Source organism: Methylophaga sp. UBA3192, from assembly GCA_002363955.1.
GTDB lineage: Bacteria > Pseudomonadota > Gammaproteobacteria > Nitrosococcales > Methylophagaceae > Methylophaga.
Genome location: DEXE01000003.1, coordinates 367062 through 424315 on the forward strand (window position 1 = coordinate 367062; position 57254 = coordinate 424315).

Annotated in this window: 61 protein-coding genes and 1 pseudogene (1 of these 62 only partly in view); 18 read left to right on the top strand and 44 right to left on the bottom strand. The window is 46.8% G+C overall.

The genetic code is table 11. The features are described 5' to 3' along the window. Positions 1-164 precede the first annotated feature (164 nt). Together B2337_RS14420 and B2337_RS03365 are read right to left on the bottom strand one after the other, a co-directional pair. Positions 165-443 (bottom strand): annotated as a pseudogene (locus B2337_RS14420) (SDR family NAD(P)-dependent oxidoreductase); the annotation flags it as partial. After that, the gene (locus B2337_RS03365) at positions 434-583 is read right to left on the bottom strand and encodes a hypothetical protein (protein WP_292362268.1); all 150 of its coding nucleotides are present in this window, start codon (positions 581-583) and stop codon (positions 434-436) included. The gene B2337_RS03365 and the pseudogene B2337_RS14420, both read right to left, overlap by 10 nt. Before the next feature lie 447 nt (positions 584-1030). On the opposite strand from B2337_RS03365, the gene B2337_RS03370 reads away from it, so the two are divergent. The 8 genes from B2337_RS03370 (at position 1031) to B2337_RS03405 (ending at position 11431) form a co-directional block, all read left to right on the top strand. Next, positions 1031-1537: a DUF2383 domain-containing protein gene (locus tag B2337_RS03370; protein WP_292413992.1), complete on the top strand. Its 507-nt coding sequence runs from the start codon at positions 1031-1033 to the stop codon at positions 1535-1537. Positions 1538-1629: 92 nt separating this feature from the next. Next, a complete protein-coding gene (locus tag B2337_RS03375; protein WP_292413993.1) occupies positions 1630-2025 on the top strand; it encodes a hypothetical protein in 396 nt (131 codons plus the stop codon). Between the two features lie 131 nt (positions 2026-2156). Further along, on the top strand, positions 2157-2864 hold the full coding sequence (locus tag B2337_RS03380) for a ferritin-like domain-containing protein (RefSeq protein WP_292413994.1): 708 nt from the start codon (positions 2157-2159) through the stop codon (positions 2862-2864). 192 nt (positions 2865-3056) lie between these two features. Beyond that, positions 3057-4400 (top strand): NfeD family protein, encoded by a 1344-nt coding sequence (locus B2337_RS03385; protein ID WP_292742488.1) that lies wholly within the window; start codon positions 3057-3059, stop codon positions 4398-4400. Between the two features lie 5 nt (positions 4401-4405). Next, a complete protein-coding gene (locus tag B2337_RS03390) occupies positions 4406-5158 on the top strand; it encodes a slipin family protein (RefSeq protein ID WP_292362273.1) in 753 nt (250 codons plus the stop codon). Positions 5159-5414: 256 nt separating this feature from the next. Continuing rightward, entirely contained in the window at positions 5415-9113 is a 3699-nt protein-coding gene (gene metH / locus B2337_RS03395) for a methionine synthase (protein WP_292413996.1), read from the top strand. A gap of 68 nt (positions 9114-9181) precedes the next feature. Further along, positions 9182-9385: a SlyX family protein gene (locus B2337_RS03400; protein WP_292362276.1), complete on the top strand. Its 204-nt coding sequence runs from the start codon at positions 9182-9184 to the stop codon at positions 9383-9385. A gap of 15 nt (positions 9386-9400) precedes the next feature. Next, on the top strand, positions 9401-11431 hold the full coding sequence (locus B2337_RS03405) for a tRNA(Met) cytidine acetyltransferase TmcA (protein WP_292413997.1): 2031 nt from the start codon (positions 9401-9403) through the stop codon (positions 11429-11431). On the opposite strand, the gene B2337_RS03410 is transcribed toward B2337_RS03405, so the two are convergent. Genes B2337_RS03410 through rluC form a run of 8 tightly spaced genes read right to left on the bottom strand, consistent with a single transcriptional unit; the run spans position 11423 to position 16967 of the window. Further along, positions 11423-11761, bottom strand: a complete 339-nt coding sequence (locus B2337_RS03410; protein ID WP_292362278.1) for a Rieske (2Fe-2S) protein — start codon at positions 11759-11761, stop codon at positions 11423-11425. The two genes, B2337_RS03405 and B2337_RS03410, sit on opposite strands and share 9 nt — an antisense overlap. After that, positions 11758-12621: a PfkB family carbohydrate kinase gene (locus tag B2337_RS03415; protein WP_292413998.1), complete on the bottom strand. Its 864-nt coding sequence runs from the start codon at positions 12619-12621 to the stop codon at positions 11758-11760. Before B2337_RS03415 ends, B2337_RS03410 begins: the two co-directional genes overlap by 4 nt. 14 nt (positions 12622-12635) lie before the next feature. Continuing rightward, a complete protein-coding gene (locus B2337_RS03420) occupies positions 12636-13283 on the bottom strand; it encodes an adenylate kinase (RefSeq protein ID WP_292362280.1) in 648 nt (215 codons plus the stop codon). A 43-nt stretch (positions 13284-13326) separates the two neighbouring features. Further along, the gene (locus B2337_RS03425) at positions 13327-14166 is read right to left on the bottom strand and encodes an HDOD domain-containing protein (RefSeq protein WP_292362281.1); all 840 of its coding nucleotides are present in this window, start codon (positions 14164-14166) and stop codon (positions 13327-13329) included. Then, positions 14157-14321 carry a hypothetical protein gene (locus B2337_RS03430; protein ID WP_292362282.1) on the bottom strand — a complete coding sequence of 55 codons (165 nt, stop codon included), beginning with the start codon at positions 14319-14321 and terminating at the stop codon, positions 14157-14159. The genes B2337_RS03425 and B2337_RS03430 overlap by 10 nt, the downstream gene beginning before the upstream one ends. After that, the gene (locus B2337_RS03435; protein WP_292362283.1) at positions 14321-15304 is read right to left on the bottom strand and encodes a S49 family peptidase; all 984 of its coding nucleotides are present in this window, start codon (positions 15302-15304) and stop codon (positions 14321-14323) included. The genes B2337_RS03430 and B2337_RS03435 overlap by 1 nt, the downstream gene beginning before the upstream one ends. A gap of 44 nt (positions 15305-15348) precedes the next feature. Continuing rightward, complete coding sequence (locus B2337_RS03440) at positions 15349-16011, bottom strand: HAD-IA family hydrolase (protein ID WP_292413999.1); 663 nt, start codon at positions 16009-16011, stop codon at positions 15349-15351. Beyond that, complete coding sequence (gene rluC, locus B2337_RS03445) at positions 16008-16967, bottom strand: 23S rRNA pseudouridine(955/2504/2580) synthase RluC (RefSeq protein ID WP_292362285.1); 960 nt, start codon at positions 16965-16967, stop codon at positions 16008-16010. The genes B2337_RS03440 and rluC overlap by 4 nt, the downstream gene beginning before the upstream one ends. A 536-nt stretch (positions 16968-17503) precedes the next feature. On the opposite strand from rluC, the gene B2337_RS03450 reads away from it, so the two are divergent. Further along, positions 17504-19897: an Rne/Rng family ribonuclease gene (locus tag B2337_RS03450; RefSeq protein WP_292414001.1), complete on the top strand. Its 2394-nt coding sequence runs from the start codon at positions 17504-17506 to the stop codon at positions 19895-19897. After that, on the top strand, positions 19881-20174 hold the full coding sequence (locus B2337_RS03455; RefSeq protein WP_292362287.1) for a hypothetical protein: 294 nt from the start codon (positions 19881-19883) through the stop codon (positions 20172-20174). The genes B2337_RS03450 and B2337_RS03455 overlap by 17 nt, the downstream gene beginning before the upstream one ends. Here the strand turns inward: B2337_RS03455 and kdsB are convergent. Genes kdsB through B2337_RS03490 form a run of 7 tightly spaced genes read right to left on the bottom strand, consistent with a single transcriptional unit; the run spans position 20142 to position 27191 of the window. After that, on the bottom strand, positions 20142-20900 hold the full coding sequence (gene kdsB, locus B2337_RS03460) for a 3-deoxy-manno-octulosonate cytidylyltransferase (RefSeq protein WP_292414002.1): 759 nt from the start codon (positions 20898-20900) through the stop codon (positions 20142-20144). The genes B2337_RS03455 and kdsB overlap by 33 nt on opposite strands. Next, complete coding sequence (locus B2337_RS03465) at positions 20900-21079, bottom strand: Trm112 family protein (protein ID WP_292362289.1); 180 nt, start codon at positions 21077-21079, stop codon at positions 20900-20902. The genes kdsB and B2337_RS03465 overlap by 1 nt, the downstream gene beginning before the upstream one ends. Further along, positions 21072-22064, bottom strand: coding sequence for a tetraacyldisaccharide 4'-kinase (gene lpxK / locus B2337_RS03470; RefSeq protein WP_292414004.1), 993 nt, complete (start codon positions 22062-22064; stop codon positions 21072-21074). Before lpxK ends, B2337_RS03465 begins: the two co-directional genes overlap by 8 nt. Continuing rightward, positions 22064-23818, bottom strand: a complete 1755-nt coding sequence (msbA, locus tag B2337_RS03475) for a lipid A export permease/ATP-binding protein MsbA (RefSeq protein ID WP_292362291.1) — start codon at positions 23816-23818, stop codon at positions 22064-22066. Before msbA ends, lpxK begins: the two co-directional genes overlap by 1 nt. Continuing rightward, positions 23815-24240 carry an ExbD/TolR family protein gene (locus B2337_RS03480; protein ID WP_292362292.1) on the bottom strand — a complete coding sequence of 142 codons (426 nt, stop codon included), beginning with the start codon at positions 24238-24240 and terminating at the stop codon, positions 23815-23817. Before B2337_RS03480 ends, msbA begins: the two co-directional genes overlap by 4 nt. Further along, a complete protein-coding gene (locus B2337_RS03485; RefSeq protein ID WP_292362293.1) occupies positions 24237-24872 on the bottom strand; it encodes a MotA/TolQ/ExbB proton channel family protein in 636 nt (211 codons plus the stop codon). Before B2337_RS03485 ends, B2337_RS03480 begins: the two co-directional genes overlap by 4 nt. Positions 24873-24923: 51 nt before the next feature. Next, positions 24924-27191, bottom strand: coding sequence for a DNA internalization-related competence protein ComEC/Rec2 (locus tag B2337_RS03490; protein WP_292414005.1), 2268 nt, complete (start codon positions 27189-27191; stop codon positions 24924-24926). A 107-nt stretch (positions 27192-27298) separates the two neighbouring features. Here B2337_RS03490 and B2337_RS03495 point away from each other — a divergent pair, with 107 nt between their 5' ends. Continuing rightward, entirely contained in the window at positions 27299-27781 is a 483-nt protein-coding gene (locus tag B2337_RS03495; protein ID WP_292362295.1) for a DUF2062 domain-containing protein, read from the top strand. 2 nt (positions 27782-27783) lie between these two features. Here the strand turns inward: B2337_RS03495 and lolD are convergent, their stop codons facing one another. The 3 genes from lolD to rpiA are packed head-to-tail and all read right to left on the bottom strand — an operon-like array spanning position 27784 to position 30411. Further along, positions 27784-28461: a lipoprotein-releasing ABC transporter ATP-binding protein LolD gene (lolD, locus tag B2337_RS03500; protein ID WP_292362296.1), complete on the bottom strand. Its 678-nt coding sequence runs from the start codon at positions 28459-28461 to the stop codon at positions 27784-27786. Beyond that, a complete protein-coding gene (locus B2337_RS03505) occupies positions 28454-29701 on the bottom strand; it encodes a lipoprotein-releasing ABC transporter permease subunit (protein ID WP_292362297.1) in 1248 nt (415 codons plus the stop codon). Before B2337_RS03505 ends, lolD begins: the two co-directional genes overlap by 8 nt. 47 nt (positions 29702-29748) lie before the next feature. Beyond that, the gene (gene rpiA, locus B2337_RS03510; protein ID WP_292362299.1) at positions 29749-30411 is read right to left on the bottom strand and encodes a ribose-5-phosphate isomerase RpiA; all 663 of its coding nucleotides are present in this window, start codon (positions 30409-30411) and stop codon (positions 29749-29751) included. A 117-nt stretch (positions 30412-30528) separates the two neighbouring features. On the opposite strand from rpiA, the gene ilvA reads away from it, so the two are divergent. Beyond that, a complete protein-coding gene (gene ilvA, locus B2337_RS03515; RefSeq protein WP_292362300.1) occupies positions 30529-32043 on the top strand; it encodes a threonine ammonia-lyase, biosynthetic in 1515 nt (504 codons plus the stop codon). Here ilvA and B2337_RS03520 read toward each other — a convergent pair whose 3' ends face one another. Continuing rightward, positions 32044-32754 (bottom strand): SIMPL domain-containing protein, encoded by a 711-nt coding sequence (locus B2337_RS03520; RefSeq protein WP_292414006.1) that lies wholly within the window; start codon positions 32752-32754, stop codon positions 32044-32046. A gap of 138 nt (positions 32755-32892) precedes the next feature. Here B2337_RS03520 and pgl point away from each other — a divergent pair, with 138 nt between their 5' ends. Genes pgl through apaG form a run of 3 tightly spaced genes read left to right on the top strand, consistent with a single transcriptional unit; the run spans position 32893 to position 34956 of the window. Next, positions 32893-33603, top strand: coding sequence for a 6-phosphogluconolactonase (gene pgl / locus B2337_RS03525; protein ID WP_292362302.1), 711 nt, complete (start codon positions 32893-32895; stop codon positions 33601-33603). Between the two features lies 1 nt (position 33604). Then, positions 33605-34567: a glucokinase gene (glk, locus tag B2337_RS03530; protein ID WP_292362303.1), complete on the top strand. Its 963-nt coding sequence runs from the start codon at positions 33605-33607 to the stop codon at positions 34565-34567. 8 nt (positions 34568-34575) lie between these two features. Continuing rightward, a complete protein-coding gene (gene apaG / locus B2337_RS03535; protein WP_292362304.1) occupies positions 34576-34956 on the top strand; it encodes a Co2+/Mg2+ efflux protein ApaG in 381 nt (126 codons plus the stop codon). Positions 34957-34967: 11 nt separating this feature from the next. Here the strand turns inward: apaG and B2337_RS03540 are convergent, their stop codons facing one another. Further along, on the bottom strand, positions 34968-35828 hold the full coding sequence (locus B2337_RS03540) for a pentapeptide repeat-containing protein (RefSeq protein ID WP_292362305.1): 861 nt from the start codon (positions 35826-35828) through the stop codon (positions 34968-34970). Positions 35829-35891: 63 nt separating this feature from the next. Between B2337_RS03540 and B2337_RS03545 the strand changes: the two genes are divergently transcribed. The 3 genes from B2337_RS03545 (at position 35892) to B2337_RS03555 (ending at position 39764) form a co-directional block, all read left to right on the top strand. Continuing rightward, the gene (locus B2337_RS03545) at positions 35892-37466 is read left to right on the top strand and encodes a flagellar hook-length control protein FliK (protein ID WP_292362306.1); all 1575 of its coding nucleotides are present in this window, start codon (positions 35892-35894) and stop codon (positions 37464-37466) included. Further along, a complete protein-coding gene (locus B2337_RS03550) occupies positions 37463-37741 on the top strand; it encodes an EscU/YscU/HrcU family type III secretion system export apparatus switch protein (protein ID WP_292414008.1) in 279 nt (92 codons plus the stop codon). Before B2337_RS03545 ends, B2337_RS03550 begins: the two co-directional genes overlap by 4 nt. A gap of 211 nt (positions 37742-37952) precedes the next feature. After that, complete coding sequence (locus tag B2337_RS03555) at positions 37953-39764, top strand: putative bifunctional diguanylate cyclase/phosphodiesterase (RefSeq protein WP_292414009.1); 1812 nt, start codon at positions 37953-37955, stop codon at positions 39762-39764. Positions 39765-39822: 58 nt separating this feature from the next. Here the strand turns inward: B2337_RS03555 and B2337_RS03560 are convergent, their stop codons facing one another. The 22 genes from B2337_RS03560 to fliM form a co-directional block, all read right to left on the bottom strand. After that, complete coding sequence (locus B2337_RS03560) at positions 39823-40209, bottom strand: DUF2802 domain-containing protein (RefSeq protein WP_292362309.1); 387 nt, start codon at positions 40207-40209, stop codon at positions 39823-39825. 18 nt (positions 40210-40227) lie between these two features. Beyond that, entirely contained in the window at positions 40228-40404 is a 177-nt protein-coding gene (locus B2337_RS03565; protein ID WP_292362310.1) for a hypothetical protein, read from the bottom strand. 8 nt (positions 40405-40412) lie between these two features. Continuing rightward, complete coding sequence (locus B2337_RS03570; RefSeq protein WP_292362311.1) at positions 40413-40892, bottom strand: chemotaxis protein CheW; 480 nt, start codon at positions 40890-40892, stop codon at positions 40413-40415. A gap of 106 nt (positions 40893-40998) precedes the next feature. Next, positions 40999-41580 (bottom strand): chemotaxis protein CheW, encoded by a 582-nt coding sequence (locus B2337_RS03575; RefSeq protein WP_292362312.1) that lies wholly within the window; start codon positions 41578-41580, stop codon positions 40999-41001. Then, complete coding sequence (locus tag B2337_RS03580) at positions 41573-42367, bottom strand: ParA family protein (protein WP_292362313.1); 795 nt, start codon at positions 42365-42367, stop codon at positions 41573-41575. Before B2337_RS03580 ends, B2337_RS03575 begins: the two co-directional genes overlap by 8 nt. Further along, a complete protein-coding gene (gene motD, locus B2337_RS03585; protein WP_292414010.1) occupies positions 42364-43278 on the bottom strand; it encodes a flagellar motor protein MotD in 915 nt (304 codons plus the stop codon). The genes B2337_RS03580 and motD overlap by 4 nt, the downstream gene beginning before the upstream one ends. 4 nt (positions 43279-43282) lie before the next feature. Next, a complete protein-coding gene (locus B2337_RS03590) occupies positions 43283-44023 on the bottom strand; it encodes a flagellar motor protein (protein WP_292362315.1) in 741 nt (246 codons plus the stop codon). A 2-nt stretch (positions 44024-44025) separates the two neighbouring features. After that, the gene (locus B2337_RS03595; RefSeq protein WP_292414011.1) at positions 44026-45063 is read right to left on the bottom strand and encodes a protein-glutamate methylesterase/protein-glutamine glutaminase; all 1038 of its coding nucleotides are present in this window, start codon (positions 45061-45063) and stop codon (positions 44026-44028) included. Between the two features lie 8 nt (positions 45064-45071). Beyond that, positions 45072-47048 (bottom strand): chemotaxis protein CheA, encoded by a 1977-nt coding sequence (locus B2337_RS03600; protein WP_292414012.1) that lies wholly within the window; start codon positions 47046-47048, stop codon positions 45072-45074. Between the two features lie 12 nt (positions 47049-47060). Beyond that, entirely contained in the window at positions 47061-47792 is a 732-nt protein-coding gene (locus tag B2337_RS03605; RefSeq protein WP_292414013.1) for a protein phosphatase CheZ, read from the bottom strand. A gap of 19 nt (positions 47793-47811) precedes the next feature. Beyond that, complete coding sequence (cheY, locus tag B2337_RS03610) at positions 47812-48201, bottom strand: chemotaxis response regulator CheY (RefSeq protein ID WP_292362319.1); 390 nt, start codon at positions 48199-48201, stop codon at positions 47812-47814. A 16-nt stretch (positions 48202-48217) separates the two neighbouring features. After that, the gene (locus B2337_RS03615) at positions 48218-48946 is read right to left on the bottom strand and encodes an RNA polymerase sigma factor FliA (protein WP_414673655.1); all 729 of its coding nucleotides are present in this window, start codon (positions 48944-48946) and stop codon (positions 48218-48220) included. A 1-nt stretch (position 48947) separates the two neighbouring features. Continuing rightward, on the bottom strand, positions 48948-49820 hold the full coding sequence (locus tag B2337_RS03620) for a MinD/ParA family protein (protein ID WP_292362321.1): 873 nt from the start codon (positions 49818-49820) through the stop codon (positions 48948-48950). After that, positions 49813-51009 (bottom strand): flagellar biosynthesis protein FlhF, encoded by a 1197-nt coding sequence (flhF, locus tag B2337_RS03625; RefSeq protein ID WP_292362322.1) that lies wholly within the window; start codon positions 51007-51009, stop codon positions 49813-49815. The genes B2337_RS03620 and flhF overlap by 8 nt, the downstream gene beginning before the upstream one ends. Positions 51010-51024: 15 nt before the next feature. Further along, positions 51025-53103, bottom strand: a complete 2079-nt coding sequence (gene flhA / locus B2337_RS03630) for a flagellar biosynthesis protein FlhA (RefSeq protein ID WP_292362323.1) — start codon at positions 53101-53103, stop codon at positions 51025-51027. Positions 53104-53106: 3 nt separating this feature from the next. After that, a complete protein-coding gene (flhB, locus tag B2337_RS03635) occupies positions 53107-54246 on the bottom strand; it encodes a flagellar biosynthesis protein FlhB (RefSeq protein WP_292362324.1) in 1140 nt (379 codons plus the stop codon). Next, positions 54239-55021 (bottom strand): flagellar biosynthetic protein FliR, encoded by a 783-nt coding sequence (fliR, locus tag B2337_RS03640; protein ID WP_292362325.1) that lies wholly within the window; start codon positions 55019-55021, stop codon positions 54239-54241. Before fliR ends, flhB begins: the two co-directional genes overlap by 8 nt. A 2-nt stretch (positions 55022-55023) precedes the next feature. After that, complete coding sequence (gene fliQ, locus B2337_RS03645) at positions 55024-55293, bottom strand: flagellar biosynthesis protein FliQ (RefSeq protein WP_292362326.1); 270 nt, start codon at positions 55291-55293, stop codon at positions 55024-55026. Positions 55294-55295: 2 nt separating this feature from the next. Then, positions 55296-56033, bottom strand: a complete 738-nt coding sequence (gene fliP / locus B2337_RS03650) for a flagellar type III secretion system pore protein FliP (RefSeq protein ID WP_292362327.1) — start codon at positions 56031-56033, stop codon at positions 55296-55298. Next, positions 56030-56380 (bottom strand): flagellar biosynthetic protein FliO, encoded by a 351-nt coding sequence (gene fliO, locus B2337_RS03655; protein WP_292414015.1) that lies wholly within the window; start codon positions 56378-56380, stop codon positions 56030-56032. The genes fliP and fliO overlap by 4 nt, the downstream gene beginning before the upstream one ends. Before the next feature lie 65 nt (positions 56381-56445). Further along, positions 56446-56904 carry a flagellar motor switch protein FliN gene (gene fliN, locus B2337_RS03660; protein ID WP_292362329.1) on the bottom strand — a complete coding sequence of 153 codons (459 nt, stop codon included), beginning with the start codon at positions 56902-56904 and terminating at the stop codon, positions 56446-56448. Next, positions 56901-57254 carry the 3' end of a flagellar motor switch protein FliM gene (fliM, locus tag B2337_RS03665; protein WP_292362330.1) on the bottom strand. The gene runs 669 nt beyond the window's last position, so the window shows 354 of its 1023 coding nt (coding positions 670-1023); its start codon lies off the right edge, out of view; the stop codon is at positions 56901-56903. The genes fliN and fliM overlap by 4 nt, the downstream gene beginning before the upstream one ends.

Genomic DNA, 57254 nt, shown 5'->3' on the forward strand with positions numbered 1-57254 from the left:
GGCGCGCGCCGGCCTGTGTTGCTCGTCGTTTATTTAGAACGACTACAAAACCGCCGGGACAAGCAATGTTCCAGACATTGCTTTTGCATACACTCCATCCATGGAGATAAACGTTTTTGAGCGTCAGCCCCGGAGGGGTGAGATACTCGGATGTATCTCACAAACTACACTCCTTGCGCCTTGATTGGTGCATTTTCAGTCACAACAGAGGCGGCTATGAGAGAGCAACAAGTCCTAGTGATTAATGGTGTCCATATCGGGCCAGGTGCCATGCCGTTTACTCTGACGCCCTGGTTAATGGCCTCAGAAGCCAGTGATAGTGTGAAATTAGCAATCGCTGCTTTTGTCGCTGCATAAGAGGCAAGATTGCTGCTTGGCTCAAATGCCTGAATAGAGGTGGCATTGATGATCGAACCACCCGGTGGAATATGTTTTAACACGACGCGGGAGAAGTGAAAAAAGGCTTCGGTGTCGGTTTCATGATTTTTTCTTGTCCCGGAATTGACTGTTGCTGCGTTTCGAACTCGGGACGTGGATAACGGCTTCTTGGATCACTAAAAGTATTAGCAATAGATTGCGTCATGCCTTAAATCCTCCAGGATGAATAGCAAATACTGAGCAATACCAGAATATGTACCACTGCAAAACTATTCCGATCAAACACGAACGCTGTAAGGCCAACTATCATTCAGGATGCAGTGAATATTGCCATCGGCATATAGATGTTCTGTCCGAGTAAAAATTACCGGCGATAGGAATTTTTTATACAGCAAAGTTAATGTTATTCCTGCTTTTATTAAAAATCATACCGACAAAAACCTTGTACCACCTGCATGAACTATCAAATCCGATTGCTGGCATAGAGTTTGCGATGGTTTGTGGAAAGTGAGTTTCTCAAGATGATATGGCAGCTTTGCGCTGACATATGTGAGGCAAGTGCCAGTGAATGTAAACAGCATCATCATGTGCACAAGCCAGTTCAGAAACATACCGGAAAATGCTAGCTGAATGATTATGGGCAACTGAACAAATGCGTAACAAATTAATTGCCAACTTTAAAAGTGATGAACATACGATGGAAGTAATTGATGAGAGTGATGTCATGGATTCTGAACAAGTTATCAGTAAGCTTGGTGATTTGGTGTCACTGGAATTCAATGCCATCGAAACTTACGAAGCGGCCATTGAACGATTGGACAATCTGGATTACCGGGCAAAAATGACAGAATTTCTGGGGGAGCACGAGCGACATTTAATACAATTTTGTGACGCTATTATACAGGAAGGTGGCGCCCCACCTGACGGTGCTGATTACAAACAATTTCTGACCAAAGGACCAGTGGTAATCGCTGCAATTGGTGGGGACAAATCTATACTGCAAGCCATGTTGCTAAACGAAAACCTGACGAACAAGCTATACGAAAATGCCAATGAAGAGATATACCCGGGCTATATCCAGCTCATGCTGAAACAGGCTTTGGGCGATGTGCGCCACCATCGGGTTTGGATCGAATCGGCCATTGAACAGCTTGATTGAATAATGAATTAAATTAACCGGGTTTGGCTGGAAACAATTGGTTATAAAAAGCGGTCTTTTTGACAGCTACCTTAGATTTAAGGATTAAAGAAATGTCTAGAAAGTTATTTCTTTCAGCAACTGTTTCGATGGCTTTTTTTGCCACACCATTGGTGGTAGCAGAACAAGTGGAGCAACCACAGCCCCATCTTCCCACAAATGACCAGCATCAGAGTAATCAGGTTGTTAGTGCGCTGAATCCGGGGCGTTCACCAATCCAGAATAATCCTCTATCCACTCACCTATTGCCGGCTACTACCCCACCTGCCAGAACCGTTATGAAACGTGATCCAGCCGGAGCTTCTGCCCGGATTAATTTACACATGTCTAATCAAGTTTTACCCAGTGCGCATGTCTCGTCTGCTTATGCATCAGTTGTTGCGGAGGGTGCTTATCTGGCTGCCTATCCAGGTAGAAATTTTTCAAACACTTTGATGCCTTATCACTGACATCAATGTGAAACGATTAACAAAGAAAATTTACGGCTTGATTTGGATGAGCTTTCGGTGTTGAACACAATTTTTTATCACACTGATTTAATTAACCAAGTTTCAAGCTCACAAGATAAAAGGACGCTGCCATGCCACATGCCAGAAAATCAGATAGTCACCTTAATCCGGATCAACATTCCCGGTTTTCAAAAACAGTCACGGATGATGCTTTAGCCTCGACCAGCAACACTTTGGAAAGCAACAAAGCAAAAATTGGACTTCATCCTGAATTTATAGATGAAATGGACCTTCAGAAGCTGAGTAAATCTGTTCCTGATGGAACTGCTGGCGATATAAAAAAAGTCCATCAGCATAATACAGAGTTACTGTTACATAAATTAGGCCAGCGACTGGCGTTTGAACGCGCCAGCGTCAGGCTGTATGAAGCACTGATTATTAAATGTCTGGCAAACCGAAAAGAAATAAAAACCGTTATTTCTGTCGATCAGCTACGACAATTCCGTGATGAGGAGGTTGAACACAGTCTCTTGCTTAAGACCGCTATTGAAACCTTAGGCTTTGATCCTGATGAATGGATTCCGGATACGGATTCCACTTTACTGGCAAGCTTACAGATCCCCAAGGTATTCACCAAAAAAAACACCACTGTTTTACAGTGCCTTGAGTCCGTATTGATATTCGCCACAAATGATAATTCCGAGTGGCATACCTTGCATGAACTGTTCACTAATATGGGGTTAAAAGATTTGGCGGATGAGTTTAATCAAGCACTTGAAGAAGACAGCAGACAGCTGGAAGCTCTCTCGCGGTGGATATACCAGTTATCGCATGCATGAAAACTCCGTTTGAAAGCAGCGAGGAATAGTATCTGTTTTTCGGTATGTGATTGAGTGGTCAACATACACTGTGTGTGCATAATAAATCCTAATCCTTAAAACCGTAATCTGTTGTTTAAATAAGGATTTATGTTGACACGCGTATTCACTTTGCTCCACCATGAAATCTCGGATACCAGCCAGGCAAACGCTATGAAAAGTGTCGTGACCAAGCGTTACATAAGCACCTTAATATTGCTGTTTTGTTGTCTGTTGTTTGTGCAGAAACCTGCCTATGCCGCAGATAAAGTCTGGACCATGACCATTCAGAGCGCAATCAGTCCTGCAACAGCTGATTTTTTTATCAGTACGCTGCGTAAGGCTGAAAAAGAAAATGTCCGGTTGCTGGTTTTACAATTGGATACACCTGGCGGTTTGGATCCTTCCATGCGCGACATCATCAAAGCCATTCTGTCTGCCAGAATCCCCGTTGCCACCTATGTTTCTCCTTCCGGTTCAAGAGCTGCAAGTGCAGGCACGTATATTCTCTATGCCAGCCATATTGCCGCGATGGCTCCAGCAACCAATGTCGGGTCTTCCACTCCGGTAAAAATGCAGCCAGGCGGTATCACTCCTGATTTTGACAAAGATAAGCCTAAAGAAAACACCCCCGATACCATGGATAAGAAAATGCTGAATGATGCGGTGGCCTATATCCGTGGTTTGGCGGAACTTCGTGGCCGTAATGCGGATTGGGCCGAAGAAACCGTACGTGAAGCTGCCAACCTCAGTGCCACAGATGCTTTTGAAAATGGGGTAATCGATATAGTGGAAAAAGATCTGCAACAGCTTTTACAGAGCTTGAATGGCAGAGAGGTGATACTGGAAAGTGGCAATGTGACCCTGCAGCTGGACAATATCGAATTGACAGAAATCGAAGCGGGATGGCGCTATGAATTATTAAATCTGATTACCGATCCTAATGTCGCCTACATATTGCTGATGATAGGTATTTACGGATTGATTCTGGAGTTTTACAACCCGGGTATGGGCGTTGCCGGTGTTGTCGGAATCATTTGCCTGTTGCTGGCAGCGTTTGCTCTGCATATGTTGCCGATTAATTATGCCGGGCTGGCCTTATTGATTGTGGGTATTGGTTTGATGATGGGGGAGGCATTCAGTCCGTCATTCGGGATTTTGGGGATCGGAGGATTACTGGCCTTTGTTTTTGGCTCGATTATGTTGATGGATAGTGAGTTACCGGCATATCAGATTTCCATGCCGTTAATCGCTGCGCTGGCTGTGATGTCGTTTGCCATTTTTGTTTTTGTTATCGGTGCTGCTTTGCGTGCCCGAAAAACAATGGTGGTCAGTGGACAAGAGGCTATCATCGGCGCGCAGGCAGAGGCGCGGGAAGATTTTACCGGCCATGGAAAAGTTTATGCGATGGGCGAGCAGTGGCAAGCTTTCAGTCAGGAACCGGTGACCAGGGGCGAGGTATTGCGGATAGTTGCACGTGATGGACTTGTCCTACACGTAGAAGCCATTAAGGAGTAATGAGCATGCAAACGTTTATTCTTGTAATTGTATTCATCATTGTTGCGCTGATCCTCAGTACTTTCAGGGTGCTGCGGGAATATGAGCGTGGTGTTATCTTTTTGCTGGGGCGTTTTTACAAGGTGAAAGGCCCCGGGTTGATTGTTGTCATTCCGTTTATTCAGCAGATGGTCAAAGTGGATTTGCGAACGCTGGTGCTGGATGTGCCATCACAGGATCTGATTACCCGTGACAATGTTTCTGTCAATGTGAATGCCGTATTGTATTTCCGGGTGGTTGATCCGCAGAAAGCCATTATTAATGTGGAAAACTATATGGATGCTACCGGTCAGCTGGCCCAGACAACATTACGTTCCGTATTGGGGCAGCATGAACTGGATGAGTTGCTGGCGGAAAGGGATCGCCTGAACGATGATATACAGCATATTCTCGATCGGCAGAGCGATCAGTGGGGTATCAAGGTCTCCAATGTTGAAATCAAGCATGTGGATATCGATGAGAGCATGATTCGGGCGATTGCCAAGCAAGCCGAGGCGGAACGTGAACGTCGAGCCAAGGTTATCCATGCCGACGGGGAATTTCAGGCTTCAGGCAAGTTGGTAGAAGCAGCCGAACAACTGGCTCGACAGCCTACGGCAATCCAGCTGCGCTACTTGCAGACCTTGACCGAAATTGCCGGAGATAAGAGTTCAACGATTGTTTTCCCTGTCCCTTCTCAGCTATTGGATAGTTTGCATAAAATGATGAGTAAGGAATAAAACAGTGCACCAGACCCCTAATATTTAGTTTTCATTTTCTGATAGCAGCAGAGTCATTTTTATGACTCTTCTGCCATGTTCAGCAGAAAAGCTGAACATGGCAGAAGGGCCGGCATGTTCTGTTATAATCAGGTGTTTTTTTAACCAGAGTCCGCTTGTCTTTTATTGCCACCACTGCTGGAAGCTTAATTTTAATTCAATGCTGCGGGGGTGAAAAGATAAACAGACCCTTTAACAGCCTGACAGGAAAACCGTTTTGACCACAGCTTCTCATCAAATTCGCAGTCTGCTTGAACACAAGATCCTGGTTCTGGATGGTGGCATGGGTACCATGCTGCAAAGTTACAAATTGAGCGAGGCAGATTTCCGCGGAGAACGCTTTGCCAATCATCCCTGTGATGTGAAAGGCAACAACGATTTACTGTCATTGACCCAGCCGCAAATCATTCGCGATATTCATCGGGCTTATTTTGAAGCCGGTGCCGATATTGTCGAAACCAACACCTTTAATGGTACCTCGATTGCGATGGCGGATTACCAGATGGAAGATCTGGTTTATGAACTGAATAAAGTCTCTGCCCAGCTGGCCCGTGAAGTGGCCGATGAATTTACGGCCAGCAACCCCGATAAACCGCGTTTTGTCACGGGTGTTTTAGGCCCTACCAATAGAACTGCCAGTATTTCCCCGGATGTAAACAATCCCGGTTTTCGTAACGTCAATTTTGATCAGCTGGTCGAAGCCTATCTGGAAGCCATACGTGGTCTGGTCGACGGGGGCAGTGATCTGCTGCTGGTGGAAACGGTATTTGATACCTTGAATGCCAAGGCTGCCGTATTTGCTATCGAACAGTATTTTGAACAGCATGATGTGCATTTGCCGGTGATGATTTCTGGCACTATTACCGATGCCAGTGGCCGTACACTTTCCGGGCAAACAGCCGAAGCCTTCTGGAATTCGTTGTCACATGTACAGCCGTTATCGATCGGTTTGAACTGTGCGTTAGGTGCGGAACAATTACGCCAGTACGTTGAAGAGTTGTCCAATATTTCCACCAGTTATGTCAGCGCGCATCCTAATGCCGGCCTGCCAAATGAATTTGGTGAATATGATGAATCACCTGAAGCCATGGCAATTCATATCAGGGAATGGGCAGAATCCGGGTTTTTAAACATCATTGGTGGGTGCTGTGGCACCACACCGGCACATATCAAAGCCATTGCCGAAGCCGTGGAGGGCGTTAAACCTCGTCAGCGAGTTGAAAACAAGCATTACTGCCGTCTGAGTGGTCTGGAGCCGTTAACCATTACTCCGGAAAGTCTGTTTGTGAATATTGGTGAACGCACCAATGTGACGGGGTCGCTGAGGTTTGCCAAACTGATCAAGGAAGGTGATTACGATACCGCGCTGGAAGTTGCCCGTCAGCAGGTGGAAAACGGTGCGCAGATTATCGATATCAATATGGATGAAGGCATGCTGGACTCGCAGGATGCGATGGTAACCTTCCTCAATCTGGTCGCAGCCGAACCTGATATCAGCCGGGTGCCGATCATGATTGACTCTTCCAAATGGGAAATCATTGAAGCCGGCCTCAAATGTATTCAGGGCAAAGGCATCGTCAACTCGATCAGTCTCAAGGAAGGTGAGGAAAAATTCATCGAACAGGCCAAGCTGGTACGCCGTTATGGCGCAGCAGTTATTGTTATGGCGTTTGATGAAGATGGTCAGGCCGACACCCGCGAACGTAAACGGGAAATCTGTACCCGCAGTTATGAAATCCTCACCGAAAAAGTGCATTTTCCAGCCGAAGATATCATCTTTGATCCGAATATTTTTGCCGTGGCTACCGGTATTGATGAGCATAACAATTATGCCGTCGATTTCATTGAAGCCACCCGTGATATCAAACAAAGCCTGCCCCATGCGATGATCAGCGGCGGCGTTTCCAATGTGTCGTTTTCGTTTCGTGGTAACAATCCGGTGCGTGAAGCGATTCATGCGGTGTTTTTGTATCACACCATTAAAGCCGGTATGGATATGGGTATCGTCAATGCCGGTCAGCTGGCGATTTATGATGATTTGCCGGAAGAATTACGTGAGCGGGTGGAAGACGTCATTTTAAACCGTCGTAATGATGCCACTGATCGTTTATTGGAGATCGCCGATAAATATAAAGGCGACGGCAGTGTCGAGAAAAAAGAAGATCTCGAGTGGCGCAGTCTGCCAGTGGTTAAACGGCTGGAATATGCGTTGGTTAAGGGGATCGCGGACTTTGTCGAAGAAGATACCGAGCTGGCTCGGCAGGAATATGCTAAACCGTTAGAGGTCATTGAAGGCCCGTTGATGGACGGCATGAATGTGGTCGGGGACTTGTTCGGCGAGGGCAAAATGTTTTTGCCTCAAGTCGTCAAATCCGCCCGGGTAATGAAAAAAGCTGTTGCCTATCTGATGCCCTTCATCGAACTGGAAAAAGACGACAGTACCGTCAGCAGCAGCAATGGCAAGATTTTAATGGCGACGGTGAAAGGCGATGTTCACGATATCGGTAAGAATATTGTCGGCGTGGTGTTGCAGTGCAATAACTTCGAGATCATTGATCTGGGCGTAATGGTTCCTGCTGCCACGATTCTGGAAACCGCACGTAAGGAAAATGTCGATATTATCGGCCTGTCAGGTTTAATTACGCCTTCACTGGAAGAAATGGCCCACATGGCAAAGGAAATGGAGCGGCTCGGTTTTGAAATCCCGCTAATGATTGGCGGTGCCACCACTTCGCTAATCCATACTGCCGTCAAGATTGATCCGAATTATCATGGTCCGGTGATCTATGTAAAAGATGCATCACGTGCGGTTGGCGTGGCACAGAATCTGGTCAGTAAAATCACCCGGGATGACTTTGTCGGCAAAATCAAAACGGATTATCAGGCCAAACGGGATCAGCATAAAGGTCGTAAATCCACGCGGCGTTTATTGACTTTGAAACAGGCTCGCGCCAATAAAACCAAAATTGACTGGCCAGCGTATCAAGCGGTCAAACCTTCTCAAACCGGTATTCAGGTATTTGATGATTATCCCTTGCAGGAGCTGGTGGAGCGCATCGACTGGACACCCTTTTTCCAGTCATGGGAATTGGCTGGCAGATACCCCCGTATTCTGACCGATGAAATTGTCGGTGAACATGCTACGCATTTGTTTGAAGATGCGAAAAAAATGCTCAAACAGATTGTTGATGAAAAGTGGCTGAAAGCACGCGCCGTAATTGGTCTGTTTCCTGCCAATAGTGTCGGCGATGACGATATTGAAATCTATACAGATGACAGCCGTCAGCAAGTATTGATGAAATTGCACTCTTTGCGCCAGCAAGCTGAAAAACCACCAGGTCGACCTAATGCCGCATTGGCAGATTTCCTCGCACCAAAAGATAGTGGCGTTGAGGATTATATCGGTGCGTTTGCTGTCACCGCTGGTATTGGCATTGACGAACATATTGAACGTTTTGAAGAAGATCATGATGACTATCACAGCATCATGTTGAAAGCGCTGGCCGATCGTCTGGCTGAAGCCTTTGCCGAGCGAATGCATGAGCGGGTTCGCAAGGAATTCTGGGGCTACAAGAAAGATGAACAACTGGACAATGAAGATCTGATTGATGAGAAGTATCAGGGTATACGTCCGGCCCCTGGTTACCCCGCCTGCCCGGATCATACTGAAAAAGGTCTGTTGTGGGATTTACTGGATGTGGAAAAACGTATCGGCATGACGCTGACCGAAAGTTTTGCCATGTTACCTACAGCAGCAGTCAGCGGCTTTTATTTTGCTCACCCCGAATCACGTTATTTCGGATTAGGCAAAATCAGCGAAGATCAGGTCAAGGATTATGCGAAGCGTAAAAACTGGACACTGGATTATGCCGAGCGCTGGTTAGCACCGGCGTTATCCTATGATGGGGATGACTGATGTCGGAAATCCACTATTGTTCTATGAACTTTGTAGTCGACTATCTATAAGAAAGGGGAGAGTTTGCTATGAATGAAGACATCGTAGATTTACAAACCCGTATGGCGTTTCAGGATGGGGTTATCGAACAGCTGAACCAGGTGGTTACTGATCAGCAACAACAAATTGATCGATTGGAACGTCGTCTGGAAAAACTGCTTGGTCAGGTGGAAGCGTTGCAAGCCGATCAATTAGTGCAACAAGCGGATGAGCCACCGCCACCTCATTATTAATTCAGCCCCGCACTCATGAAATTGAACAGGCCGCCAAGACGATGTTTACTGGTAAAGGGGGAGTGGGAACTATGCCATCAGACGGCAGAAGCCTTGCTGGCTGTATGGGGGGCAGCAACACATATCTGGCTCACGGATTCCTCACAAGTATCTGCCGATAAATATCTGCAAAAACAGGCCCGTCAATTTCTCGGCCGTGAATTTGATGTGGTGGTTTTTGATGCACTGCAGGAGTTTAATGCAGACAGTTTTGCCGCTATTGTTGGTACCATCCGTGCTGGCGGTATCCTGCTCATTCTGTTGCCAGAAAAAAATTTGGCCTCCAACTGGTATCAACGTTTTGAGCTGATTGTAGATCGTTATCTTGTGGAGTTTGCCGATTTTCATCAGTGGCTTCCCGGCCAGCTTTTGCCATCGGATTTTCGCCCCGAAAAATCGACAGAAACAAAATTTAAGCTGACAGCAGATCAACAAAATGCATTAAGTCTGGTGCATAAAACGGCATTTGGGCATCGTCGGCGTCCCTTATTAATTACTTCCGACAGAGGACGCGGGAAAACCGCTTTGCTCGGTGTGGCGGCGGCGGAATTAATACGCCAGGGTAAACAGAAAATCATCGTGACCGCACCCGGTTATGCGAGTGTCGATACCTTGTTTAAACATGCCAGCAGTGAATTAATCGATGCCCAATTAGGGCACGGACAATTATTTTGGAATGGCTGTGAAATTCAGTTTGTCGCACCTGATGCGTTACTTGAAAATGAGCTGGAAGCAGATGTGCTGCTGGTGGACGAGGCCGCCGCATTGACCTTGCCGATGCTTAAACAGATGTTACAGCGTTATTCACGCATCATTTTTGCGACGACTTTACATGGATATGAAGGCAGTGGGCGCGGCTTTAAACTGCAGTTTCAACAAATCCTCGATCTGCATACGCCCGACTGGCGACAGATTGAATTAACCCAACCGGTACGCTGGAATCCGGGAGATGCATTGGAACAGTTCAGTTTTGAATTATGTTTACTGGATGCTGAGCCGGTTGCCAAAGAATTAATTGTTGATCTCCAGATAAATCAGCTGCAGGTGAAAAAGCTGAGTGCCGATGCGTTATTACAGGACGAAGCCCTATTAAGACAGTGCTTTGGTTTGATGGTCACGGCACATTATCGAACCCGACCATCCGATCTGCAAATGCTATTGGATCGTGATGATATGTGGTTGTTGGGTGTGTTTAATCAACAGCAACTGGTTGCTACTGTCTGGTTGGTTGCCGAAGGTCCTATTAACCCAAGGTTGGCGGCGGCGGTATTTGCCGGAGAGCGTCGGCTGAACGGGCACCTGTTGCCACAAACGCTGCTGGCGCATTCCGGGATTAGTATCGCCGGAGAATATCATTATCAAAGGATAGTACGTATTGCAGTGCATCCAGCACTCCAAAATCGAGGGATCGGACACTATTTATTAAATACCGTGATCAGTCATTTACCTGAAAACACCGATATTGTGGGTTGCAGTTTTGCAGCCAGTGAATCTTTAGTGCGATTTTGGCAAAACAGCGATTATGGTCTGCTGCGTGTGGGAGCCCATAGCGATCATATCAGTGGTCGACATGCCGTAATTCTGGCAAAACCAATCAGCCCTGCCGGGAAAATGTTGATTGAACAGACCCAGCAACGGCTGATTGAGCAATGGCCGGATTTATTGCTCAGCCAACTTTCTCACCTGGAAGCAGGCTTAATTCCATTATTAACGCAGATGCTGCCGCAATCCGAACTTCCATTAACAGTGGTGGACGAAGAGGAGATAACGGCATTTGCTTTCCAAAAGCGTCATTATGATGCCTGCCAGATAGCCATCCGCAAGTTTGTTGTAAATTGTGTCAAGCAGCAGAGATTTTTATCTATGCCGACAATTTTGCAATCAATTTGTTTGGTTTTTGTACTGCAGCAGCAACCAATACCTGTCGTCTGCAGGCAATTAAACCTGAAAGGTAAACAGGAACTGCTTGGGCAGTTGCGGGAAGCGGTCAGAATTTTATTATTGTGAGACCAGATATAAGTTATTTAACTCATCTACTTCTGTCTGCAGGGCTGTCAGACTCTGTCCGCGGCATGGGCCAGAAATACAATACCCTTCTTCCAGCGTAAATAATGCCCCGTGAGTAGAACATTGGATATGTGTTTCTTCCACTGATAAAAATTTATCCGGTTGCCAGTTCAATGGGATTCCCAGATGCGGACAATGATTGAGATAAGCCCGGACATCTTTACCCTGGCGTATTACCAGGATATCCAGCTCTCCGTCTTCCAGTGCGATCTGATAACCATAACTATGATGATCTTTCAGGTCTTTGATATGACATACAAATTTTTTCATAACGATTTAACAAGATTTTCAAAACCATATTGTTGGCATTTGTTGGCGGCCAACTGACTGGCAAATTGCAGACTGTCATTAAGCGACTTTTTTGCCAACAGACTATGGATCATGCCGGCATTAAAGGTGTCACCAGCTCCCAGACTGTCGACTGCCTTAGGAATTTTGGTCGCGGGGCAAAAAATCATCTGTGCATTGTGCCAGCCATACGCTCCCTCTGCACCCCAGGTGCAGGTTGCCGAATGTGCATGACAAAGATCATCAAACAAATCCTCAGCGAGACGATAACCTTTTGATTCAGCGTATGCTCTGGAGAAAAACAGCCAGTCAGCCATCCCGGATAAACTTTCGATACCGTCACGAGGTTTTTCAATTTCCAGGGATATCGGCACATTTGGTGAGTTTTGTCGGCAATGTTCGAGCATTTTTGCTAACTCTGTAACGTTACGACCTTCAAAGTGCAACCAGTCAAACAAGCTTAAATCGATTTTCTCAAATGTGGCAAAAGTTAGCTCAGGACAATCACGATGATGCACTATGGTTCGGCTACCGTTCTGTCGATTCAGCGTAATATAAGATGTGGGCATTTTGCCTTGATTAAGACGAGGGCAAAACTGTGTATTAATCTGATAGCGATTGAGATCGGCTTCGATAATGTGCCCGTCAGCTTCATCAATTAATGTTGCCGCCAAATAATTCTTATGGCCCAGCTGACTCAACACGCAAAGGGTGTTGCTGGCATTACCACCCCGGCTCATGCGTTGTGACAATGCCCGAACTTCAGCATCTTCAGCCGGATAACTGGCAACTTCGTTGATAATATCCAGCGTGGCAATGCCGGTGGCCAGAATAACTGCCATCGTGCTAATACAAATCAGATGTCGTCGAAAATGGCGCCAACTGCATCGGTAATCGCATCGATATCCCCGGTGCCTTTAATCGTATGCAGTTTATTCTGTTGCTGATAAAAACCCACTAACGGTGCGGTTTGCTCTTCATAGACTTTCAGACGATTTTCGATAGTGGCTTCGTTGTCATCCTGGCGCTGAAATAACTCACCACCACAGTTATCACAGACACCTTCCTTAGCCGGTGGTGATAAATGCACGTTAAAAATGGCACCACAATCTTTACAGGTACGACGGCCTGTTAATCGCTGCATCAGCTCTGTGAATGGCACATCAAGCAACACAACACCCTGCAGCGGCTGGCCCAGATCGCCAAGCATTTTATCTAACGCTTCGGCCTGAGCAATATTACGTGGGAAGCCATCGAGAATATAACCATTTCTGGCATCATCATGGGTCAGTCGTTCACGAATGAGCCCAATCACGATTTCATCTGAAACCAGCGCACCGGCATCCATCGCAGATTTAGCCTGTTTACCTAATTCAGAACCTGCGGTGACTGCGGCACGCAGCAGATCACCAGTAGATATTTGCGGGATATTGAATTTTTTCGATAGAAAAACACCCTGGGTACCTTTACCGGAACCCGGCGCGCCAAGTAATACTGTTCTCATGTTTGCCTCTTGCTTGTTTGTTTTCTGTTCGTATAAGTGAGTTTTATAATAAGTTTGCTGCCAGATGTTCCAATTGAATGGCAACTTTGCGGAGTATGGGGGGAATAACTTCCGGCTGTAACTCCAGTCTATCCCAGGCCACAGGATCCAGCGGCGGTACATGTTGATCACCGCTATGGCCAAATGGAACGGCACTGACCATAACATCGGCAACATGCACGATGCAGACTTCAGCCGCATAGCCCGAAGCCAGTGGATTATGGTGATGTCTGGCAACAAAACCAAGGGACTCAGGCAAACGCCATGCCTGAATTAACGCTTCTCCTGCTTCGGTATGATCGAAACCAATCACCCGTTGCTCTGCCAGATGCAAGACCTCATGACCAAAGCGGGCACTTTTGATGGATTCAGCTGACAATTCCGGCACGGATTGATATAAAACCAGGCTACCGATGTTATGCAGCAGTCCGGCAATCAGATACTGTTCACTTTGTTTGTGTCCAGCCGCTTCAGCTAATAATTTGGCACAAATTGCACAGGCCAGACTATGGCGCCAGAAGATGTTCATTTCCATCAGCGTTTTGGGAATACCGCTGAATGCATTGACCACCGAAGTCGCCAGAACCAGATTGGTCAATTCACGGGTGCCAATAACGGTAATGGCGCGTGAAATCGTGTTGATTTGTGACGGAAAACCATAAAACGGACTGTTGACGATCTTCAGTAGCCGTGTCGTTAATGCCGGATCCGTATTGATAACTTTACTGATGTCATCAATAGCACTATTGGGATCATGAATCAGTTCATCCAGCCGGGCATAGGTGCTGGGCGGTGAGACCAGCTCAAGTGACTTATTAACCAGTGATTGAGGTGTCAGAGCCATGATGATTCACTCGATTCATCAGGGGTTAACTTGTCCAGCGATGCTTCATTAAATAACAAAGCAATCAGTGGATGTTTCAGATCGGCGTAGCGGAATAATTCCTCGCGATCAGCCAGCGCTTTAGCCACTAATTCATCATGATGTCCGGTATCCATTAGCGAAGATTCCAATATTGACTACTGATTAATGTTTCACTGATTTTCACGCCCAGACTACCAGCAAAACGATCCAGATAACTCGGGCGAGGTGTGTAATCAACAATTTCTTCGGCGCCAACGATATCTCTGGCCACCGTACTACTATTAGCCAGTCCATCAATCAGGCCGAGTTCAAGCGCCTGTTCGCCGGACCAGAACAATCCCGAGAAGATATCAGCATCGTTTTTCAAGCGCTCACCACGGCCGGTTTTGACCACATCAATAAATTGTTGATGAATATTGTTGAGCATTTGATGGGCGTGCTCAACATCCTGTTCTTTAAGGGGCATAAACGGATCCAGGAAGGCTTTATTGTCGCCCGCGGTTAATGAGCGCCTCTCAACACCCAGTTTATCCATCGCTTCGGTAAAGCCAAAACTATCCATGCGAACCCCGATAGAACCGACAATACTGGCTTTATCAGCGTAAATTTCATCAGCCGCCACCGCAATATAATACCCGCCTGATGCACAGACATCCTGAATCACGGCATAAACCGGAAAGTCGGGACGTGTCGTACGTAAACGGGTAATTTCATCATTGATGACGCCGGATTGAACCGGACTGCCGCCTGGCGTGTTCATGCGAATAATCAAACCTTTGGCCTGTGGACTCTCAAATGCATCACGAATACCCGTTACAACACGATCTGCACTGGCTTCTGTCTCTGGCGCGATCACGCCGTTTACTTCAACCAATGCGGTGTGGGGGCCGGAGGGTAGGTTGCTTCCACCAAACGGTCTCGTCATTAGAAATATTGCAACAAGATAAAGCAGTATCAGGAATTTGAATACATATCCCCAGCGGCGTGAGGCGCGTTGCTCTTTTATGGCAGCAAAAGCGAGGTCTTGTAAGATTTTACGTTCCCATTGGTCATTTTGTGCTGCAGCACTCTGTGAATCTTGTTTGTGTTCCGGTGGGAAGTCGCCAAAAGTTGCCATTGTGTTTCATCCTGAACAATTAAAGTTAGTGGGTCACATCATAATCAAAACCGTTGGTTGTTGCCATGCAACCATTCATCCAATGCAAATAAGTCATCCACAATATGAAATGGCTTACAGGCTTGTAAACGATCCAAAGCATGCGCGCCGTGTGTTACAGCAACACTTTTCGCCCCGGCATTATGTGCCATAAGCAGATCAAATTCTGTATCGCCAATCATCATCGTGGAGTCTGCTTCAACACCACAGAAGCTTATCAACTCTTCAAGCATTTGCGGATGCGGTTTGGAATGGCACTCATCAGCACAGCGGGTAGCGGTAAATAAATCAGCCAAACCGGTAGCAGCAAGAACTTTGTCCAGACCCCGACGACCTTTACCTGTCGCGACACCAAGGAAAATATTCTGATCAGCCAATTTATGCAATAACTCAACGGCATTATCAAACATTGGCAATTCATGCGGATGGTTCAGCCAGATTTCCCGATACGCCATGGCTAGTTGCTTAATATCGGCATCGGTGCTGTTCGGATAGAGTGTGCGGACGGCTTCGGGTAATCCCAAACCAATAATCTGGCTGATGGCGTTATCGGTTAATGGGGACAATTGCAACTTGTGAATAGCCTCCCGCATGCAGAATACGATATGGCCGGTGGAATCCATCAGGGTGCCATCCCAGTCGAAAACGATCATTTGATATTGACTCATGACCGGCCTTCCAGTTGCTTTAATACAGCTTTTAATGTGTCAGGTAATTCGGCATGAAAAGTCACCGGTTCATGAGTGATTGGATGCTTGATAGACAGTTGCCATGCATGCAAAAACATGCGTTTTAAGCCGATTTGTTTAAGACGTTTATTAAATTCGCGGTTACCATATTTTTCATCACCGGCAACCGGATGTGATTGGCTGGCACTATGGACCCGAATCTGGTGTGTTCTACCGGTATAAAGTTTGGCAGCAACCAGCTGACATCCGGCAAAATCCTGTTTTACCTCAAATAGTGTCTTGGATTTTTTACCGTTAATATCCGGCGCCACCATGCGTTCACCTGAACTCAGCGTGTTTTTCTGTAAAGCCAGGTCAACGATATTTTCCTGAGCCGGCCAACGGCCCATGGTCAACGTAAGGTAGCGTTTATCCGTTTCAGAAGTTTTCATCTGCTCCTGCAGATTGAGCAGGGCCTCACGACTTTTGGCTATCACCAGACAACCCGAGGTATCGCGATCCAGTCGATGCACCAGTTCCACAAAACTATTTTGCGGACGGATAATGCGCATAGCCTCTATAACGCCTATCTGGATCTGGCTGCCAGCGTGTACTGCCAGACCCGAAGGTTTATTGATGACCAACAGTGCATCGTCTTCCAGTAGAATAGACTGTTCAAGTGCATCGGTCAGCGACTCTGATAATTCAGTGATAATTACTTTTTCACTGACCCGAAGCGGAGGGATTCGCACTTGATCACCGGCCTGTAGCCGGTAGGTCTGTTTAATGCGACCTTTGTTGACCCTAACTTCACCTTTGCGCAATGCACGATAAATCCGGCTTTTGGGAACGCCTTTTTCCAATGTAATCAAAAAATTATCAATACGTTGACCTGCCTGATCGGCCCTGATATCGATAAATTGAACTGCCGGTGATGCTTGTGGAGAATTCGCCATAGAATAATGTTAGGTTATTTCTTGCTGATGTGGTTGCAGACTGATATATTTCGCCGTTGGTCTGTACGTAAAATGAGGTCAGTATACCGACTTTCTGATGAACAGGCCTAAGCAAACGTCGCGCCCCCTAGGAATGGGGTTGATGCGGCTGAGGACACGAAACGAATTTGAATACGCTGAACAGGGGTTCAGTGATGCATGGCTCCCAAAACGGAGCTTGTTTTGAGAATAATGGTTCCCACGTCTGGCTACAGCAAAACAAATAGCAAAAAATGTACGAGACAGGGCGACGAAGTAAATAATCAAACGGTTTGTGGCTAAAGAGAGTCGCAAGCCGTTATGTAGCGTTGCAGAACCCTATTGCAGCCACAATGTGATGACATTGTATTAATGACCAGCAATCTGATGATTCGATGCTGGCAGTGCCCGACTAGTTGATTATATTGCTGATAAAACGCCGTTCTGGATCTGGGCAGGCTGATGCCGCCCGGCTTACTGGCTGTACCGACGCGTGAACCTCTAACTGAGGTTTATGAATGAAACGAATTTTAATTAACGCAACACACGAGGAAGAGTTGCGTGTCGCGATGGTCGATGGCCAGCGCTTGTTCGATCTGGATATCGACACCCCTTCCAGAGAGCAAAAGAAAGGCAATATTTATAAAGGTAAAATCACTCGTGTAGAACCCAGCCTTGAGGCTGTTTTTGTTGAATACGGTTCTGAACGCCAAGGCTTTCTGCCACTAAAAGAAATCAGTAAAACGTATTTCAGACAAACTAAAGATGACGGCGAAAATAATGGCCGCATTAATGTGCAGGATGTGCTTTCTGTTGGCCAGGAACTGGTTATTCAGATTGAAAAAGAAGAGCGTGGCAATAAAGGCGCTGCACTGACAACATTTATCAGCCTGGCAGGTCGTTATCTGGTTCTGATGCCAAACAGCCCACGTGCCGGTGGTATTTCTCGCCGCATTGAAGGCGATGATCGCGCTGAACTGCAAGAAGCCTTACGTGAGCTGGAAATCCCTGAAGGTATGGGCATGATTGTCCGCACAGCTGGGGTTGGCAAGCAAACTGAAGAACTGCAATGGGATCTGGAATATCTGGTTCAGTTATGGACAGCCATTGATTTAGCCACCAAAGACCGCGCTGCACCGTTTCTGGTGTATCAGGAAAGTAATATCATCATCCGTGCATTACGTGATTATTTACGTAAAGACATTGGTGAAATTCTGGTGGATTCCCCTGAGGTTTATCAAACCGGTTACGATTTCATGCGTATGGTGATGCCGCATGAATTAAGCAAATTCAAGCTGTATCAAGACAAAGTTCCATTATTTACCCGTTATCAGTTGGAAAGCCAGATTGAGAGCGCCTTCCGCCATGAAGTGCGTTTACCTTCCGGTGGTGCGCTGGTCATTGATCCAACGGAAGCGTTGATTTCAATTGATGTCAACTCGGCGCGTGCCAACAAGGGCGGTGATATTGAGGAAACTGCGCTCAACACCAATCTCGAAGCGGCAGAGGAAATTGCCCGTCAATTACGCTTGCGTGATTTGGGGGGGCTGGTGGTTATCGACTTTATTGATATGGGGCCAACCCGTAATCAGCGTGAAGTTGAAAACCGTTTGCGTGACCATTTGAAATCGGATCGGGCACGGGTGCAGATTGGCCGTATTTCCCGCTTTGGTTTGTTGGAAATGTCCCGTCAGCGTCTGCGTCCGGCATTAGGCGATGCACATCAGGAAGTCTGCCCGCGTTGCGCTGGTTTGGGCCATGTGAGAGGCGTTGAGTCCCTGGGTTTAGCGGTATTGCGTCTGGTGGAAGAAGAAGCGACCAAAGACAATGTCAGCCAACTGGTGATTCAATTGCCGGTTTCTGTTGCCACTTTTATGCTGAACGAAAAACGTGCTCAGATTGATGCGATTGAAAAACGTCACAATGTGCGTCTGGTGCTGATTCCTAATCCGCATCTGGAAACACCACATTACGATATCGAACGCATTAAAGATGGTAATGAAAAGCAGACCAGTAGCCATCAATTAATTACGACGCCAGAAATTGAAGCAACCGTTGTTTTAAAAGAAAAAGCCGTTTTGGAACAGCCTGCCGTTACCGGGATTGCTCCCATCGCTCCGGCGCCGATCATTAAACCTGCTGCGGCTGAGCGCAAACCAAGTCTGCTGAAGCGTTTATTAGGTGTCTTAACAGGAGCTCCTGTTGAAGAGTCTGTCGATACATCAAAGCAACGTGCCGCAGAAAAAGAGACTGATGTGGAAAAAGAAGCGAGAAATCAAAACCGTCGCAGTCGAGGTCGAAATAATAGCAATCGGCGAAATAACCGTCCCCGTCGTCCGGATGCTAATGCCAGTGATGAGCCGAAAAGTGCTAAAACTTCCGAATCTGCTTCAGCTGAAACCGTAATGCCGGATAATAAGCCTGCAACGGATACGACTGGTGACGATAAAACACGTAATCCAAACGCAAAACGTTCGCGTCGTGGCGGACGCCGACGTCGTGGACGTGGTGAAGGTGATACAGCAGCTACGGGTGCCGTTACCACGGATTCTGTAGAAAAAGCTGAACCCGTCGAAAAAGGCAACGCTATTCCGACACCGCCGCCAGAAGTGAATGGCAATGCGATACCTGCGCCGGAACCGGAAGTAAATGGTAATGCCATTCCAGTATCGACTGAGCCAGAGGTGGACGGTAATAAAATACCGCAAAAACCAGCGCCACGCCGCTCACGTACTAGCACCGGTGCCAGCAGTAATAATCGTCGCCGACGTGGTGCACCTCCAAAAGACAAAGAAAATCGTGATGCAAATGAGGTAGAAAAAAATCCTGCTTCGGCTGATAATGAGACTCAGAAGGTTGAAAAAACAAAACCAACGGAAGAGAGTCCTAAAGCAGATGCCAAGGAATCATAAATTTACCTGTGACGACTTGCTGAACCTGATTGGTCAGCAAGTCGTATACCACCATCAACGCTGTGAAATTATTGAGTTGTTAGATGGCTGTGAACTGGTATTACAGGAGCTCAATCAGGACAGTAATATCCAGCCAACACAATATGGAGAAGGGCATCGCCCGGTTCCTGTGACCCATGTTTTACCGGTTTTTGATGGTGAAGGTGAACTGCATGCCGAATTAGTCTCAGCTGGTCTGGATCAATTACTGAGAGAGCAAGGCCTCTACGGCCAGTAAGTCCTGTTCAGTATCAACTCCATGTCCAGGATCAACCTGAGCTTCTGTCAAGTGAATCCGATTGCCATGGTAAAGCGCCCGAAGCTGTTCCAATGATTCAAATTGTTCCGGCGGCGCAGGCGGTAATTCATGATAACGATGCAAAAAATCTGCTCGATAGGCATACATACCAACATGCTTTAAATGCGGCATAGTGACGTTGTCGAGTGCCTGTTTGTTATTAAAATGCTCGCGTAACCATGGAATAGGGGCGCGGCTGAAATACATCGCATAACCTTTAGCATCCACCACTACTTTAACGATATTAGGATCAAATACCTGTTCAGCGTTTTCTAGCGGGCTGTATAACGTAGTAATTGCAGCTTCACGATGGTGCGCCAAATCCGCTGCCACCTGATTAATCAACACGGCTGGCAAACAGGGCTCATCTCCCTGTACATTGACCACTAAATCATCGCCATGAAATGCCCTTAACTGAGCCACTTCAGCCAAACGATCAGTGCCGGAAATATGATCATCCCGGGTCATGCAGACATCTGCACCAAAACTTTTCGCTGCATCGGCAATACGCTGATCATCTGTTGCGATAATGACTTCACTCGCTTCACTGGCCAACGCGCGCTCATAGACATGCTGAATCATCGGTTTGCCTGCAATTTCACGCAAAGGTTTACCGGGTAGCCGGCTTGAGGCAAAGCGGGCGGGTATAATGATTTTAAATTGCATCAGTCGATTTCTTCCGCAGTCAGTTCACGCGCCTCATCTATCAGCATGACTGGGATTTCATCCCGAATGGGATAGGCGACCCGACAGGCTTTGCAAATCAATTCCTGCGATTGCTTTTGATAGACAACGCTACTCTTGCAGACAGGACAGGCAAGTATTTCCAATAAGGTCTTATCCATGTAAAAGCTCTCTTAGTTTTTTATCGATTTCAGGGCCAAGCGAAGGGCTCAGCTGCGCCTCAGCAGGCACATACCACATGTTGTTTGTCGCAAATGCCTGACATTTTACCGCATCTTTTTCTGTCATCAGTATGGGGTATGGCTCGGCAAACTGGAAATCAGCGGCAGTATAACGATGATGATCCGCAAAGGCATGCGGGATAACGGTTAAGCCGAACTGTTGTTGCAATTGGTCAAAAAAACGCTGTGGATGTCCGATACCGGCAACGACATGAACAGGTGTATTGCTAAATTCACATAACGGTTTTTGAGTTATTTCTTTCTGCAATTGAATAGCTTGCTGGATCTGTAGTTGCATCGTCAGATCAGCATTACTTCCCTCACCATGGTGAATAATAAAATTGACCGTTTGTAACCGCGAGGTTGATTCTCGCAATGGTCCTGCAGGTAAACAAGCCTGATTTCCCAGACCGCGATTCTTATCAAGAATGACGATTTCCAAATCTCGTTGCAGTCGGTAATGCTGCAAACCATCATCAGTGATAATGATATTACAGTCATTTTCTGCCAGTAACTGTTTGCCGGCTGCAAGCCGATCTGCAGCAACCACTACCGGACACTGAGTGCGCCGATGGATCAACAGCGGTTCATCGCCGACTTCTGAAGCCAGGCTGTGTTGATGCACATTGCAGGGATAGTGTTCGGCTTTGCCACCATAACCACGACTGATAATACCCGGCCGCCAACCCTGCTGTTTTAAATACCGGGCTAACCAGATGACAAAAGGCGTTTTGCCGCTGCCACCTACACTGATATTACCCACCACAATTACCGGTACCGGCAATGACAATTGCTTGAAGAAGCCAACCCGATATGCCTGGCGTCGCAGCAGAATAATCAGTCGATATAGCCAGCTTAAAGGCAATAATAACCAAGTGAGCGGAGTGGGGTGATACCAGCTATTGGTTAGCCAATCGGTTTTCATTATTGCTGCTGAAACTGCAAGCGATGTAATTCAGCATAGTGATGACCTTTCTCCAGCAATTGCTGATGTGTACCTGTCTCGACAATATGTCCGTCATGCATCACCACAATAAGATCAGCCTTTTCTATGGTGGAAAGCCGGTGAGCAATCACCAGAGTTGTCCGGCTTTGCATCAGGTTTTCTAATGCTGATTGAATATGTCTTTCGGCTTCAGAGTCAAGTGAGGCGGTGGCCTCATCCAGAATCAGAATAGGCGTATCACGTAACAAGGCTCGGGCAATGGCAAGACGTTGGCGTTGCCCGCCGGAGAGTAATACGCCATTCTGTCCGACTTGAGTTTGCAAGCCTTCGGGCAGTTTCTGGATGAACTCCCAGGCATGTGCGGCTTTAGCTGCTTCAATAATTTTTTCTTCAGCAATGTCTTCCTTCTGTCCGTAGGTAATATTATTGGAAATAGTATCGTTGAACAGAATAACTTGTTGATTGACTAGAGAAATCTGTTTACGCAAATCCAGTAATTTAAGTGTGGTGATATCAATATCATCAATTAAAACCCGACCTTCAGTCGGCGAATAAAACCGAGGTAACAAACTTACCAGAGTGGTTTTACCACTGCCGGAATGGCCGACAAAAGCGATAGTCTGACCCGCCTTAATTTCAAAGCTGATGTTGTCCAGCACTTTTCGTGACGTAGTGTCGTACTGAAAGCTGACCTGTTCGTAGCGAATATCACCTTTAGCACGTTTAAGCTGTTGCTCGCCGGTATCGGCTTCTGGTTTTTGATCCAGCATGGTAAATACACTGTCAGCGGCGGCAATACCCGCCTGCAGTTTGGAGTTAAGTTTGGTGAGGCGTTTAAGCGGTGTCAGAATCATAAACATCGCCGTGATGAAGGAAATAAAAGTGCCCACAGTAATCTGTTCAAGCATCTGCGGTAAGGTGGCCAGATAAATAACAACGGCTAAGCCCAGAACGGCAATCAATTCAATAATTGGCTGACTGGTTGCCTCAGTAGCGATTTTTTTCATCCGCTGACGACGATTGAGCTGATTGACCTTGTCAAAACGTTTCGCTTCATATTGCTGGCTGCCAAAGGTTTTGACTTCACGGTGCCCCTCGATAACCTCACTGGAGGTATGACTCACATCGCCCATGGAGTCCTGAATAGTTTTACTGATGCGTCTGAAACGGGTACTGATTTTGTAGACCAGTAAACCGATAAATGGCACGGTCAGCAAGATGATTAATGACAGCATGCCGTTCAGATAAATCATCCATGCCAGTAAGCCGATAATTGTCAATGTATCCCGAACCAGTACCAAAATGGCATCGGTGGCAGCATCAGCTACCTGCTCAACGTCATATAACAATTTTGACATCAGCTGACCGGAAGTACTTTTGTCATAAAAGCTGGCGGGTAAGGTCAGCAAACGATCAAACATTTCCGTTCGCAAGGTCATGATCACATTCCGGGCGATCCAGCCCAAACCATATGTAGTCAGGAAATTGGCAACGCCTCGAATCAGAAAAATACCGATTAATGCGATGGGTATCCATTTAATAATAAACGGATCTTTTTCAACAAAACTGCCATCCATCAGGGGTTTCATCAAGGCGGCCATGGCCGTTTCGCTGGCAGCATAAACAAGCATGGACAAAATAACAGCGCCAAACACCAACCAGTAAGGTTTTACATAGGAAAGCAGGCGCTTATATAGTTGAAAAGCGCTCATCTCGCTGGCAGTTTGTTTCATGGAATCTCAGTTGTTTTTTGGCGTGTTGCCAGTGTCAAACGGGTAAAACCAAGTAATTGTGCTGCATCCATTGCCGTCACAATATGCTGGTATTCGGCATTGGCATCTGCACTGATAATAATGTGCGGATTGTCATTATCCCCTGCGGTGGTTTTTAGCAAATCACGTAAGGCATCACGTGTCAGCTCGGTCATTGGGATATCGTTGACCAGCACTTCACCATTCGCCCGAATGATAATATCAATCGGTGATTCCTGTTCGGCTAATGCCTGACCGCTGGCTTCAGGTAAATCCACTTTTAGAGAGCTTTCCCGAATAAAGCTGGTGGATACCATAAAAAACAGCAGCAACAGAAACACCACATCAATCATCGGAGTCAGATTGACGTCGGGCTCTTCAGAGTTCCGCGGCAACAGTTTCATTGCGAACGCGCCTCATCAGGATCAAACTCACGTTCGCCATGTAACATTTCGATTAACTGCATGGCCTGTTCTTCCATGCTCACTACCAGCTGATTAATTTTGCCGCGGAAGTAGCGATAAAAGATTACACTGGGAATGGCCACAACCAGACCGGCAGCAGTAGTGAGTAAAGCCTCGGAAATACCGCCTGCGAGCGTTTCCGGATTGCCGACACCTTCCAGTGTGATGACCGCAAAGACTTTGATCATACCAATGACCGTACCTAACAATCCTATTAAAGGTGAAATCGCCGCAATGGTTCCCAAGGTATTGAGATTGCGTTCCAGCTGCTGGGTGACGTGACGTCCGGTATCTTCAATGCTTTCCTTGGTGATCTCACGGGAACTGTTGCGATTAATCAGACCGGCCGCGAGAATTTGACCGAGAGGAGAGTTCTTTTGCAGCGAATTAATGCGGTATTGGTCGATTTGCTTGAACTGTAACCATTGCCAGATTTGGGTGATTAATTCAGGTGGTGCAATTCGACGTTGTTGCAGGCTCCAAAATCGCTCGGCAATAATCGCAATGGCAATTATCGAACAGCCAAGTAGCGGTAACATCAGCCAGCCACCTGCTTTAAATAGTTCCAGCATGCTCCATCCGTCCCAGTGAAATAAATGTTGCCATGATACGTGAAAACGCATTTATTCAGTAGCGTTACGCATCCATAATCTTCGATGTTGTTCACGCCAGCCTGTGGGCATTAAATTCATTTTTCGATCGAGTTTGATAAACAATGCGCCCAGCCTGCCCGTTTGATAGGTTTTGCTACCCATCTCATGATAGCGGGCAACTACATCGGCAGCAGGAAAGTTATAACGATTTTGATAGCCGCTGGCAAATAACACAAATCGGGGGGAAACCTGCTGGATAAATGCCAAAGAAGATGAACTGCGACTGCCATGGTGAGGTGCGATTAAAATATCGGCATTGAGTTGGCGGGCATATTGTCTGACCAGGCCGGATTCTGACCGTCGTTCAATGTCACCGGTTAATAAGATGCTGCCATATTGACTGCTGATTTTGAGGACACAGGATAAGTCGTTCCGACTGCCGCTATCATTATTAGACGGATGTAACACCTCAAATAGAACCTCATCCCATTGCCATGATTGACCCTGCTGACAAAGCGCACTGTCAGTTAGTTTATCGGGATCACTACTCAGGATTTGTCTGGCAGGATAATTAGACAAAACCGCATGAGCTCCACCGATATGATCATTATCCGCATGACTAATCACCAAGGTATCCAAGTTTTTTACGCCAAGATGACGAAGGTACGGTACAACGACTGCCGAGCCGGTATCAAAATCACCAAATGTCGGACCCGTATCAAACACCAGAGTATGATTTTGGGTTTGTACAACGGCTGATAAGCCTTGGCCTACATCTAATAATGTAAACCAGATTTCAGCCGCATCAGGTCGTTTTGGGCTGTACCAGAATAGCGGCAGGATCAATATGAGGCCTAGCCAGCGTAACGGCCAACCGCGCGGTGCGAGCAATATCAAGATGCCAATGACTGACAGACTAAGCAATCCGATGGAAAATACCGGAGTTTGCCAAACGGATATAGGTAATTGCGCCAGCCAATCCAGATACCACCACAATAACGACAATAGCCTTTCGGTAAGATGCAGCAGCCATGCTGCTATCTGTACATCAAAGCTTAAGAGCAGCAGTGTTAATAACAATAGCGGCACAATCAGAAAACTCACCAAAGGCACAGCCAGTAAATTGGCCAACGGTGCTATCAGAGAGGTTTCCTGAAAAAACAGCAGCAACAGAGGCGTCAAGCCAGCGGCTATCCAAAAGTGAATATGCAACCAAAGCCATTTTCGGGCAGGTTGTCGATATTGTGCTACGTACAAAATGCAGATGACGGCAGCAAATGATAACCAGAAACCCACGGCCAACACAGCAAACGGATCGATAAATAGAACAAGTATTAAACTCAGGCTTAACACCTGTAACGGTTCAACACGGCGCTTGATAAAAATACTGAGCATGACCACACTGACCATCACTAAAGCGCGTTGCGTTGGGATGGATAAACCGGCCAGCAGTGCATAAAACACAGCGAGTAAAAAGCCACCCATAGCGCCCGCTTGCCGATCACTTAATATTAATAAGTGTCGACTGCGCATCCGCCAAACGGTTTTGACAGCAAAAAATCCCAAAGCAGCCGCCAGACCAATATGTAGACCGGATATCGCTAACAGATGACTGGTACCAGTCTTTCTTAAGGTTTCCCATTGTTCTGGTTGCATGAGATCTCGACTTCCAACGCCCAGCCCCTGAATCAGGGCCAGATGCGAGCTATGTTCCATTAGAGAAGTCATCTTTTCGATTAATGTTGCACGCCAGTAGTTAACCGAATACATCGGGGCGGATTGTAACTTTTTATTCAGCTCTGATTGTCGTATATAACCTGTCGCGCCGATCTGTTGCTGGAATAACCAGGATTCATAATCAAAACCGCCGGGATTCGCCATGCCTTGAGGCATTTTTAAACGAACTAGCAATTGCCATTTTTCGTTGGCCTGGGGAGTGATATCTGGTGGAAAATACCAGCTTAGACGAAGTTTGGCGGGTAATTTTACGCTGCTGTTTTCTGGTTTGAATTCAAAACGAACGTGTTGAACGTTATGATGGGGAAGTGAAGTAATGAAACCACTGACCAGAATATCTTGTCGTTCAAGTGTGGCATCAAGTTGATTATCTAATCTGATATGCGTCTGGATACCGGTCCATAGTAGAGCAACAATAAACCACAAAATGGTCCATTGTGACCAACGCCAGGCAATAACAATCAAGGGGAATAGTGTGAGCAGCCAATACAATGAGGGTAGCTGCGGCAACCATGCCACTAATAAACAGCCTGACAAAAATGCAATGGCAGGTTTGATCATATATCCCTATAATGACCGCCGTTTGTCCGTAATGCTGAGACATAATGCCTCGTAAGTTCCTAAAACGAATAATGCCAGATCATGTGACGATGCGCGAGCATAAGCACATGCGTCGTTTTGGCGAAAGGATAATGGCTCCGGAATTATGGCACCTTAATCGCCGATCGGTATCTGCGGCAGTTGCGATAGGGGTTTTCTTTGCCTTTATACCGATGCCGGGTCAAATGCTGGTAGCTGGTCTGCTGGCTATCTGGTTACGGGTAAATCTGCCTATTGCAGTAATGTGTGTCTGGATAACCAATCCGTTGACCATGGCGCCAATCTACTTTTTTACTTACAAAGTCGGCGCTACATTGCTTGATGTACCACTGCGTACCCATGAATTCGCTTTTAGTCTGGAATGGTTGTGGCAGGAGATAGGCTTTGTCTGGCAACCGTTCTTACTTGGTTCGGTGGTTTGTGGTGCGTTTGCGGCCGTGGCCGGTGTCATTATCGTGCGATTGATCTGGCGTCTGGTGGTGATTAATAGCTGGTTAAAACGTTATCGCCGTCAAAAAGCACGACAGGATAACGACAATAACCAGCCATAAAGTCAGTTTTGTAACTTACCGTCGATTAAGGTTAATTGCTGATCCATTCTGGCAGCTAATTGACGGTCATGGGTCACTATTACCAGCGCAGTACCCAATTCGGCATTCAGTTGCATAATCAAATCAAAAATCCCTTCAGCGGTATGATGATCCAGGTTGCCGGTGGGCTCATCGGCCAATAGGCAGGCGGGTTTGGTAATCAAGGCACGGGCTAAAGCTGCACGTTGACGTTCACCACCCGATAATTCGCTGGGTTTGTGATGTACGCGATGGCCAAGGCCCACTTGTTGTAATAATTCAGATGCTTGTTGTTTCGCTGATTTAGGGTGCATACCGCCGATGACCAGAGGCATGGCGACATTCTCTTCTGCAGTAAACTCTGGTAGCAAATGGTGAAACTGGTAAACAAATCCCAAAGATTGGTTACGCAGTTTACTCAAAGCATTGACGGACAGCTTACTGATATCCTGATCCAATACTTCAATCTGTCCGCTGGTTGGGCTGTCCAGTCCACCTAAGAGATGCAGCAAGGTACTTTTGCCTGAACCGGAACTGCCGACAATCGCTATACGGTCACCTGCAACCACCTGAAGATTAACATCCTGTAATACAGGCGTTTCCAGATTGCCGTCTTTATATCGTTTCACCAGATTCTGGCAGCGAATCACATGATTAGTCATAGCGTAATGCCTCAGCCGGTTTCACCTGAGCGGCACGCCAGGAAGGGTAAATGGTCGACAGGATCGATAATACAAACGCGGTAATACCGATAACGGTCACATCATTCCAGTTTAGCTCTGAGGGCAGGTCACTAATGTAGTAGACCTCCGCTGGCAGGAATTGATAACCCAGCAGCATCTCAATCCAGGCAATAATATTCGATACATTCAGCGCCAGAATGACTCCGCCAATTACCCCCAGCAGGGTGCCTATCAGTCCAATCACAATGCCTTGCACCATGAAGATCCCCATAATGCCGCGTGGCGACATGCCCAACGTTCGCAGAATGGCGATATCTGAATATTTATCCGTGACCATCATTACCAATGTTGAAACAATGTTAAATGCTGCAACAGCGACAATCAGCATCAGGATGACAAACATCACGGTTTTTTCTGTTTTTAATGCACGGAAAAAGTTGGCGTGTTGATAGGTCCAGTCGGCTGCCCGGTATTCTGCTGGTAAGGTTTGTAATAAATCTCGGGTAATTCGTGGTGCCTGGTAAACATCATCCAGTTGTAAGCGCAGTCCTGTCACTTTACCGGGAATACGGAATAAATTAGCGGCATCCTCGATATTCATGATGGCCAGAGCACTGTCATATTCATACATTCCGATTTCAAACACACCGGCGACAGTCAAACGTTTCAGGCGAGGAATCACCCCCGCAGGAGTTGGGGTGACGTGCGGGGTTATGACAGTAATTTTATCGCCGGTGCCCACACCCATTGCGATAGCCAGATCCTTACCCAGAATAATGCCGTAACTTCCTGGTTGCAGAGAATCAAAACGACCCTGAATGATTTTGTCGCCAATCGAAGAGACTTTTGGCTCCAGAGCTGGATCCACACCGCGAATTTGGGTCCCACGAACCCGGCTTCCTTGATTCAGCATCGCCTGGCCTTCCACGAATGGGGCAGAACTCATGACGCGGGGAAAGCCTTCAATTAAAGCTTCTGCTTTTTGCCAGTCAGACAACGTGCCGCCGGAACCGGTAACAAAGGCATGCGAAGTCATTCCCAGAATCCGTTCACGTAATTCCTTTTCAAAGCCATTCATTACGGACAAAACAGTAATCAACGCCGCCACACCGAGTGCAACACCCAGCATGGAGGTCATGGAAATGAACGAAATAAAATGATTACGCCGTTTGGCCCGGGTATAACGGGTGCCGATATAGACACTTAGAGGTCTGAACATATTTTCGCTCTGGCAAAATGCCCGCCTTAACAGCGGGCAGGTGCAAATTATTTAGGATGGACGGTTTGAGTGCCGTTTTCGGTGCCAAGCAACAACACATCCGCAGGACGCATGGCAAACAAGCCGTTAGTCACTACGCCTACGATATCGTTCAGCGTTTTTTCCAGTTTGATAGGTTCCATGATATCCAGACCATGTACATCCAGGATGACATTATGATTATCGGTGATCACACCTTCACGATAAACCGGTTGGCCGCCCAGTTTGACAATCTCACGCGCAACATAACTACGAGCCATCGGAATGACTTCAACCGGTAACGGGAATTTACCCAATACATCGACCAATTTGGTTGCGTCAGCAATACAGACAAATTTATCAGCAACCGCAGCAATAATTTTTTCGCGGGTCAATGCACCGCCACCACCTTTAATCAGTTGCAGATTATGGTTGGACTCATCGGCACCATCGACATATACCGCGACTTCTTTCACATCATTTAAATCAAACACTTCAATGCCATAATCTTTTAAACGCTGTGTGGAAGCATTGGAGCTGGACACGGCACCTTCGATGCGATGTTTGATAGTCGCTAAGGCATCGATAAAGTGATTAACGGTAGAGCCAGTGCCTACACCTACAACACCGTCGGTAGTAATATATTCCAAAGCCGACCAGGCAGCTTGTTTCTTCATTTCATCAGCAGTCATTGCGATTCCTTGTTAATTTGAATGGCTTGATTTTATCCGGCTAATTATAGAGATAAATAGCGGTCAATGGTAACGTAGTCATCTTTCGTTAACCTAACAGACTGAATCTGGAACCCCATGCTCACAGGCTATGTAGAAAAAATCCTCAAAGCGCGCGTTTATGATGTCGCTATCGAAACACCTTTGGATTTGATGCCAAGATTATCCAAGCGACTGGATAATCAGATTCTGATTAAGCGCGAAGACTTGCAGTCGGTATTTTCCTTTAAGTTACGTGGCGCTTATAACCGGATGAGTCATTTAACTGAAGCCGAGCGTATACAGGGTGTCGTCGCCGCTTCAGCTGGAAACCATGCGCAGGGCGTGGCATTGGCCGCCAATAAAATGGGCATTTCTGCGGTGATTGTGATGCCCGTCACCACGCCTCCCATCAAGGTCGAAGCGGTACGTATGTTAGGTGCTGAAATTACCTTGCATGGCAACAGTTACGATGAAGCCTTTGATTATGCTAAGCAGGTTTCAACTGATCAGGGCAGGGTGTTTATTCATCCCTATGATGATCCATTGGTGATCGCCGGACAGGGCACAATTGCAATGGAAATCATGCGCCAGCATCCGGATCCGGTATACGCGGTATTTATTCCCGTAGGTGGTGGCGGATTACTGGCTGGAATGGCGGCTTATATCAAAGCTATCTGGCCTGAAATTAAAATCATTGCGGTTGAGCCGGCAGATGCTGCCAGCCTTAAAGCTGCTCTGGATGCGGGGGAGCGTGTCAAATTGGATCAGGTTGGTTTGTTTGCCGATGGTACAGCGGTCAGGCAGGTTGGCGAAGAGCCGTTCCGCATTGCACAAAAGACGGTCGATCATGTGGTCACCGTGGAAACAGATGAAATCTGTGCGGCGATCATGGATGTCTTTGACGATACCCGTTCGATTGCGGAGCCATCAGGTGCCTTATCGATTGCTGGTGCGAAAAAATACATTCAGCAAAATGGTTTACATAATAAAACCATGGTGGTGATTAACAGCGGCGCTAATATGAACTTCGACCGGTTACGGCATGTGGCTGAACGTGCCGAAATCGGTGAACGCCGGGAAGTGTTGTTTGCCGCTACCATTGATGAACAGCCGGGCAGCTTTCAGCGCTTCTGCAAAGCATTGGCAGATCGAGGCATCACCGAATTCAATTATCGCTACGCTGATAATCAGCAGGCACATGTATTTGTCGGTGTACGTATGTCGGGGCGTGAAGAAGAGCGGCAGATTTTGTTTGAGAACCTGACGCAGGCAGGTTATCAATGGATTGACTTCACCGATAATGAAATGGCCAAATTGCACGTTCGGTATATGGTGGGCGGACATGCACCTCAAGCCGAAAATGAGCGTTTGATTCGCTTTGAATTTCCAGAGCGGCCGGGTGCGTTGTTACGCTTTCTGACACATATAGGCCAACGCTGGAATATAAGCCTGTTTCATTATCGAAATCATGGTGCTGCCTATGGCAGGGTACTGGTTGGTATCCAGGTGACGCCTGAATTCAATGAAGAATTTCAGGCGTTTCTGGACAACCTCGGCTATGTCTATTGGCTGGAAACCGATAACCCGGCCTATGATTTGTTTCTCAAGTGATCAATCGGTCAAGGTAGTGGTATCGCTGATTAACTGAATCTGCCCATGCACATCAACAGACACTTTATTACTGCCCGCTTCCAGAGCTGCCGGTGCACTTTTGCTACTCATATCGGCAGACATCATCATACTGCTTTCCATGCGATGAACCGGGGCATAACCGCTGGTGTTCACTGATAAATTGACCAGACGATAACCCGGCTCATCAAATTGCTGCTGAATCAATGCCGCCTTCTCGCGAAATTTGCTGATAGCTTGCTGCATTAATTCGTTCTGGGTGGATTCGATTAATTCATCAGACAGCGAAAATACTATCGATTGCACGGTGCCCAAATCCTGCACGTCACCTAACAACTCACTCATTTGTGTGAAATCATGGCTATGCAGACGAATTTGCTGGCTAACTTGCCAGGAAACGATTTGGCTGTCTTTGTACATCGGGCGGGTTTGATAGCCGGTGGTTTGAGATTTTACCGAGTCATAAGCCTTGATTTTTTCCAACAGCTGATTACTGCGCTGATTGACCTGTTGGCCTAATTTAGTTGGATCTGTTCCATTAAGCATGACCTGAATGGCGCTGGTTACCTGGTCGTTAGCCACTTCTGTAGCCGCTGTTGCATTCAGGTTGACCAGATTAAAATTCAAATCATTTTCGGCAACCGCCACAGCGGATGACAACAACATCGTAAGGGCAAAAAAAGTGTTTTTCATAGAGAATGTTCCTGTGAAAGATAATTTGAAGTCGAGTTTGGCTTGCTGTCAGTACAGCATGATTGCTAAATTAACAGGATTTGGCTGACACTGTCAGCGAGATACCGCACAAAATTATTGTTAATGTTGAGGATAGACATGAAAGCTGAACAAAAAATTCTGCCTGATTCAGAGCGCCTGATCGAAGCAGCTGCCGAACATTTCGTTGTGACTGCACGTTCAGCTATTGCTAAACGGGGTGTGTTTTATGTTGCGCTGGCCGGGGGCTCTACACCTAAAGGTCTCTATCAGAAGCTGGCCACATCGCCTTATATCGAACAGATTGATTGGGCGCGGGTGCAGATCTTTTTTGGTGATGAGCGTTGCGTGCCGGCGACGCATGATGACAGCAATTTTAAAATGGCCAGATTGGCTATGCTGGATCATTTACCTATTCCTGCTGAAAATGTGCATCGCATGCCCACTGAGAGTGGCGATGCCACTGAAGTGGCCACTCGTTATGCTGATACCATCAAGTTGATTATGGAAGATAGACCATTTGATTTAGTCTTGTTGGGTTTGGGACCAGATGGCCATATCGCCTCATTATTTCCTGATACTCCGGCACTTGAAGTAACCGATACGTTGACTGCCAGTTTATTTGTTGAAAAATTTCAATCCTGGCGCGTGACATTGACCTATCCGGTAATCAATGCTGCCAGACAGGTCATTGTCTTTATTGCCGGTGAAGCCAAAGCAGATATTGTCAGAGATATCACTACCGGGGCGGTAACTGGATTACCGGTGCAACGACTTGCTCCAACAGGGGATTACTACTGGTTTATGGATAACGCTGCCGCAGCGAAATAATATGAAAACGTTGTTAGCTGCCGATATCGGTGGCACCAAAACCTTGCTGCAATTAAGCCATTTTGATGGTGAGGTGATCGTACAGCAACGGTTTGATAATAAAGCCTATACCGATTTTGAGGATTTGCTGACAACGTTTTTATCGTTAGTGCCAGCGAGTTATTTTCCTGTCAGCAGTGCCTGTTTTGCAGTGGCAGCGCCGTTGACTGGCCGACGGGTTCAACTGACAAATCTTGCCTGGATAATCGATATTGATAAATTGCAGGTGATGTTTCCGATTGCGGAGATTTCTTTGATCAATGATTTTGCCGCTGTGGGTCATGGTATTGATGAGCTTGGTGAAGAAGATTTAACGGTTCTGCAAGCGGGGGAACCTCAAGCCAGGGCCCTGAGGGCAGTTATTGGTGCGGGCACCGGTTTGGGGCAGGCTATTCTGTCACCAATACATACAGGTTGGCGAGTATGGCCAACGGAAGGCGGTCATACTGACTTCGCACCACAGGAACGAACACAGCAGAAACTGTTGGAAAAGCTGTTCGAGCAATACGACCATGTTTCTTATGAACGTGTATTGTCTGGTGCCGGTCTGGTGATGTTGTATCAGTTTATTGCTGAGCAACAGGGAGCCGCCGATTCATGTGTAAGCTTGTCTGCTGAACAGATTAGTGACTATGCGCTTAAGCAATCAGATCCATTAGCCGTAAAAACCATGCAATTATTTATGCAGATATATGGTGCTCAGGCTGGCAATCTGGCGCTGACTGCTTTGCCCGGAGCCGGACTTTTTATTGCTGGTGGTATTGCCGCAAAAAACTCAGCGTTGTTTAAGCAGGAACATTTTATGCAGTTTTTTCTTGCCAAGGGGCGAATGCGCGGCGTGTTGGAAAAAATTCCGGTCTACCTGATTAATAATCCTGATGTGGGGCTGTTAGGTGCACGTTTGTTGGCTCGAAACGCGTTATAATGTTCGGCATGACAGATAAAAAAAATCACATTCTGGTTAATGTAGAAACCACCTACCTGGATCATGAATCCGATCCGGCGAGGGCAAGATATCTTTTTGCCTATACCATTACTATCACCAATGAGGGCGACACCCCGGCCCGGTTATTATCGCGTTACTGGAAAATCACTGGCGGCGATGGTCATGAGCAGGAGGTGGAGGGCGATGGTGTTGTGGGGCAGCACCCTTATCTGGCACCAACTGAAACCTTTACTTATACCAGTGCGGCGATGCTGGATACCCCGGTTGGTATGATGCAGGGCCATTACAACATGATGGATGATAATGGTAGCCGATTTGCCGTCGATATCCCGGCGTTCACGCTGGCCGCACCGCAAAAACTCCATTGATGGCAGGTATTTTACAAACAGCTGCCAACTGAACCTGCTGCACAAATCCGCCCATCAATCCAGATAGCCTTATCCAGCCTGGCATCTTGCAAATCGCTGCCACCCAGCTTGGCATCCCGTAAATTGGCAAAACTTAAATCACTGTTGGATAAATTACTGTAGGACAGATCAGCCTGTTGCAGGTTGGCGCCTTTCAGATTAGCTCCCTGCAGGCTGGCATAACTCAGATTGCTAAGTTGTAAATCGGCATAACTCATATCAACTTCCATCAGATCGGCGCTCATCAGGTTTGACATGGCCAGCACACTGTTACGCAGGTTGGCTTTGGTCAGGTTAGCAGCGGGAATATCCATTGCCGGTTTCAGACAGTTTTCCCAGTTCGCGTTGGGCGCAGGCACACTGTCACAATCAGCTTCCGATAGACTTGACGGTGTCGGGAATAATATGGCGAAGCTGAAAATAGCGATGAGAATCAGGCTGATAATCAGCAATGGCCAGAAACGGGCAGGACGTTGAGGTTTGAGCTTTTGTAATAACGCACTGCGTTGCTGGCGCTGCTGAATTAAAAAGTCTGGTTCCAGTCTGCGTCGTTGTTCCCGACGCATTTCACGTTCAGCTTCGGTCATAGGTTGCTGATTGCGGCGATCAAAACCATCACGTTCATCAAGAGGTAACGGTGGTGGAGTGATAGGATCGACAACTTCCAGTTCGATGATATCGCCTAATGGCTGCCAGTTTTTTTGGTCCGAACTGATCTCTGTTTGGGCATCAATTCTGCCTAACTGCAGATTACTTTTCAGCAGGGCTATGGTGAACGGTCCACTGATCCTTGTATTTTGGCGGGTATACCATTTTGTACTGAATTTTTTCATTGGCCGGTCTTTGGCAACAAGTTGGTTGTTATACTAGCATTGTGTTTAATTCCAGGTGAATTCATGCAAATACCTCAGACCTCACAGGCTGCTCAGGTCACTGTAACGGGATCGGCAAGTCAAACGCCAGCGTTGACACCGGGACAAGTTGCGCAGGCTGTGGTGATATCGGCTGGAAAGGCGGGCGAAAATGTCGATATCCAGTTAGCAGGAAGGGTTATTACCATTCAGGCCGGGGTGGATTTGCAGCGTGGACAGACTCTTGAACTGCAACGAACCGATGCAGGTGCCAGTGATAAAGTAGCACTTAAATTACTCTCTGTGGCGGCTGTCACATCGGTTATGCCGAACTTCCGGCCAGGGCAAACGTTACTGGCAGAAGTCATTAAGTTATTACCTCAGCAATCTATCCTGTTGGCATTGCCGCAAGCCGGAAAATTGCCTGTGCCACTGGAATTGGATATCAGCAGGTTGAATTCCAGTTTCAAACCCGGACAGCAGCTTTTATTACAGATTCTGGGCAACGCACCACTGAGCGTTGCTCTAAAAACGCCCAATCCGAATTTGTCAGAAAATCTGATTTCCCAGCAACGTCGATTATTGCCGTTTGTTTTCGCCCAACCTCCGCAATTACAAAATGTGATCAATTCGTTACCGGATCTGAGAACAATGACTCCGGTTCAAAATGCGCTAAGTCAGCTATGGCAAAATATTCGCGAAACGCAAACTGTTCAGCAATCAGCCAATTTGCAACAAGCGATTCAACAGTCCGGAGTGTTTCTCGAAAGACAATTGATGCAGCCGAATCCGGTGATAAGTGGTGATTTCAAAGCGAATTTATTGAAACTGGCTGCAGCACTTGAAGGACAGATCCGACAAACAGCAAACGGTCAAATCAATGCTCAGAATCTTCCGGTGGAAATTCGTAATGCCCTGATAAATTTGCTCAATCAGCCTTCCGCTTTGCAACAGCTTCCATCACATATTACGAACGCTCTTATGGCAAGTGGTCAAACTCCGGCCCAATTATTAACCATGTTGCTGGCTGGTCAAGGACTGGCTGGCAACACCAGTCCCAATGTTCAGAATCTCAACCTTCAGAATATATCTGTTCAACAAAGTACTCAAAATGCACAATTTCAGGCTGGTGTGAACGAATTAGCCAGATTACAGGTTTTACTGCGCGAAGTAGAAACGGCGATTGCCAGAGTTCAGATGAATCAATTGAATATGGTCAGGGAAGCAGATAATCCCGCACAGCCCCAAGTCTGGTTGATGGATGTGCCCTTACGTGACAAACAACAGTTGCAGTGGATGCAGTTACAATTGCAACGTGGAACAAAGCAGGATGAGCAAGATGCAGAACAGTGGCAAGTGACACTCAATCTGGAAACACAAAACCTGGGGAAACTGCGCGCTTCAATTGCTTTGCAGACAAATAATGTCAGTGTGTCATTAACTGCTGAAGATCCAGAAGCGGTTGCGCTGCTGGAAGACAATATCGGTTTATTGCGTGACAAGCTATCAGCACTGGATTTACAGGTTCAGCGGCTCAGCTGCCATTGTGCGCCGGTAGAGTGGTTATCTCCGGTTGCGCAGACTGACTCGTCAGATGCATTACTGGATATCTCAGTATGAAACAACAAGCAGAGCCGTTACGTGCTATTGCATTGCATTATGACGGAGACAATGCACCCACAGTGACCGCCAGCGGCGAAGGCGATATTGCTGCTGAAATTATTCGCATTGCTAAACAGCACAATATTCCCCTTCGTGAAGATGCCGTTCTGGCTGATATGCTGAAAGAAATGCAGCTGGGGGAAGCGATACCTGAAGAGCTTTATCGAGTTATCGCAGAAGTGATTGCTTACGCATATATTATTTCGGGTAAATTCCCTAAGGACAAAGGCTAAATTCCAGTACAGATTAATCTGCGTTAAAGCATTATTACTGAGTTTGAGGCTTGTTTTTTTTTCAATACTTTACAAACAGCATTACAAAAATCTCATTAAGTGTTGATTTTAAAATATAAAACCGCTATTTTCATTTGCGTGTATCTTGAAACCGGTCATAAAGAAACCGCATACAAACCAGATGAATAAACTTCTAACAGTTGAGTCACCGATGTCAAGGACATCTGAGCAGAGCCTGACGGCACCGATATCTGCTGCGGAAGTGAGTGACTTGTTGGCTGCGCGGATTCTGATTAGTGGGACACGGCTTTCTGATCTGGCTTTTCTGCAAACCATGTTGTCGTTGAGTGGCTTTACCAATATCTCCACTGCCAATGGCCCGGAAAAACTCATGCAAATGCTGAGACAGGCCATTTCTGGTGACCTATGCGATATTGATTTGATCATCCTCGATTGCCGCTTGGGTGAATGTAATGCCCGGGAACTCCGGTTGAAGCTGGATCAGTTTGATGAATGGCGATTGATTCCGGTTATCGCACTGACAGAAAAATCACAATGGAACTATAATCAGCTATTAACGGATTTAGGACATGGTGTCACCTCACTTTTATATCGCCCGCTTACCGCTGAGTCATTGCCTCCCGCGGTCATGACAACTTTGGCTGCCAAACGTGAACGTGACCATTATCATCTCCGTCAGCAGCAGATTGAAGATGAAAATGCTCAGTTGCGAGTCATGGAAGCCAGACTGCAATTTTCCGTTAATCATGACGATTTAACCGGATTGGCAAATCGGCGACGTTTGGAACAGGCGCTCGATATTACGTTGACTCAGGTACGAAACTTCCATACCAGTAGCGCGTTGTTTTATATCGATTTGGATAGTTTTAAAGTACTGAATGATGCCGAAGGTCATGAAGCTGGTGATACCTTGTTAGTTCAGGTTGCCAATTCGTTGCGGAGCTTTTTTAAAGTCCGCGATACACTGGTGCGGATTGGTTCTGACGAATTTGCTGTATTAGTTGATACCATTGAACCGGATACTGCCATAGCCCGCGCTGAGGGCCTGCGGGAAATGTTTGATGGATACAGTTTTACTTTTCATGATCATGAATATCATTTATCCGCCAGTATTGGTGTTAAATGTATTACCGAAGCCGCTATTTCTACAGTGGGTGAAATCTTATCGCATGCTAATCAGGCATGCTATACCGCTAAAAAACGGGGCCGGAATCGGGTTCATGTATACAGCCCGGCTGATCGGGAAATGTATGCGTTAAGACATAGTGTCGAGTGGGCTCCAAGAATTCGTGCGGCATTAAAACAAGAAAATTTCATTCTTGAATTTCAGCCTATCTACTCGCTTAAAGAGAAAAAAATCAATCACTATGAGTGTTTGATACGCATGCGTGGGCAGGGTGATAAACTGTATTACCCACATGATTTTATACCGGTTGCAGAAGCCATGGGATTGATTCATCAGATTGACTTGTGGGTCGTTAACCATGCTTTTGAATTGCTCAGAAATGTTCCCGGCGATACAGCGCTGGCGGTTAATCTATCGGGTAATATTTTTCTAGATAAAAACCTCTACCCACTGGTTGAGCGCAAGTTACTGGAAACGGGGGCGGATCCATCCCGGCTGGTGTTTGAAATAACTGAAACCTCGGCAATTTCCAACTTTGAACAAACCAAACAAATGGTCGATCGATTGCGAAATCTCGGATGTCGCTTTGCATTGGATGATTTTGGTGCCGGATTCAACTCCTACAGCTACCTAAAACATTTTCCGGTGGATATTCTTAAAATTGATGGTGGATTTATTACCAATCTGCACAATGACCCTGTCGATCAGCTATTAGTAAAGTCGATGATCGATATTTCGCATAGTCTCGGCAAAAAAACCGTTGCTGAATTTGTCGAAGACAGAGAAACCCTGAAAATGCTGGAAGAGTTTGGTGTGGACTTTGTTCAGGGATATTTAATCGGTAAACCACAGCGGGTAATGCCCACCAAGCCTTAGGGTCTGTTGATCTTTCAGAGTTACAAAGTTGAAGTGCTTACGTAAAGATCAACATAGCCTAATGCAAATCGGTAGCCGAATGACGCTGTGCTCCGTGCAACCGGGTAATCAGCAGTGCCTCTTCTTCACTCAGATTGCAATTATCAATAAGTTGATTGATATCGACCCCTTTTCTGGCCAGCCGAATTGCATGCTCATAGCTATGTTGTTGTGGTTGACCGAGATCCATGCTTTTTTGCTGATCACGAATCTTCATTAAGGCCTGTTCAAATCGGACGATACGTTCATCAGAGCCTACTGCTGCGCTGCATAACGCTGATAACTGCTGCTGCAGAGAGCTGATTTGGCTTGCCTGAACTCGACTCAAGCGAAAGAAACGGTAGCTGGTAACAAGCAGCACAATTCCCAGCAAACCTACCAAACTATATAAGATATATAACATCATGATATGTCTCCTGAGACATCACACATATTCATCAATAATGCCGGTTTTAGGCGGCCGTTTAGGTTTAACCTCATCAGCGTCTTCTTGTGCCTTCTCATCCTGTTGCTTTGGTTTATGGCGTCGTTTCTCATCCGCCGGATTGTCCACTCGGGTGGTGGGAACAAGTGGCTGGGTTGGATGAATTTCGTCTGCCATGATTTACATCAGAAACTGGCGATATCCGCTATTTCGTCATCATTAAGCAGCTTGTTGACATCAACCAGAATTAACAGGTTTTTATCACGGCTACACACTCCCTGAATAAAGCGTGAACTGTCATCACTGCTGACATTCGGGGCCGTGTCTATTTCTGATTGATGCAAGTAAACAACTTCAGCCACACTGTCGACCAGCATGCCGATGACGTTACCGCTTACCTCAGCAATAATAATGCGCGACTCCTCATCGACTTCCCGGGAGGACAAACCAAACCGTTTGCGAGTATCGATCACGGTGACTACATTGCCACGCAGATTGATAATGCCGAGCACATAATCCGGAGCTCCCGGTACAGGCGCAATTTCAGTCGGGCGCAGCACTTCCTGTACTTGCATCACATTGATGCCATAGACTTCCTGCTCCATTTGATAAGTCACCCATTGCAGAATAGGGTCATTACCAGCCTGATTATCTTGCTCACTCATTGTATTTTCCTTATTCACAAAATATTGGCACATAAGTGGCTGCCAAATTTATGACGTTCTGTGTTTATAAGCATCAAAGCACAGTCTGTGCCAGTTTTATATTCGGTTATCGCAATATTTTTAACAGTTCTGTTAATGAAATAATACTGCTTAAAGGTGACATTAGCATACCTGCCAGCCAGGGTCTCTGTCCCGGTTCCCGCCGCCAACGCACATTTTCACTCTCCAGCGTAACCACATGGCGGATAGTGGATACAGCCAATCCCAGCTGTTTATTGTTCACCAGTAATATGTAACGGTTATCTGTTGAATTACTTGATTTATTGGTAATTAATGTTGTTAAATCAATTACTTGAGTATGCTGTTTAGGGCGGCTTAGGGTGCCAACGATATAGTCTGGCTGACCAGGAAGCTGTGACAGACCTTCTTCGGGCCAGTTCTCTATGCCGTCCAGTTCATCCAGGGTTAACGCCAGTTGCATACCAGCCACTTCAAATAATAAAGCCTGGGTGTCTTTGTCAGAAGTATTCGCGAGGCTGGCAATAATCCCGGGCTCAGTCTCAGGCACCGTTTCAGTTATTTCAACTGCAACGTGTTCCAAAGTCTCCGGTTCGCTGTCCAGTAACAGCTCCTGCAGATAGGCTGTCAAGGCTTGCTCTGGTTCTTTAATCTGGATTGGTTTAGACATTTTGACCGGGCTTTGCCGCTGGGGCTTTAGTGAGTTTTTTCATTAATCGTTCATAGGCCATACTGCCACGACTTTCTGGGTTGAGTGCAGGCAGAGGAATGCCAGACTTACTGGCATCACGAAATTGTGTATCAATCGGGATAGCATCCTGCCAGAGGTTTTCTTCATAATCCTTTTGCATTTTACGCAATGTCTGAACGCCGGCACGGGTACGGCGATCAAACATCGTTGGCACAATCAGGTACGGAAGTTTGTGCTGGCGGGAATGATTGATTAACTGCAGGGTATGCAACATGCGTTCAAGCCCTTTTAAGGCAAGAAACTCGGTTTGTACCGGTATCAATAACTCATCACAGGCAGCCAGCGCATTGACCATTAAAACACCCAGCATAGGCGGGCAGTCTATCAGCACATACTCAAATCGCTCATTCAGTTGCTTTAAGGTTTTGTGAATGACCAGGCCTTTACCGCTTTGGATACTGAGTTGGCGATCCAGGGTTGCCATGGCCGTTGCGGCGGGTAAAAGGTAAATATTATCCTGATTGGTTTTTTTGAGTGTTTTGAAAATAGCGTTGAGCGGTTGCTGGTCTGACTGTTGAAATAAAGTGTAGATACTGTGATCGATATTATCGGGATCAAACCCAAAATAAGTGGTTAACGAACCGTGCGGATCCATATCCAGTAGTAATGTGGAATGACCTTTTCTGGCAAGATGACTGGCCAGGCTGACCACTGTAGTGGTTTTGCCGACACCACCTTTTTGATTGGCAATCGCCCAGACCGTCATGGAGATACTTCGCCAGTAACGGAGGGTACCAGCACAGGAGGAGGCAGGCTGTCAGTAATGGGGGTAATACTGTTTTCAGACTCTGTTTCACTGCGATTCAATTGCTCATCAAACACTTCGAGGGTTCTTCGGCTCTCCTGGCTTCCCAGAATAACCAGTACCACCCGGCGGTTTTTTTGGCGGCCTAATTCGGTCTCATTATCCGCAATTGGTTTAAACTCACCATAACCTATGGCTGACATACGGCCCGGTTGAATACCAAAGCGATCCAATAAATTCACTACACTGGCCGCTCTGGCAGCTGACAGCTCCCAGTTTGACGGGAAACGCGGTGTATTAATCGGTTGATCATCAGTAAATCCCTCTACTTGTAGTGGATTGGCGACCAGGGCAAGTACATCGGCAATCTGACCAATTACCGGTACAGCCTCACGGGCCAAACGGGCATCACCACTGGCAAACAGAAAATTGGAATTGATCTCCACCTCCAGCCAGTCTTCAGTTTGCTTGATACTGACATCTTCATTGGTAATTAAATCAGCAAGCGCGTTGCTGAGTTGCTGCGAGATATCGTTGATGGTGCGCAAACTTTGCTCGGAAACAGGAGGGCGTTCCCTAGGCAGTTCAGGCAGTTCAATTTCAAAATCCGGTACTTCCGGCTTACCCGGCGAAGCGACACGTTCACCTTGTCCACGGCTGACTTCACCAATCTGAATCGGGTCACTGCTGCGAGTAGGTTGTGAAAAGACGCTTTCCAGTGTTTCTGATAAAACACGGTATTTGCCTTCATTCACTGATGAAATGGAATACATCACTACAAAGAAAGCAAACAGCAAAGTGATAAAATCAGCATAGGACACCAACCAGCGTTCGTGGTTTTCGTGTTCTTCATGCCGTTTTCTACGGGCCATCAGGCTAACCCAGATAAGCCTGCAGACGGCTCTCGATATTGCGCGGATTATCGCCATCAGCCACGCTGATCAAGCCATCTATCAACATCATTTGTAATTGGGTGCGACGTTGTACCAATGTTTTAAGTTTATTTCCCATCGGTAAAAACAATAGATTTGCCAACCCGACACCGTAGATGGTGGCAACAAATGCCACGGCGATACCCGAACCAAGTGAAGAGGGATCCGCCAGATTACCCATAACATGAATGAGTCCTAACACTGCACCAATGATACCGATGGTTGGCGAATAGCCTCCCATGGCTTCATAGACTTTAGCCGCCTGCAGATCATTGTTTTCCATGATATCGAGATCGGTTTCCAGTATTTCGCGAATGATTTCCGGCTCGGCACCATCGGCAATCAGTTGCAGACCTTTCTGAGTGAAGATATCAGTTTCTTCCATGGCCATGGCTTCCAGACGAAGTAACCCTTCTCTGCGGGCAATCTGATTCCAGTCAAGAATTTTATCAAGTAAGCGTTTAGCCGATTGTTGGGGGGGCTTGAAAATCCATACGGTCATTTTCAGGGCCCGAATAAAGGTATTCATCGGCGTCTGCAGCATGACTGCCCCCAGTGTACCACCCAGTACGATTAACAAGGCTACGGCATTCAGAATAGTATCGAGATGACCACCCTCCAGATACTGGCCGACGATGATGGCGCCAAATCCAATCAGTAAGCCGAGTATGCTGAGGATATCCATCGCTATTTGAACGCCGTCAGTAGTTTACCAATCTCAGTAAGACTCAGAACCTTATCCGCAACACCCGCTTTGGCGACAGCCATAGGCATACCATAGATGGTACTGCTTTGCTGGTCCTGAGCCCAAATGGTCGAGCCTTTCTGATGCATTTTTATCGCCCCTTCACATCCATCCGCTCCCATTCCAGTGAGGATGATGGTCAAGGTCTGCGCAGGACAAACCTGAGAAACGGATTCAAGCGTAACGTCGATGCAGGGTCTGTAAGTCGCATTTTCTGGACCAGGGTCGACTTGCAGGTAAAGTTGTCCACGCCGACCTTTCAGTAAAAGCTGTTGACCTCCAGGGGCCAGATAGGCGATTCCTGGGCGTAATACATCGTTTTGCTGAGCTTCTTTAATACGAATATCACATTGTGAATTTAAGCGTTCAGCAAAAGATGGTGTAAATGTTGCCGGCATGTGCTGAAGTAAAACAATTGGGAAGGGGAAGTTGGCCGGTAGTTGTGATAACACATTTTGCAGGGCAACAGGTCCTCCCGTTGACGTGCCAATCACCACTAATTCAATTTTTTTCTTTTCTGCCGGAATGAGAGGGTGAGTCAGCTCAGTTGTTTTGGCAACAGAAGTCTGTTTATGCGGATTTGCATGGGTTGCCAGAAAATTGATCCGATCACATAATTTTTGTCGGGCACGGGTTTTGTCCTGCGCTAAATCTTCAAAACGCTTTGGGAGAAAGTCCATTGCTCCCGCGTCTAATGCATCCAGCGTAGCTTTGGCTCCTTCCGTCGTCCAGGTCGACAGCATCAATACCGGGGTAGGGCGTCGTCGCATAATTTTTTTGACCGCACCGATTCCATCCAGTAAAGGCATTTCCAGATCCATGGTAATAACATCCGGTCTGTAACGGGATACCATTTCCACGGCTTCCATACCATCGGCTGCACTGGCAATGACTTCCAGTCGTGGATCGGCATTAATGATTTCAGTCAGTCGCCGGCGGAAAAAAGCTGAATCATCAACAATCAGTACCTTAACAGTCACAAATATCCTTAATAATTTCGATGTGCGTAGGTATTCATTAACTCTGGAAAATCGAGAATAAGCGCAATACGGCCATCGCCGGTAATAGTTGCTCCTGCAAAGCCTTTAGTGCCGTGGAGTAAGGCGCCGAGGGGCTTGATAACCACCTCTTCCTGACCGATTAACTGATCAACAACGAATCCCACTTTACGGGTGCCGACATTGACTATAACCACATGTTCAGTTGTTGCTTTAGACTCTGAAACATTACCTTTATTAAGCCATTTGCGTAAATAAAACAGTGGCAGGGCTTTGTTTCGTACAATAACAGTTTGCTGACCATCTACGGTATTGGTTTTATTCAGGTCCAGATTAAAAATTTCATTTACGCTGACCAGTGGAAAAGCAAAGATTTGATTACCCAGCATCACCATTAAGGTAGGCATGATGGCTAAGGTCAATGGGACTTTGATAGAAAGCGTTGTACCTTTACCGATTTCCGATTGAATATCAATGACGCCGTTCAGTTTGGAAATACTGGTTTTGACCACATCCATCCCTACACCGCGACCTGAAATATCAGATATTTCCTGTTTCATTGAAAAGCCCGGTGCAAAGATCAAAGCAAAGCATTCTGATTCGGTCAGTCTGGAGGCTGCTTCTTCATCCATCATGCCTTTTTCAACGGCTTTACGACGCAATATTTCCGGGTTCATGCCGGCGCCATCATCAGAGATGGTCAACAAAATATGATCCCCTTCCTGTGCGGCAGCGAGGACGATTTGGCCTTGTTTGGGTTTGCCTGAAGCTTCACGGATATCCGGCATTTCAACACCATGGTCAACCGCATTGCGAACCAAATGTACTAATGGATCGGCTAAGGCTTCGACCAGGTTTTTATCTAAATCAGTTTCTTCACCGCGTAATTCAAGATTGATGTCTTTTTTCAGGCTGCGAGCCAAATCACGTACCACCCGGGGAAAACGACCAAATACCTTTTTAATGGGTTGCATCCGTGTTTTCATCACAGCAGTTTGCAGGTCACCGGTGACCACAGCCAGATTATTGACAGCTTTGGCCATTTCTTCATTTTCAAAGGCGGCTTCTAGCGTATTAATACGATTGCGTACCAAAACCAGCTCACCCACCATATTCATGATGTCATCCAGTCTGGCGGTATCCACACGTACACTGGTGTCTGCTGCAGCCTTTGCCTGTGGAGCGGCAGCGGCCGGTTTTACAGCAGTAACTGAGTCTCCATCGTCAACCGCCTTTGGCGTTGTTTCAGGCTTCGGTGGGCTGGGAGGCGGGCTCGCTGCTTCGGCAGCGGGCTTTGCTGGTGGAGTGGGTTTGGCTGCTGGTTTTTTTCCTTGTAATTCATCCAGCAACGCTTCAAATTCTTCTTCGGAGATTTCGTCATCACCGGACGTGTTTACGGGGTCAGTCTTTGGTGGATCTGCTGGAGGTGTTATGCCTGGCGGGGCATTGCCATGCAGCTGATCCAATAGTGCTTCAAATTCGTCATCAGTGATTTCATCACTTGCAACATTATCTGCCGCAGGGACGGTGATTTCCGGTTCGGGCTCAGGTTCAGGTTCAGCCACCACTGGAGGCGCATCGCCTGATAGGTAAGCTGCCAGTTGCTGAATTATTACCGGATCAGCTTCAGTCGGGTAGGAACCGGCTTTAACCTCTGCAAACATACTGTTCAGAATATCCAGCACCTTGAGAAAGGTGTCCATCATATCGGCATCAACCAGGCGTTCACCCTGGCGCAGCAGATTAAAAACATCTTCGCCTTTATGACACAGATTAACCATAGCCTCGAGACTTAAAAATCCAGCACCACCTTTGATGGTGTGAAAGCCCCGAAAAATGGAATTCAGTAAATCTTTATCCTGAGGTTGTGTTTCCAGAGCAACCAATTGCTCATTCAATCCATCAAGAATCTCTTCTGCCTCAACCAGAAAATCCTGCAGAATCTCATCATCTGTATCTAAGGCCATGCTCCTGTCCTTCTAAAAACCAAGACTGGATAACAAATCATCCACATCGTCCTGGCTGTTGACCACATTCGGTTTATTTTTAGCGTTTATCTGCGGTCCTTCTGCTTTTAATGGGTCCACGACTTTCGTTTCCCCACTTTGCTGAGTTTGTCCTGCCACCTTAACCAGCTTCACCAGATTGTTTTCAACTTCTTCCACCAGTCCAATGACTTGGCGTAAAACTTGTCCGGTTAAGTCCTGAAAGCCCTGTGCCAGCGTCATTTCAGAAAGGTTATTATGTATCTCTCCAGCATGCGTATTCACCACAGGTAAGTAAGCTTCAATTTCCCGGCTTAAATCACGGAATTCTGTTGCTGACATCTCCCGATTTCGAAAGCGTTGCCAGCTTTCATTGAGCTTAGCGGCAGTTTGTTTCAATTCATTAGCCAAAGGCAGGGTTTTATCGATATATCCTAAAGTTTTATGTGCAGCTTCTTCGGTGGTTTCAATAACGTAATTCAGACGATCACGGGTATCCGGCATGTCAATGTGGGTGAGATCGACCAGCCGGGCATCGACTTTGAAGTTATTCAGTGCTTCATGCAATTCACGGGTCAGTTTGCCAATATGCTGGAATAGTTCACTTTCACGTGCGTTGGTTAAGGCCATCAATTCTGTTTTAATGCGACTATCGTCTTCCTGTTCGATAGCTTCGATAAGAGCCTGGGCGGCCTTAAGTTGTTCTGCTTTATTCAGAGCGTCCATAATGTCCTTTCCAGCTTATTTATTGCGCGTTAATACGTTCAAATATTTTTTCTATTTTTTCTTTAAGGGTTGCGGCAGTAAAAGGCTTGACAATATAACCATTGACGCCAGCCTGGGCTGCCTCAATGATTTGTTCCCTTTTGGTTTCAGCAGTCACCATTAATACCGGCAAGGTTGATAATTTAGGGTCGGCACGCACTGTTTTAAGCAGGTCAATTCCCTGCATGCCAGGCATATTCCAATCGGTTACCAGAAAGTCGATACCGCCGGCATTCAAAATAGGCAGGGCGGTTAAACCATCATCGGCTTCAACAGTGTTATTAAAGCCCAGATCGCGTAATAGATTTTTGATAATCCGTCGCATTGTAGAAAAGTCATCCACAATGAGGATTTTCATATTTTTATCCAAGGTATACCTCCCAAATTTACTGCATCCAATCGCGAAGTTTACTACGCAATCGCACCACAGTTTGCGTGTGGATTTGACTGACACGTGACTCACTGACGCCGAGTACTTCACCGATTTCTTTTAAATTTAATTCTTCATTATAGTACAGGCTCATCAATAGCCGTTCACGTTCTGGCAGGGCGCCTATTGCTTCGGTCAGAGCCTGTTCAAAATTATTATTTTCTGTGATTTCCGCCGGGCCAATATCATCACTGCCAAACGACTCACCATCGGTCAGCTGATTATCAGTCATATCATCCAGGCTGAATACCTGATGACCGGAAGCGTCCTGTAATTGCTGATGGTATTGTTCCAGAGTCATTTGCAACGCATCCGCCACTTCCTGCTCTAGTGGAGCACGACCAAGCTGTTGTTCCAGCTGATGCATTACCTCGGCAATTTCACGGGCTTTGCGATGTACCGATCGCGGTGCCCAATCGTTACGGCGGATTTCATCAAGCATTGCACCACGGATACGAATACCGGCATAGGTTTCAAAGCTGGCGCCCTGACTGGCTTTATACTGGTTGGAGGCATCCAGTAAACCAATCATTCCAGCCTGAATTAAATCATTAACATCTACGGTATGGGGTAAGCGGGCAACCAGATGGTAAGCGATACGTTTAACCAAACCACCATGTTGCTCAATCAGCTGATGCTGACTCAGTTCTGAAACTTGGCTGGAATACATGCTTACACCAATCATCTTAACCTGCTTCCAGACTAGCCTGTATCAGACGCTCTACAAAAAACTCCATATTCCCTCTCGGTTGTTTGGCTACCGGCCAGTAATCGATTTTTTTTGCCAGATGCTGAAATGCGGTGGCCGATTTGCTACGTGGTAAAAATTCGACGACAGCACGCTGCTTTTTAACCGCCCGGCGAAGGTCTTCATCAAAAGGCACAATACCCATAAAATTCAAGGTCACATCCAGAAAACGATCACAGACAAGGGATATTTTATCGAATAATTCGCGACCTTCCTGAATACTGCGTCCCATATTGGCAATAATATGAAAACGTTCAACGCCATGTTCGCGACTCAGTAACTTTATCAGGGCATAAGCATCGGTGATTGACGCGGGCTCATCACAGACCACCACAATGACTTCCTGAGCGGCTTTGGTGAAACTGACTACGCTGTCTGCAATACCGGCTGCACTATCAATAAGTAGAATATCAATGTGTTCATCCAGTTCACTGAAAGCCTGGATCATGCCGGCATGTTCAGCCGGGCTGAGCTCGGCCATTTTCTTAACACCGGAAGCGGCGGGAATAATCTGTAATCCGGAAGGGCCATCCACCATAATATCTTTCAGGCTTTTATCGCCTTCCAATACATGCAGAAGATTGAATTGCGGATGTAAGCCTAGCATCACATCGATATTGGCTAAACCGAGATCGGCATCAAGCAGAACGACTTTCTTTCCCTGCGTTGCAAGGGCGACACCAATATTAACGGTCACATTGGTTTTACCGACACCACCTTTGCCACTGGCAATAGCGATTACTTTTACCGGTTTCGGCACGTGAGTCATTTTTCGTAAACCACTTGCCTGGTCTAGGGGCGCGTCAGCCATAAGCGGCAAAACCTCCATAACTGGATACGGTTTGAGGATCCAGTGCTTGTTGTTCAGATTGCATCAATTCGCTCGCTTGATTCACTAAGCTGTTAGGGCGTGCCAAACCGAGATCTTCAGGCACTTGTTGACCATCACAGACATAGGCCAGTGGCAATTGATGGCGAATAATTGCTGATACCGCACCACCCAGACTGCTGCTTTCATCGGTTTTCGTCAGGATGCAGCCGCTTAAGTTAAGGTGCGAAAACGCCTTAATGATATCACTCAGGGCATGACTTTGGGTGGTTGCCGAAATCGTCAGGAAATGTCGTATGCGAGGCGAATGTTGCATTAACATGGCAATTTTTTGGGTTAATTGCATATCACGTGGATTCATACCTGCAGTATCGATCAGGATAAACCGGCGATCAAGCATATCGTTCAATGCTTCACCGAGCTCCTGATGGTTGCGTGCTACTCTTAAGGATACCCCCAGAATACGGGCATAACTTCGAAGTTGTTCCTGGCCACCGATGCGATAGCAGTCAGTGGTAATCAAACCTACCTGTCGTGCTCCGTGTTTTAAAGCGCAACGGGCGGCTAATTTTGCAACGGTGGTGGTTTTACCCACGCCAGTCGGCCCCACCAGCGCCATAATGCCGCCTTTTTCGATGATATCCTGATCAGACAATGGGATTTGTGCGGCTAATTTGCCTAAAGACTGACGCCATGCTGTTTCCAGATCATCAATTCCCTGACTTGTTGTGACCAGCTGTTTGGCCAGCTCAACCTCCGTCCCCATACGCATATGTCGCTGTAAAACCTGCATCTGCGTCGGACTCTGTCTGGCCATATCCTTCCAGGTCAAATCTGACAGCTGATTTTGTAACATATCCCGCAAACTGGCAATTTCCTTGCGCATTTGCACCAGTGTCGGTTCCTGCGACCAGATATTCTGCTGTGGTGCGACGTATGCGGGGGCCGCAGGTTGAGTCGGATCGATTTCAATTTTGGGTTCTTCTTTTACCGGACGAGTAACAGCAGCCTGGCGTCGAAATTGCGTTTCGTCATAATCGGTTGCTGCCACAATCTCCACTCCTCCATCTACTCGTGTATTAGAGAGGATAACGGCATCCGGCCCCAGTACTTCCCGTACTTCGCGGATGGCCTGACGTACATCTGCTGCCTGGAAACGTTTAATTTTCATCGCATCACCTTCTTGTTATCGACCCACATTTGCCACAATGCGTATTTGTTTATCATCTGGAATTTCGTTGTAGGAGAGCACATGCAGTCCTGGAATCGCATGACGGATAAAGCGGGAAATCCACCCCCTTAATCCTGCCTGAACCACCAATATGGCGGCTTCACCAGACATTTCCTGTCGTTGCGCCACTTCTTGCAGATTTTTGTGCATATTCTCTGCGAGTCCTGGTTCCAGACTTGCACCACCTTCTCCAGATGCCTGTAATGTTTTTAGCAATATCTGTTCCAGCTCTGGATCCAGCGTGATGATAGGCAAGTCAGGCTGGGTGCCATTTATGTGCTGCACAATGGAATGAGCCAGTGCCATCCGTGTTGCTGCGGTAATGGCTTCTGGGTCAGGGTTGCGTGCAGCTTGCTCGGCAATGGCTTCGCTAATGGTGCGAATATCACGAATTGGAATATTTTCCTGTAACAGGTTCTGCAATACTTTTTGTACGGTGCCTAATGGCACGGTGTCAGGTACCAGACCTTCTACCAGTTTCGGTGCAATTTTGGCGAGATTGTCCAGCAGATGCTGTACTTCTTCGCGACCCAGTAAATCATGTGCATGGTTTTGCAGAATTTTGCTTAAATGGGTGGCGACCACAGTATCCACATCAACTACGGTGTATCCCTGAGCCTGGGCGTGCTCACGTTGGCTGGGTTCAATCCATACGGCATCCAGACCAAATGCCGGATCGGTGGTGCGGATACCTTCTAGCTGAGCAAACACCTGTCCCGGATTGATCGCCAGCATTCGATCCGGATACACCTCCGCCTCACCGAAGGTCACACCAAAAAGCGTGACTTGATAGGCTGTTGGGGACAGATCCAGATTATCGCGTATATGTACTGGCGGAATTAAAAAACCCATTTCTTGTGAAATCTTTTTGCGGATGCCTTTAATGCGATTCATCAATTGGCCACCCTGATTTTTATCGACCAGCGGAATCAGGCGATAACCCACTTCCAGGCCAATCGGATCAACAGGGCTTAAGTCATCCCAACTCAGTTCACGTTGTTCTCGACTGGATTCCTGTTGTTGAGGTGGAGCGGCGGCAAGCGTGGCGGCTTTTTGACGCTGTGCAATTAACCAGGCGCTGCCGGCACCGGCTCCCGCCAATAATAAAAATGGCACATTTGGCATACCGGGAATTAAACCCATTCCGCCAATAATGCCGGAGGTGATGGCCAGTGTTTTGGGCTCTTTTAACAGTTGAGAGAAAATCTGCTCACCAATATCCTGGTCAGCAGTCGAGCGGGTAACTAATAACCCGGCTGCAGCAGCCAGTAATAAAGAAGGAATTTGTGCAACCAGACCATCGCCAATGGTCAGCAGAGTGTAATTATGCGCCGCTTCTGAAAAGCTCAGGCTATGTTGCAGAACACCAATGACAAAACCGCCAATGATGTTGATAAACAGGATCAGAATACCGGCAATGGCATCACCACGAACAAATTTACTGGCACCATCCATCGAACCGTAAAAATCCGATTCCTGCATGATTTCTTCACGACGCCGACGGGCTTCATCCTGATCAATCAAGCCGGCATTCAAGTCAGCATCGATCGCCATTTGTTTACCGGGCATTGAATCCAAGGTAAAACGGGCACTAACCTCAGCAATACGGGTAGCACCTTTGGTGACCACCACAAAATTGATGATAACCAGGATGGCAAACACCACCAGACCGACCGCATAGTTACCACCGATTACAAATTCACCAAACGCTTCAATAACTTCACCCGCTGCGGCCGTTCCGGTGTGACCTTCAAGAAGAACAATACGGGTAGAGGCTACGTTTAAGGCGAGTCTTAATAGCGTAGCCAATAAAAGGATGGTTGGAAAAGCAGCAAACTGCAACGGTTTACGTACATAAACACTGGCCAGCACGATGGTCAGTGATAAAGCAATATTAAAGCTGAACAACATGTCCAGCATAAACGCGGGTAGGGGAATGACCACCATGGCCAACAATGCCACCAGAAACATTGGTGTCGCGACATTACCGTTTAAAACCCCACCTAAACGGCTTGTCAGGCTTGTATTCTCCATTGACTACTCATCTCGTTTAAATTCATCAGGTATTGGCAAGTCTTCCGTATTGAGATTTGGCTTATTTCCGCCAGTATTTTTGTAACGTCTCAATTGGAAGACAAACGCCAGTATCTGGGCTACTGCAATATATAGACCAGATGGAATTTCCTGACCGATTTCGGTGCTGTAATAGACGGCACGAGTCAGTGGCGGAGCAGAGATAATGGGTACTTCATGGTGATCACCGACCATTCTGATCTGTTGCGCAATCAGATCGGTGCCTTTTGCCAGCACAACAGGTGCGCCGGATTTTGTCTGGTCATAACGTAAGGCCACTGCATAGTGGGTTGGATTGGTGATAATAACGTCGGCTTTGGGCACGTCCTGCATCATGCGTTGCTGTGACAACTGAATCTGCATTCTGCGGATCCGTCCTTTCACTTCAGGGCTGCCTTCAGTTTCTTTGTTTTCGTCTTTAACTTCCTGTTTTGTCATACGAAGTTGTTTGGTGTGATTCCATTTCTGAAAGGGAACATCAATCAACGCAATCAAAATCAGGCTGGCGCAAATGGCTAAAAATCCCCACAGCACGATATAGCCCAACTCGGTCATGGCGATTTGAACTTCCTGTCGTCCCAGTGTCAATAATCGGTCACGCAGACTCCACAAAATTAAGGTGCCAATACTGCCAACGAGTAAAAATTTACCCAGGGCTTTACCAAGTTCCACAAGTCCCTGTGGACCAAAAATACGTTTTAAGCCGCGAAGAGGACTCATCTTTTCCAGCTTGACCCCCATTGCCTGGGCAGAAAAATTCCACCCGCCAATCAATGCCGGAGCTGATAAGGCGGCTATCAATGTAATCGCAAGGAAGGTAAGGACATCCAATGCCATGATTTTCAAGGCAAAGATTAACTGTTGTGCCATCATGTGTGGATCCATGATCAGCTTGCGATTAAGTGAAAATGATTGTGTCATGACTTCGCCAAGACTACTGATCAAATTACCACCGACAAATAACATTCCCACTGCACTGGCAACCAATACCACGACAGTGCTTAACTCCTGAGAGCGGGGAACCTGACCTTTATCCCGGGCATCCTGGAGTCGTTTGCCCGTGGGGTCTTCTGTGCGTTCTTGGCCGCTATCCTGCTCAGCCATTGTTCTGTACCAGCATTCGCGTCATTTGCAGCATTTGATCAGCAAAGTTAACCAGGTGATTTCCAACTGCAGGCAAGGTGATGTAAATAATCACAAACCCCAGGCCTATTGTCAGTGGAAAACCAATCGAAAAGGGACTGATTTGCGGGGCGGCACGTGACAAAATACCGAACGCCAGATTCACCATCATTAAAGAGCCAATTGCAGGTAAGGCAATAATAACACCTGCGGCATACATCCAGCTGGCCAGACTGGCGATATCACGAAAGCTTTCAGCTGCAATACCGCCATTGCCAATCGGCAGGGTAATAAAACTTTCTGCCATTACCTGTATTAATACTAAATGCCCATTGATGCTGAGAAACATCAGGGTGATAAAGATCATATAAAACTGACTGATGACCGGGACAGTTGTGCCGTTTTGCGGATCGACCATAGACGCGAAACCGAGGCCCATCTGCATGGCAATAACCTGACCGGCGACAATGAATGCATTGATCAGCAGTTGCAACATAAAGCCCATACAAATGCCAATCATGATCTGTTCTGCGATCAGCAAAATACCTTCTGCGCTCAGAGGTGAAACGACAGGGATAGGTGTATTGATGGTGGGAACCACCACTAAAGTGATGGCCAGCGCAATTATCAGGCGGGTTCGGACGTTAATAAAATTACTGCTGAATATGGGGGCTACCATGACCATACCGCCTATGCGAAATAGCGGCAGTATGTAAGCACCGAGCATCGCACTGATTTCTGCGATTGACAGGTTCATGGCTAACCGATCAGGTAGGGAATGTTTTCAAACAGTCGAACCGTATAATTGGTGACCAAACTTAGCATCCACGGCCCGGCCACCATTAACACCAGAATCGTCACCAGTAATTTGGGGATGAAACTCAGTGTCTGTTCGTTAATAGATGTCGCTGCCTGAAACATGCTGACCAATAAACCGGCGATTAATGCCGGGATCAGGATAACAACGATCAGCAGCGTAATCACTTCGAGCGTTTGTTGCATGACAGTTAATACGGTTTCAGGTGTCATGGCTAAATATAAAAGCTGGAGGCCAGCGTTCCCATCAGCAGTGCCCAGCCATCAATTAACACGAATAACATCAGTTTGAAGGGCAGGGATATCAGCATGGGTGACAACATCATCATCCCCATCGCCATCAACACTGAGGCAACCACCAAGTCAATGATTAAAAAGGGTACGAAAATCAGAAAACCAATCTGAAAAGCGGTTTTTAATTCGCTGGTGACAAATGCGGGTAACAACAGCGTGAACGGAACTTCATCTGCACTTTCAATCGCGGCATAACCCCCAATTTCGGCGAATAGTTCGATATCACTCTCGCGTGTTTGTGCCAGCATAAATTCACGAAATGGCTGGCTGACCTGTTCAATAGCAGCGGTAGCTTCAATATCGCCGTCAAGATAGGGTTTAACACCATTTTCATAGGCATTGCTGAAGACCGGAGACATAATAAAAAAGGTCAGAAACAATGCCAGACCAATCATGATCTGGTTGGAGGGCGTGGATTGCACCCCCATTGCCTGACGCAGGATTGCCAGCACAATAATGATCCGGGTAAACGAGGTCATCATTAACAATGCTGCCGGCAACAGGGTCAGTACGGTCATTAACGCCAGAATTTGCAGAGTTAATGAATAACTTTGCGATCCGTCTTCGCCAGTGGATAAGGTCAGAGCCGGAATACCGGGTTCGGCCAATGCCATTCCGGGTAAAAAGAGACATAAAAACAATAATCCGAGACGTATCATTGATTGCCTCGTTGCTGCATCATTTGTTTCAGACGTTCTGCAAATGTATCACCACTTTTAACAGGCGTTTCCCGAACGGAAAGTGGCTCGGACAAGGTATGCAGAGTATTGATTTGTTGTGGTGTGACGCCGAGCAAAATCTGTTGTTCACCCACTTGTATCAAAACCGCTTTTTCACGGGTGCCGAGCGAAATAGCACCCAGCACTTTTAGTTGGCCGTGGTGTGCAGCGTGAAAAAATTGACTGCGTTTAAGCATCCAGCCTAAAAACACAATTATCGCCAGTACCACAATCAAGCCAAAAATCGTCTGTAACAGCGTACTGGCATTGACCGGTGTGGAACTCATGGTTTCCGCGTTGACCAATAGTGGGAACAACGCAACAGAGTTCAACGAAATGACTTGCCAATATCTCATCGCAGTTTTTTAATCCGCTCTGCGGCGCTGATAACATCGGTCAGACGTATACCGAATTTGTCGTTAACCACGACTACCTCACCATGGGCAATCAAGGTATCGTTTACCAATACGTCCATCGGTTCACCCGCCAGCCGATCCAGCTCAACTACCGAACCCTGACTTAATTGCAGCAAGTTGCGGATACTGATGCGGGTACGGCCAATTTCCATTGAAATGGTGACCGGAATATCCAGCACCATATCCAGATTTACATCCGTTCGTGGTTTACCTTCATCATCCAGTTTGTCCATAGGAGCCGGACTGGCTTGTGCGGTAGAAGATTCCGCTTCAGCCTGTTCTTCCAGTGCGGCCGCCCAGGGATCTTCCGCAGTATCGTCATCGACTTGCTCTTCCAGTGCGGCGGCCCATTCGTCGGCCAGATCCTGATCGGATTGTTTTGTATCTTCACTCATGATTTTTTAGCCTTTGTCAGCTGATAACTTGGTGTAGTATCTTTCGGATGTTCAATAATTGAGGTGATTTTTAACGCTGCTTTGTCGTTGTGTTCACCATAGGTGGCACGAAATACCGGTATATTTTCCACCATCGTGGTGACCGTTGTGGGCATGGTGATAGGAATAATATCACCCACCTTCAATTTACGGACTTCTTCCAAAGTGAGCTTGGTTTGTGCCAGTGTTGCCGATAGATTGACATCTGCCAGCATCAGTTCTTCACGCATTGATTTGGCCCAGCGCCCATCATCGGTTGAGCGATCACTTTGCAGACCGGTGTCGAGTAACTCACGAATCGGCTCCAGCAT

Excerpts from the sequence above, each read along its gene's own strand:
- fliO (WP_292414015.1), bottom strand. The coding sequence starts at position 56,380 with ATGAGTTCCACACCGGTCAATGCCAGTACGCTGTTACAGACGATTTTT.
- B2337_RS03565 (WP_292362310.1), bottom strand. The coding sequence starts at position 40,404 with ATGGCAGACGAAATTCATCCAACCCAGCCACTTGTTCCCACCACCCGA.
- B2337_RS03485 (WP_292362293.1), bottom strand. The coding sequence starts at position 24,872 with ATGCTGGAACTATTTAAAGCAGGTGGCTGGCTGATGTTACCGCTACTT.
- rluC (WP_292362285.1), bottom strand. The coding sequence starts at position 16,967 with ATGGCGAATTCTCCACAAGCATCACCGGCAGTTCAATTTATCGATATC.
- B2337_RS03465 (WP_292362289.1), bottom strand. The coding sequence starts at position 21,079 with ATGGATAAGACCTTATTGGAAATACTTGCCTGTCCTGTCTGCAAGAGT.
- B2337_RS03580 (WP_292362313.1), bottom strand. The coding sequence starts at position 42,367 with ATGACGGTCTGGGCGATTGCCAATCAAAAAGGTGGTGTCGGCAAAACC.
- B2337_RS03560 (WP_292362309.1), bottom strand. The coding sequence starts at position 40,209 with ATGATGTTATATATCTTATATAGTTTGGTAGGTTTGCTGGGAATTGTG.
- B2337_RS03545 (WP_292362306.1), top strand. The coding sequence starts at position 35,892 with ATGCAAATACCTCAGACCTCACAGGCTGCTCAGGTCACTGTAACGGGA.
- glk (WP_292362303.1), top strand. The coding sequence starts at position 33,605 with ATGAAAACGTTGTTAGCTGCCGATATCGGTGGCACCAAAACCTTGCTG.
- B2337_RS03420 (WP_292362280.1), bottom strand. The coding sequence starts at position 13,283 with ATGAGAACAGTATTACTTGGCGCGCCGGGTTCCGGTAAAGGTACCCAG.
- lolD (WP_292362296.1), bottom strand. The coding sequence starts at position 28,461 with ATGACTAATCATGTGATTCGCTGCCAGAATCTGGTGAAACGATATAAA.
- B2337_RS03380 (WP_292413994.1), top strand. The coding sequence starts at position 2,157 with ATGCCACATGCCAGAAAATCAGATAGTCACCTTAATCCGGATCAACAT.
- B2337_RS03590 (WP_292362315.1), bottom strand. The coding sequence starts at position 44,023 with ATGGATATCCTCAGCATACTCGGCTTACTGATTGGATTTGGCGCCATC.
- flhF (WP_292362322.1), bottom strand. The coding sequence starts at position 51,009 with ATGAAAATTAAACGTTTCCAGGCAGCAGATGTACGTCAGGCCATCCGC.
- B2337_RS03620 (WP_292362321.1), bottom strand. The coding sequence starts at position 49,820 with ATGGCTGACGCGCCCCTAGACCAGGCAAGTGGTTTACGAAAAATGACT.
- B2337_RS03480 (WP_292362292.1), bottom strand. The coding sequence starts at position 24,240 with ATGAAACTGTTGCCGCGGAACTCTGAAGAGCCCGACGTCAATCTGACT.
- B2337_RS03365 (WP_292362268.1), bottom strand. The coding sequence starts at position 583 with ATGACGCAATCTATTGCTAATACTTTTAGTGATCCAAGAAGCCGTTAT.
- B2337_RS03430 (WP_292362282.1), bottom strand. The coding sequence starts at position 14,321 with ATGGATACCGGACATCATGATGAATTAGTGGCTAAAGCGCTGGCTGAT.
- B2337_RS03550 (WP_292414008.1), top strand. The coding sequence starts at position 37,463 with ATGAAACAACAAGCAGAGCCGTTACGTGCTATTGCATTGCATTATGAC.
- lpxK (WP_292414004.1), bottom strand. The coding sequence starts at position 22,064 with ATGAAAACCGATTGGCTAACCAATAGCTGGTATCACCCCACTCCGCTC.
- B2337_RS03505 (WP_292362297.1), bottom strand. The coding sequence starts at position 29,701 with ATGTTCAGACCTCTAAGTGTCTATATCGGCACCCGTTATACCCGGGCC.
- B2337_RS03400 (WP_292362276.1), top strand. The coding sequence starts at position 9,182 with ATGAATGAAGACATCGTAGATTTACAAACCCGTATGGCGTTTCAGGAT.
- B2337_RS03435 (WP_292362283.1), bottom strand. The coding sequence starts at position 15,304 with ATGGCAACTTTTGGCGACTTCCCACCGGAACACAAACAAGATTCACAG.
- B2337_RS03495 (WP_292362295.1), top strand. The coding sequence starts at position 27,299 with ATGCGTCGTTTTGGCGAAAGGATAATGGCTCCGGAATTATGGCACCTT.
- B2337_RS03490 (WP_292414005.1), bottom strand. The coding sequence starts at position 27,191 with ATGATCAAACCTGCCATTGCATTTTTGTCAGGCTGTTTATTAGTGGCA.
- fliN (WP_292362329.1), bottom strand. The coding sequence starts at position 56,904 with ATGAGTGAAGATACAAAACAATCCGATCAGGATCTGGCCGACGAATGG.
- B2337_RS03520 (WP_292414006.1), bottom strand. The coding sequence starts at position 32,754 with ATGAAAAACACTTTTTTTGCCCTTACGATGTTGTTGTCATCCGCTGTG.
- pgl (WP_292362302.1), top strand. The coding sequence starts at position 32,893 with ATGAAAGCTGAACAAAAAATTCTGCCTGATTCAGAGCGCCTGATCGAA.
- B2337_RS03440 (WP_292413999.1), bottom strand. The coding sequence starts at position 16,011 with ATGAGTCAATATCAAATGATCGTTTTCGACTGGGATGGCACCCTGATG.
- B2337_RS03555 (WP_292414009.1), top strand. The coding sequence starts at position 37,953 with ATGTCAAGGACATCTGAGCAGAGCCTGACGGCACCGATATCTGCTGCG.
- B2337_RS03600 (WP_292414012.1), bottom strand. The coding sequence starts at position 47,048 with ATGGCCTTAGATACAGATGATGAGATTCTGCAGGATTTTCTGGTTGAG.
- kdsB (WP_292414002.1), bottom strand. The coding sequence starts at position 20,900 with ATGCAATTTAAAATCATTATACCCGCCCGCTTTGCCTCAAGCCGGCTA.
- B2337_RS03570 (WP_292362311.1), bottom strand. The coding sequence starts at position 40,892 with ATGAGTGAGCAAGATAATCAGGCTGGTAATGACCCTATTCTGCAATGG.
- fliP (WP_292362327.1), bottom strand. The coding sequence starts at position 56,033 with ATGATACGTCTCGGATTATTGTTTTTATGTCTCTTTTTACCCGGAATG.
- B2337_RS03605 (WP_292414013.1), bottom strand. The coding sequence starts at position 47,792 with ATGGACGCTCTGAATAAAGCAGAACAACTTAAGGCCGCCCAGGCTCTT.
- B2337_RS03385 (WP_292742488.1), top strand. The coding sequence starts at position 3,057 with ATGAAAAGTGTCGTGACCAAGCGTTACATAAGCACCTTAATATTGCTG.
- B2337_RS03615 (WP_414673655.1), bottom strand. The coding sequence starts at position 48,946 with ATGATTGGTGTAAGCATGTATTCCAGCCAAGTTTCAGAACTGAGTCAG.
- B2337_RS03375 (WP_292413993.1), top strand. The coding sequence starts at position 1,630 with ATGTCTAGAAAGTTATTTCTTTCAGCAACTGTTTCGATGGCTTTTTTT.
- fliR (WP_292362325.1), bottom strand. The coding sequence starts at position 55,021 with ATGAACCTGTCAATCGCAGAAATCAGTGCGATGCTCGGTGCTTACATA.
- B2337_RS03390 (WP_292362273.1), top strand. The coding sequence starts at position 4,406 with ATGCAAACGTTTATTCTTGTAATTGTATTCATCATTGTTGCGCTGATC.
- B2337_RS03410 (WP_292362278.1), bottom strand. The coding sequence starts at position 11,761 with ATGAAAAAATTTGTATGTCATATCAAAGACCTGAAAGATCATCATAGT.
- msbA (WP_292362291.1), bottom strand. The coding sequence starts at position 23,818 with ATGAAACAAACTGCCAGCGAGATGAGCGCTTTTCAACTATATAAGCGC.
- B2337_RS03455 (WP_292362287.1), top strand. The coding sequence starts at position 19,881 with ATGCCAAGGAATCATAAATTTACCTGTGACGACTTGCTGAACCTGATT.
- B2337_RS03450 (WP_292414001.1), top strand. The coding sequence starts at position 17,504 with ATGAAACGAATTTTAATTAACGCAACACACGAGGAAGAGTTGCGTGTC.
- rpiA (WP_292362299.1), bottom strand. The coding sequence starts at position 30,411 with ATGACTGCTGATGAAATGAAGAAACAAGCTGCCTGGTCGGCTTTGGAA.
- B2337_RS03540 (WP_292362305.1), bottom strand. The coding sequence starts at position 35,828 with ATGAAAAAATTCAGTACAAAATGGTATACCCGCCAAAATACAAGGATC.
- flhB (WP_292362324.1), bottom strand. The coding sequence starts at position 54,246 with ATGGCTGAGCAGGATAGCGGCCAAGAACGCACAGAAGACCCCACGGGC.
- B2337_RS03575 (WP_292362312.1), bottom strand. The coding sequence starts at position 41,580 with ATGTCTAAACCAATCCAGATTAAAGAACCAGAGCAAGCCTTGACAGCC.
- ilvA (WP_292362300.1), top strand. The coding sequence starts at position 30,529 with ATGCTCACAGGCTATGTAGAAAAAATCCTCAAAGCGCGCGTTTATGAT.
- B2337_RS03405 (WP_292413997.1), top strand. The coding sequence starts at position 9,401 with ATGAAATTGAACAGGCCGCCAAGACGATGTTTACTGGTAAAGGGGGAG.
- B2337_RS03370 (WP_292413992.1), top strand. The coding sequence starts at position 1,031 with ATGCGTAACAAATTAATTGCCAACTTTAAAAGTGATGAACATACGATG.
- apaG (WP_292362304.1), top strand. The coding sequence starts at position 34,576 with ATGACAGATAAAAAAAATCACATTCTGGTTAATGTAGAAACCACCTAC.
- motD (WP_292414010.1), bottom strand. The coding sequence starts at position 43,278 with ATGGCCCGTAGAAAACGGCATGAAGAACACGAAAACCACGAACGCTGG.
- flhA (WP_292362323.1), bottom strand. The coding sequence starts at position 53,103 with ATGGAGAATACAAGCCTGACAAGCCGTTTAGGTGGGGTTTTAAACGGT.
- B2337_RS03425 (WP_292362281.1), bottom strand. The coding sequence starts at position 14,166 with ATGGCTCTGACACCTCAATCACTGGTTAATAAGTCACTTGAGCTGGTC.
- fliQ (WP_292362326.1), bottom strand. The coding sequence starts at position 55,293 with ATGACACCTGAAACCGTATTAACTGTCATGCAACAAACGCTCGAAGTG.
- B2337_RS03415 (WP_292413998.1), bottom strand. The coding sequence starts at position 12,621 with ATGGCAGTTATTCTGGCCACCGGCATTGCCACGCTGGATATTATCAAC.